Consider the following 55,179-nt stretch of genomic DNA (forward strand, 5'->3'; position numbering starts at 1 on the left):
AGGCGCAGGAGGCGCTCGACCGCACCCCGCGCCCGGCCGGCGCCCCCGCCCGCCGGCGGCGATGGGCGGCCCTGTGGACCGTCACCCTGCGCATGGCCCACCTCCTCGGCCTGGTCGCGCCGGCCGGGGAGAGCCAGGAGACGGGCGGGCGCGTACGGCGGGTCGCCGTCCAGCTCCGGGGGTGGTCGCTGCTCGGCGTGGTCTTCCTGGCCGGCCTGGTCGCGCCCCTCGTCTGGCTCCCGTACATGGCGGTGGTCTACCGGCGTGCCGACGCCCGCCTGGCGGACCGCGTCCTCGCCTACTACTTCGCCGCCCCCGCCCCGCGCCGGACCTCCCGCCTCGATCCGGAAGTCCTGGCGGCCGTGCTCCGTGCCCTCGTCTCACTCCTCGTGCCGATCGTCCTGACCGCCGTGGTCTTCCTGACCGGCCTGCGCATCGCCGGGAGCCGCTGGCCCGCCGTCGGCATCCTCCTGGCCACGGCGTCCGCCGGGGCCGGCGCGCTCTGGTACCGCCGCCGGCGGCGCCCCTGACCGTCCCGCGGAGCCCGGCGGGGCGGGCGCCGGCGCTTCCACCGGCGCGTGTTCACAGCAGCCGCAGGTCGCGGGCGCGGCGCACCGCCTCGCCGCGCCGGTTCACCGCCAGCTTCCGGTAGACGCTCTTGAGGTGCGTCTTCACCGTGTTCACGGACACGTACAGGTCGGCGGCGACCTCCTCCGTCGACATCATCCGGGCCACCCGCTCCAGGACGTCGCGCTCGCGCCGGCTCAGTTCCACCGCGACGAGCGGCGGGGGCGGCGACCCCGCACGGGGCTGGTCACCACGTCGCGGTGGGCCGGGCCTGAGCCAGCCCGCCGCCAGCTCGCGGAGCGGATCCGTGGCCAGGAGGGGCCGGATCCACGCTCCCGCGTCGAGGAACGGACGGCGCAGCCGCTCCCGCCTGGCATCGAGGAGCGCCTGCGCCACGAGCCTGCGGGCGGTGGCGGTGTCCCCCGCCCCCTGAGCGGCCCGGGCCCGCACGAGCGCCGCCCGCACGGTCACCCCGGGCCCGGCCGGGCCCTCGGAGCGCATGCCGTCGAGCAGGTCGAGGGCCGCCCCGGTGCGGCCCGCGGCGGCCTGGATCGCCGCGGCCTCCACGGCACACGTGGGCTGGTCGCCGGACACGCGCCGCAGCACCTCGGTGGCCTCGTCCGGCCGTCCCTCGGCCAGGTACGCGGCGGAGGCGACGAGCGCTTCGTGGCCCGCGGCCCAGGGTGAGGCCACGGCGGTGGCGACGGACGGGTCCGCCGCCTCGACGGCGGCTCGTACCTGGCCCCTGACCAGCAGCAGGCGCGCCGTGGCGAGGGCCCGTCCCCCCGCCGTCACCGGATCGGGCGCTCCCGAGGGGAGCCGGGCCGTCTCGTCGAGGAGGGCCTGCGCCCGGTCCAGCTCATGGCGGTCGACGGCCACGGCGGCCAGGACCAGCCGTTCGATGCCGGAGCCGGGGGGCTGGGGCAGGCCGGCCCGCTCCGCCTCGGACACCGCCGCCAGGGCCCTGCGCTCCGCCCGGCCGGGCCAGCCGTTCAGGTAGTCGAGCAGGGCCAGGTGCCCCATCGACTCCTGCCGGGGCAGCACGGTGGAGGCCCTGCCGGGAGTGCCGGCCACGGCGGTCAGGGCGGCGCGCGCCTCCTCGAAGCGCCCCGCCCACAGACGGGCCGACCCCAGGTGGGTCAGCAGCAGGGCGGGGATCTCGGGATGTTCGTCCAAGAGGTGCGCCGGAACCTCCCGCCGCAGCTCATCGGCCGCCCGGGCGGCCTCCTCGGCGCGGGGGGGACACCCGGTCAGCCGGGCGGCCAGCGTCTCCAGCAGCGCTCGGCTCAGCTGGGCCGCCGCCCGGTCGGGCACGTCGGGCGCCGGTTCGGACTCCGCTCCGGACGCCTCGGGAGCCAGCCGTTCCCCGGCGTGGCGCAGGCGCGCCAGACCCCGGCCGAGGTCGCGCCGGGCCAGGTCCCGGGCCGCCCGCACGAGGTCCGTCGCGGGGCTCCTGGCCTCGGGCCCCATGTGGGAGAACAACTGGATCAGCTCGCCCGAGCGCAGGCCGGTGAAGAGCTCGCCGATCGCCATGTCGTCGATGAGGGCCCCGGCGGTGAAATCCCACTCGCCCGCGGCGGCGCCATGGGCGAGTGTCTCCGGCAGGCATCCGTGCCGGCGCAGCCACCGCGCGGCCCGCCGGTGCAGTTCCGGTTCCAGTCCCGGCAGGCGCACGCGCAGATGGGCCCGGAGTATCTCCCCGAACAGCGGGTGGAGCCGGTACCACGAGTGCCCGAGGTGCTCGACGAACGCGTTCGCGCGGTGCAGCCCGGCCAGGATCGGCTCGGCGTCGCTCCGGCCGGTCAGCGCGTCGGCCAGACCCGGACTGAAGCGCTCCAGGACGCTGACCCGCAGCAGCAGGTCCTGGGTCTTCGCCGGCTGCCCCTTGAGGACCTCGGCCAGCAGGAAGTCCGCGATCGTACTGCGGTCCGCCTCGAACTCCTTCAGGTAGCGCTCGGGGTCGGCGCTCTCCCGGGCGGCCAGGGCGGACAGGCGCAGGCCGGCGGCCCAGCCCCGGGTACGGTCCACCAGGGAGCACGCGGCGTCCACCGGCAGAACCAGACCGTGCAGCTCCAGCAGCGCGACGGCCTCCTCCGGGGTGAAGGCCAGCTCGGCGGCGCGGATCTCCGTCAGCTCGCCGGCCGCCCGGTGACGGTGCAGCGGGAGCAGCGGTTCGGTGCGGGTGACGAGGACCAGGTGCAGCCCCCGCCCGGCGTGGCGCAGGACGAACTCCAGCTGCTCCGCGACGTCGGGAGCGGTCACGCGGTCGAACTCGTCGAGCACGACGACCACGGGCCGGTCCTGATCGTCCAGTTCGGCCGCGAGTGCCGCCAGGAGCCGGTCGTCCACCCGGGACGCGTCTGCCGGGCACCCGACCGGGCCGGGCGCCAGCGCACCGCAGGCACGCAGGGCCTGGATGACGTACGCCCAGAAGACCCCCGGGCGCCGGTCCCCCGCTTCCACGGTGAGCCAGGCGACCGGCTGCCGCAGGCCGGCGGCCCAGTCGGCGGCCAGCAGGGTCTTGCCCGCCCCGGCCGCGCCGTTGAGCAGGGTCAACGGTGTCCGCAGGGCCTGGTCGAGGTGATCGGCGAGCCGCTGCCGCCGCAGGAACGTCCCGGGCCGCGCGGGCAGGGCGAATCTGGTGCGCAGGAACGGGTCTCCCGGGGGACCGGCGCGCGAAACGGCCGGCACGATCGGAACGGCCGGTCCTCGCGCGTCCCCGTAGGTCTCGGCCACGGCGCTCACCACCCCTGTCCGTCAGGGTCACGTCATGGGCGGTACTTCCTCACCCAGCATCGCAGTCTTCCTGCCCCGGCGCGCGGCACACCGGGCCGCCGGGCCGCCGGGCCGTTCGCCGGGGGCGGCCGGTCAGCTCCTGGCCGGGTCGGGCCGGAAGGCGTGGAGCGCGTCATGGCCCGGCTGGACGATGCCGTAACTGCTCTCCGGCACCTCGTTCCACGCGCCGGGGAGGTCGCCCAGCGGTTCGGACACCACGAGGCGGGTCTCGTCGGAGATGTCCCGCAGGAACGCGGCGTCCGGGTGGAGCGCGCGCAGGGTGTCCACCCGGGTGCTGAAGTAGAGCGACCGTGAGCGGCCCTCGGTGGAGTAGCGGAAGGCCCATACGCGTTCGCCGTCGGCCACCGCGACGGTCATCTGCAGCGGGTGCGGGATGCCGTGCGCGTGCCCCGCTTCCTCGACCAGGCCGGCCATGCGGGCCACGGCGCCGGGAGGATCCTCCGTCAGACCGAAGGTGAGGGCCAGGAAGAACATGAGCTCCGAGTCGGTGGACCCCTCGATGTCGGGATACAGCGCCGGGTCGACGGCCAGCGCGAGCTCCCGCCGGAGCCGCGGGAACCCGTTGATGGACCCGTTGTGCATCCACATCCAGCGGCCGCTGCGGAAGGGGTGGCAGTTGGTCTGCTGCACGGCGGTCCCGGTCGAGGCCCTGATGTGCGCGAAGAACAGGCCCGAGCGCACGTGGTGGGCGATCTCCAGCAGGTTGCGGTTGTTCCAGGCGGGACCGACGTCCCGCAGCACCGCCGGGGTGTCCGCGTCCCGCGTGTACCAGCCGACGCCGAAACCGTCGCCGTTGGTCGTCTCCACCCCCATGCGGGAGTGCAGGCTCTGGTCGATCAGGGAGCGCTGCGGCTCGAACAGGACCTGGCTCAGCAGGACGGGAGTACCCGAGTAGGCGATCCAGCGGCACATCCTGGGTCCTTCGTTTCTTCCGCGGGCAGGTACCGGGAGCAGCGGTGCCGCCGAGACCCGCGAACCGGTCGCGCGGCACTCGGCGCTTCACACGCCCTCCCGTCGCCGACGGGCACCCCTCAGGCACCGGCCGCGTCACTCATCCACGGTAGGAGCCGCGAGATCCGCGCGCATGTCGGGCTCCCGCCGGCCGAAGTCACCCTGCCGGGGCCGAGCCGCACGGTGAGGGGAAGACCCTCCGTCTCCTTTCCGTCGACCGGGAGAGGCGGCCCTGCAACCGCGGCGTACGAGCGCCTCCTGGGCGCCGGCTTCGACAGCCGCCTCATCAGCACCTGGGCTGATCCATGTCAGCTCGTCGGGCGGGGTGTGCGCGATCCACCAGCCGAACCTTTTCCCATGGCTGTCCACGGCGGTGAAGCTCTTCGCCGCCGACGGGTGGATCGTCCTGACCGACGTGAACGCACCTGCGCCCTCAACGGGCCCTGGCCACCTGACGGCCCCCCTCGGGCACCGGCGAGAGCGGGACCCGGAAGCCATGACGCCTCGGTTCGGATGCTCGGATCCTCGGGTGCTCCAGAGCCCCGCTCACGGGGATCTCGCGGGGGATGGCCGGCCAGTGCTCCGGGTTGACGGCGATACGGGTGACGCGGCCCCACAGGGGATCCAACACGTCCGTGAGCGCCGGCAGTTCACTGAGCAGGTCCCGGGACCGTGGCCACCAGGCTCCGTCCAACAGCCCGCGGGAGGCGCCGTCGGTCTTCAGCGTGAGACGCGTGGCCGGGGCTGCGACGGGCTCGCGGTGCGGCAGGGTGGGGTACAAGGTCGCCGACATGGTGCGGACCCGCCTCCGGGCCACCTGTGCGGCGGCCCGGGTGTCATCCTTCGCCGGGGACGCCCCGGCGTGGAAGCCGGTGTGCGAGATGCCCTCGGTACCGTCCCCAGTGATCCGCGTTCACCGGCGGCGAGGGGCAGTGGCCGCAGGGATGTGCGGTACCTGCCGCCGTGCAACGGTGACGGACGGCGGGGACGGGAGGTCAGCCGCGCCACTCCACCATGAGCAGCGTCGCGTCGTCGCTGGTCTGTCCGCCTCGCGCCCGTTTGAGTGTGTGGGACAGGGAGCGCGTCACTGCCCGGATGCCGCGGCCGGTCCGCTCCAGATGGTTCATACAGTCGATCAGCTGGTCCTCCCCGAACTCCTCCCCGCCGCTCTTGTGTTCCTCGACCACTCCGTCGGTGAAGCAGAGGACTCGGTCCCCGGGCATCAGCCCCAGTTCGCTCACCCGAGGCTCCGAACCGCCCAGGCCGACGGGAAGGGTCGTCGGGGCGACCAGACGCCGTGCGACGCGGTGGTCGCGGACGAGGATCGGCGGGGGGTGTCCGGCGTTGACCCATTGCACCCGTCCCGTCGTCGTGTCCAGCTGTAGCATCTGCGCGGTGACGAAGTGCTCGGGACCGAACTGCTCGGCCACGGCGCGGTCCATGAACGCGTAGATCTCCGACAGTCCGATGCCGGCGCGGCGTGCGTGGCGGTAGCTGCCGATGGCCACGGTGGCCATCGTGGCCGCGTCCAGTCCGTGACCCATCGCGTCGATCATGACCACGTGGAGGACGTCGCCGTTCAGCGCGTAGTCGAAGCTGTCGCCGCCCACGTCGTAGGCCGGTTCCAGGATCCCGGCGACGGCGACCCGGGGCATGATCATGGCCAGCGGTGGCAGCAGGGACCACTGCATCTCCGCGGCGACGCTCATCCCCTCATCGCGTCGGACGTCGAAGAACAGGTCGGAATAGCCGTGCTTGGTCACCAGAAGGTCGGCCACCAGGCCGGAGATTCTGAGCAGCAGGCGGCGGTCGTCGTCATCGACGCTGTCCAGCGTCACCGCCATGACCCCCACCTGGTCACCGCCGTCCAGCAGGGGCAGATGGACCCGGACGCCGTCCTCCTGGGGCACCTCGACAGGGACGGCGTCGAGGAAGCAGCGGCCTGCCTCGGAGTCGTCGATCGGCTGGGGTTTCCCGCCGGTGAGTCCCTCACCGGGCAGCGGTACGAGCACCAACTGGCCGTAGTCCTGCAACAGCACCTGCGGACGGCGGCCACCGAGCCGCTCTGTCACGTCGGCGACCAGGGGCCCGATGAGATGGGGCGGGAGTTCGTGCGCGCTGTCCAGGATCTCTCCGAGGAGCGCTTCCCCGAAGCTTTCGGACCGGTCCGGGCGCCGTCCCGCCGCCATCCCCTCCCCGTCCGCGGTCACGCTTCGGGAGGGGGTGGGCCGGGATGACAACGGATCTGTCGGTGCCATGGCTCCATCATGCGGTCGTGGATGCCCGGCCCGCCGGTCGAGCGGAGCCGGCCGGCTGCTCACCTGGGTCCGGCTCCTCCTTCCGACTCCCAGGCGTCCTGTCCGTCGAGGCCGCTCTCGGCGAGTGCCGGCAGGCGCACTCCCGGCTGTGGCAGGCGGTGTGGCACGCAGCCGTCGCACTGCCGCATCACCGGCGTGCCAAGGGCTGTCCTCCGGCGGACAAGATCAGCACACTGGGGGCGACGGCGCCGTGCAGCCCCACGACCTCACCCATGTTCTGCCAGCCCCAGGGCGGGAAGGCGGCTTGTCCTGACTGGTCGGCAGGATGCAGCAGGGTGACCCCGAGGGAGCAGTGCAGATCTGTGAGCAGACGCTGCCGCAGCCGACGGGCGATGTCGCGGTGCTGTGCGTGCGGATGGGCCACGACCTGGGTGAGGACGACGAACCGTGCCCGGGAAGTGAGCCGCTGGACGGTGGACCCGGACCTCCTCGGCAGTGGTGCCGGGAGCCGGATGCCGGAACAGGCCGCGAGCCGGCTGGAGATCACCCGTCTGCTTGGTCCGGGAGCAGGTGGCCCACTTGCCACCGAAACCGGCCCGCCAAGAGGACGTGGCAGGGGCGAGCATGTAGCGGAGGAAGGCGACGACTTGATCACAGCCGCCCGGAACTGCCCGACCGCAGTCCTGGCTCCCCCCCCTTCGGCCGGGCGGCCAGCCGCTGGGAGGAACACCTCGACCGCGCGGGCCTGTGGCTCACCTCCGCCCAGGACTTCCACGACTCCCGACAGGGCCGCTGGCCCGCCACCCTGCTGATCACCGCACGCAAGCTCTGACACCTGCCCCGGCTTCCGCGGAGGAACGCCATGTGTCCTCGATGTGCCCTGGCCACCTGACGGCCCCCCTCGGGCACCGGCGGGAGCGGGACCCGAGAGCCCCGCCCGAACCCACCGAAACCCCAGCTCAGGGCCAGACAAGGCAATACGGCTGATGCCCCGCCTCATGCAGCCGGTGGCTGAAGTCCTGCCACTCGTGCAGCAGCTGGTACACGTTGAACGCGTCCCGCGGGCCCCCGCGGTCCGGGACCGTGGACCAGATGAAGGCCGCGGCGCCCACCGCCTCCTCGCCGATGCCGCGGAGCGGGTCGACGACCGTCATGGGGAGTTTGACGACCGCGTAGTCGGGATGCAGGACGACCAGTTCCAGGGGTGGCACCTTGTGCAGCGGGACGCCCTCGATGCCGGTCAGGACCATCGCGGCCATCGTCTCCGGCTTGATCTTGGTGAACATGCCGTTCATGCCCAGCTCGTCGCCGCCGAGTTCCTCGGGCCGCATCGAGATGGGGACGCGGGCAGCGGTCGCCCCGTCCGGCGCGCCGAAGTATTTGTACGTCACCCCCACCCGACCACCATTCCTGCTCCCCGCCCGCAGGCGGTCGGCCCGGTGGTCGAGCCGGCGGTCGGCCGGCCGGTCCAGGCTGCGGCCCTGCCGCTGGTCGAGCTCGCGGTCGAGCTCCCGGTCGATCTGCCGGTCGTACCGCTCGGGCTCGCTCGGTACACCCTGCGTCTGACGGGCGTCAGACTGTCGTGCTTCCTGACGTGTCTCGGTCGTTTCCTCCGCGTCGCGCCGGTGCCTTCCCCGCCGGGCACGTCGAGGACCCAGGTCATCAGTCCCCTCGCCCAGTCCGCCACCGCGATGCATATCTCCACCCGACTGCTTTTCTAGGACGCGTGGCCCCCGCCGCGCAACCCGATCATCGTGTCAGTGACCTCCCCCACGGCCGCCCGCCGAAACGTGCGGTGGAACAACAGTCCACGGGTTCTGTCCGGCCCCTGATCATCCGGCACTGATGAGTACGTGCGTATGGGCTCTGTGTATCAGGTCTCAGTCTCGCAGATGCCCGCCCCATGGCGGTGCCTCGATCCCGAGGTCGAGCCCGGTCCGGCGGGCACGCGGCCTACCCTGAGGGGGTCACCCCGCAACCGGAGTCCGAGAAGCCGGAGAAGTCGCACGTCATGAGTGCCATGAGCGAAACGCCCTATCCCTACGACGCGCCCGTCTCACAGGCGCTCTTCGACCGCGCCTCCGTCGTCACCCCGGGTGGCGTGAACTCCCCGGTGCGCGCCTTCCGCGCCGTCGGCGGCACCCCCCGCTTCATGGTGTCGGGCAAGGGGCCCTACCTCACCGACGCCGACGGCCGCGAGTACGTCGACCTCGTCTGTTCCTGGGGGCCCATGATCCTCGGGCACTCGCACCCCGAGGTCATCGCCGCCGTGCAGGAGGCCGTGGGCCGCGGTACGTCCTTCGGGACGCCCGGCGAGGGCGAGGTCGCGCTCGCCGAGGAGATCGTCGCCCGCGTCGAGCCCGTCGAGCAGGTCCGGCTCGTCAGCAGCGGCACCGAGGCGACCATGTCCGCGATCCGGCTCGCCCGCGGCTTCACCCGGCGGTCGAAGGTGATCAAGTTCGCCGGCTGCTACCACGGGCACGTCGACTCGCTGCTCGCCGCGGCCGGGTCCGGGGTCGCCACCTTCGCGCTGCCCGACACCCCGGGGGTCACCGGCGCGCAGGCCGGCGACACGATCGTGCTGCCGTACAACGACCTGGAGGCGGTGCAGGAGGCGTTCCACCGGCACCCGGGCGAGATCGCCTGTGTGATCACGGAGGCGGCCCCGGGCAACATGGGCGTCGTGCCGCCCGCCCCCGGGTTCAACCAGGGCCTGAAGGACGCCTGCCGGAAGAACGGCGCCCTGTTCATCTCCGACGAGGTGATGACCGGGTTCCGCACCAGCCGCGCCGGCTGGTACGGCGTGGAGGGCGTCAAGCCCGACCTCATGACCTTCGGCAAGGTCATGGGCGGCGGTTTCCCGGCCGCCGCCTTCGGCGGGCGGGCGGACGTCATGGCCCACCTCGCCCCCGCCGGGCCCGTCTACCAGGCCGGCACCCTCTCCGGGAACCCCGTCGCCACCGCCGCCGGCCTCGCCCAGCTGCGGCTGCTCGACGACGCCGCGTACGACGCCGTCGACGCCGTGTCCGCGCAGATCCAGGCCCTGGTCACCGAGGCGCTGAGCAAGGAGGGCGTGGCGCACCGGCTCCAGACGGCCTCCAACATGTTCTCGGTGTTCTTCACGGACCGGCAGGTCCGCGACTACGAGGACGCCAAGCGGCAGGAGTCGTTCCGCTTCACCGCGTTCTTCCACTCGCTGCTGGCGGACGGCGTCTACCTGCCGCCGTCGTCCTTCGAGTCCTGGTTCGTGTCCACGGCCCACGACGAGCGGGCCCTTCAGAAGATCGCCGACGCCCTTCCGGCGGCGGCCCGGGCGGCTGCGGAGGCCACGGCGGAATGAGCATCTCCCCCGACAGCAAGGACATCACCGTCGTCCACCTGATGCGGCACGGCGAGGTGGAGAACCCGGACGGGATCCTGTACGGGCGGCTGCCCGGCTACCACCTGTCCGAGCTCGGCCGGCAGATGGCCGACCGCGTCGCCGAGCACCTGGCCACGCGGGACGTGACCCATGTCTGCGCCTCGCCGCTGGAGCGGGCGCAGGAGACCGCCACCCCGATCGCCAAGGCGCACGGTCTCGACCTGGACACCGACGAGCGGCTGATCGAGGCCGACAACGTCTTCCAGGGCAAGACGTTCGGCGTCGGGGACGGCGCGCTGCGCAAGCCCGACAACTGGAAGCACCTGGTCAACCCGTTCCGGCCGTCCTGGGGCGAGCCGTACCTCGACCAGGTCGTACGGATGATGGGCGCGCTGAACGCGGCCAAGGACCGGGCGCGCGGGCACGAGGCGGTGCTGGTCAGCCACCAGCTGCCGATCTGGATCGTGCGGTCGTACGTCGAGCGGCGGCGGCTGTGGCACGACCCGCGCAAGCGGCAGTGCACGCTCGCCTCCCTGACGAGCTTCACCTACCAGGGCGACAGGATCGTGTCCGTGGGCTACAGCGAGCCCGCGATCGACCTCGTCCCGGTCCATCTGCGCGCCGGTGCCAGGCCCCAGAAGGGCAAGGGCACGGCCCAGGGGAAGGCCTTCGGCGCGTGACGGTCCAACGGCCGTATCAGAGCGTCCGTTTGGTGTGACCTAGGGTGCTTTTGCCGGGGATCTTGCGAAAAACATAAGAATCGGCGGAACCTCCCCGATCGTCCCGTCCTCTGACTGGGTGACCAGCAGGCAGCGACGATCGGGGATTTCCATGCGCACCTTCTCTCGGACCCTCTCCCGGAGGGGAGTACTCGGCTTCGGTGCGGGCGCGGCGGCCGCCGCCTCGCTCGCCGGCTGCGGCAGTCCCACGTCCTCGGACGGAGGCCGGCACCCGAACGGTTCCGGCCAGGGCCGGCCGGCGCCCGGGGACGGGAGCGGTGCGCGTCCGGCCCGGCCGATCGGCGACGGCTCGACCTCCTTCACCGGCCGGCAGCCGCACCAGCCGGCCGAGCCCGAGCCGCTGGAGCCGGGGCAGACCCCGCCGCAGTTCGTGATCTTCTCCTGGGACGGTGCCGGCGAGGTCGGCAACGGCCTCTTCCCGCGCTTCCTTGACCTGGCCAGGGAGCACGACGCGAGCATGACCTTCTTCCTGTCGGGGCTGTACCTGCTGCCCGAGTCGAAGAAGCGGCTGTACGACCCCCCGAACAACCCGCGCGGCGCCTCCGACATCGGATACCTCACCGACGAGCACATCAAGGCCACGCTGAAGAACGTGCGCCGGGCCTGGCTGGAGGGCCACGAGATCGGCACCCACTTCAACGGGCACTTCTGTGCCGGCGCCGGCACGGTGGGCAACTGGACCCCACAGCAGTGGCGCAGCGAGATCCGGCAGGCCAAGGCGTTCGTGAAGGAGTGGCGGACCAACACCGGCTGGACCGATCTGCCGCCGCTGCCGTTCGACTACGACAAGGAGCTGGTCGGCGGCCGTACGCCCTGCCTGCTCGGCCAGGACAACCTGCTCCCCGTCGCGCGCGAGCTGGGCTGGCGCTACGACGCCTCCTCGCCGGGCGGCCGGCAGACCTGGCCGGTGAAGAAGTCGGGGATCTGGGACCTGCCGTTGCAGCAGATACCTTTCCCCGGACGTTCCTTCGAGGTCCTGTCCATGGACTACAACATGCTCGCCAACCAGTCCGTGAACTCCACCAAGGCGCCCTCCCACAACTACCCGGGGTGGCGGAAGCAGTCCGCACAGGCGTACATCCAGGGATTCAGGCGGGCATACGAGACGAATCGGGCGCCCTTCTTCGTCGGGAACCACTTCGAGCAGTGGAACGGCGGCATCTACATGGACGCCGTCGAGGAGGCGTTCAAGCACATCGCGCGGGAGAAGGAGAAGGGGGCCGACGTGCGGCTGGTCTCCTTCCGGCAGTTCGTGGACTGGATGGACGTGCAGAAGCCCGAGGTGCTCGCCAGGCTGCGCACGCTCCAGGTCGGACAGCGGCCCGCCGGGGGCTGGAAGGAGTTCCTGCGGGAGGCCCGGTCCGCCTCCGGCGATGCGGCCTGATGTCCCGAATGTCCTGTGTAAATACGCCCTGAAATGGGGTTTTCCGCCCGGCAGGGGGGTGCGCGAGATCCCCGGAACAGGCATGCGAAACTTTTCACATGAGTACCCGTAGCCGCGCCGTCCTGCTCACCGCTGTGGCCGCCGTCGCGGCCCTGACCCTCTCCGCGTGCGGGAAGGGCGGCACCTCCGGTGGCGGAGGCGACACCAACTTCATCACCGGCGACCTCGGCATCGACACCGTGCCGGCCGGCGAGCGTGCCACCGCCCCGGACCTGTCCGGCCGGACGATCGACGGCAAGGACCTCGACGTCGCGGACTACAAGGGCAAGGTCGTCGTCCTCAACTTCTGGGGCTCCTGGTGCGGGCCGTGCCGGCAGGAGGCGCAGTACTTCGCGAAGGTGTCGAAGGCCTACGAGGGCAAGGGCGTGCAGTTCGTCGGTGTCAACACCCGGGACAGCAGCACCACCCCGGCGGTCGCCTTCGAGAAGGAACACGGCGTCGAGTTCCCGAGCCTGTACGACCCCACGGGCAAGCTGATGCTGCGCTTCGAGAAGGGCACCCTCAACCCGCAGCTCATCCCCTCCACGCTCGTCATCGACCGGCACGGGAAGGTCGCCGCGCGGGCCCTGGAGGCGCTCGACGACACGAGCCTGCGCAAGATGCTCGAGCCGGTCCTCGCGGAGAAGTGACGTGAGCGCACTGCTGACGCTGGCCGCGACGGCCGGCCCCGGGCAGAACGAGACGGTCCTGCACGGCGCCCTGCTGGTCGCCCTGCCGGTCGCCCTGCTCGCCGGGCTCGTCTCCTTCTTCTCACCCTGCGTGCTGCCGCTGGTCCCCGGCTACCTCTCCTATGTGACGGGCGTCGCGGGCACCGACCTGGCCGAGGCCAGGCGGGGGCGGATGGTCGCCGGAGCCTCCCTGTTCGTCCTCGGCTTCAGCGCCGTGTTCGTCTCCAGCGGGGCGCTCTTCGGCTACTTCGGCGCCAGCCTGATCGACTACCAGGGCATCCTGTCCAAGGTGCTCGGCGCCCTCATGATCGTCATGGGCGTGTTCTTCATGGGGCTGCTGCCCTGGTTCACCATGCGCGAGTTCCGCTTCCACAAGCGGCCGACGGGCGGCCTGCTCGGCGCGCCGCTGCTCGGCGCCCTGTTCGGCGTCGGCTGGACGCCCTGCATGGGCCCGACCCTGTCGTCGGTGAACCTGCTCTCCTTCAACGAGTCCAGCGCCGCCCGGGGCTCCCTGCTGATGGTCGTCTACTGCCTCGGCCTGGGCCTCCCGTTCGTCCTCACCGCGATCGGCTTCCGCAAGGCCCTCGGTGCCTTCGCCTGGGTCAAGCGCCACTATGTGTGGGTGACGCGCATCGGCGGCTCGATGATGATCCTGACCGGTGTCCTGCTGCTGACCGGCGCCTGGAACGGTCTGATCCAGCAGATGCAGACCTGGTCCGACGGCTTCAATGTGGGGATCTGACCGATGAGCAAGACCGACACCGGCACGAGCCGGGAGCAGGAGGACCTGGGGGCGGCCGGTTCCCAGCTGTCCACCGCGCCGCAGGAGGAGCAGTCGAGCCTGCCGGGCCTCGGTGTCCTCGGCTGGGTCCGCTGGTTCTGGCGGCAGCTGACCTCCATGCGGGTGGCGCTGCTGCTGCTCCTGCTGCTCTCGCTCGGCGCGATCCCCGGCTCGCTGATCCCGCAGACCGGGATCGACGCCGCCAAGGTCGAGGAATTCCGCGAGGCGCACTCCACGCTCGCGCCGGTCTACGACAAGCTCGGCCTGTTCAACGTCTACAGCTCGGTGTGGTTCTCCGCCGTCTACATCCTGCTGTTCGTGTCCCTCATCGGCTGCATCGTGCCGCGCACCTGGCAGTTCGTCGGCCAGCTGCGCGGCCGTCCGCCGGCCGCGCCCAAGCGGCTGACCCGGCTGCCCGCGTACACGACCTGGCGGACGCGGGCCGAGCCGGAGCAGGTCCACGAGGCCGCGCTCGCGCTGCTGAAGAAGCGCCGCTTCCGCGCCCACCTCGCCGGTGACGCCGTCGCCGCCGAGAAGGGCTACCTGCGCGAGCTGGGCAACCTGGTCTTCCACGTCGCGCTGATCGTGATGCTGGTCGCCTTCGCCTCGGGCCAGCTGTTCAAATCGGACGGCACCAAGCTGATGGTGGAGGGCGACGGCTTCGCCAACGCGCTGCCGATGTACGACGACTTCAAGTCCGGCAACCTCTTCGACAACGACGACCTGGTCCCGTTCAGCTTCGACCTCGACGACTTCCGGGCCACCTACGAGGTCAGCGGACCGAACAAGGGCACCCCGCGCACCTTCGAGGCGAGGATCCGCTACAGCGAGGGCGCGTACGGCGCGCAGAAGTCGACCACCGTCAAGGTCAACGAGCCGCTGGAGATCGGCGACGCCAAGGTCTACCTGGTCAGCCACGGCTACGCGCCGGTGGTCACCGTCCGGGACGGCAAGGGCGAGGTCCTCTACCGCGACGCCGTGCCGCTGCTGCCGCTCGACGGCAACGTCACCTCCAACGGTGTGGTGAAGGTGATGGACGGCTACCGCGACGCCAAGGGCAAGAAGGAGCAGCTCGGCTTCCAGGCGTTCTTCGTGCCGACCTTCGACCCGCGCAGCGGCACGATGCTCTCGCAGTACCCGGCGCTGGTGAACCCGCTGCTCGCGGTGAACGCCTACCACGGCGACCTGGGTGTGGACTCGGGCATCCCGCAGAGCGTGTACCAGCTGGACAAGACCCACATGAAGGCGTTCAAGGACGCCAAGGGCCAGCTGCTGAAGAAGCTGCTCAAGCCGGGCGACACGCTGACGCTGCCGAACGGCGCGGGCTCGATCACCTTCGAGAAGGACGTCAAGGAGTGGGCCGGCTTCGAGATCGTGCAGGAGCCGGGCGGCGGCTGGGCGCTCGGCGGTGCCCTCGCCGCGATCTTCGGTCTGGCCGCGTCCCTGTTCATCCAGCGCCGCCGCGTGTGGGTGCGGGCGGTGCGCGGTGCCGACGGTGTCACGGTGGTCGAGATGGCCGGGCTCGGCCGCAGCGAATCCGCGAAGGTGCCCGAGGAACTGGGCGACCTCGCCGTCATCCTCTACGACCAGGCGCCGGGGGCTCCCGACCCCGGCGACGACTCCGCAGCACCCCCCGACCCGCAAGCCGTTCCTGCCGAAGGGGCTGAGAAGTGACTCTCGCCGCCGCCACCAACGAACATCTCGCGAGCATCAGCAACACGCTGATCTACTCGTCGATGGCCGTCTACACCCTGGCCTTCTTCGCCTACATCGCCGAGTGGCTGTTCGGCAGCCGCAGCAAGGTGGCGCGCACGGCCGCCGCGCTGACGCCGCGCGCCGAGGCCGCGAAGGCTCCCGCCGTCACCGTGCAGCAGGCCGGCGGCACCGCCGTGCTGGAGCGGCCCAAGGTCGTCGTCCGCTCGGCCTCCGGCGCGCGGGACGTGCCGGACGGGCCCGGTGCGCACGGCGGCGACGCGCAGGGCGACCTCTACGGCCGGGTCGCCATCTCCCTCACCGTGCTCGCCTTCCTGGTGGAGCTGGGCGGTGTCGTCACCCGCGCGGCCTCCGTGGAGCGGGCGCCGTGGGGCAACATGTACGAGTTCAACATCACCTTCTCCACGGTGGCCGTCGGCGTGTACCTGGGCCTGCTGGCGCTGAAGAAGAACGTGCGCTGGCTCGGCCTGTTCCTCGTCACGACGGTCCTGCTGGACCTGGGCCTCGCGGTCACCGTCCTGTACACGGCCAGCGACCAGCTGGTGCCGGCCCTGCACTCGTACTGGCTGTACATCCACGTCTCCACCGCGATCTTCTGCGGCGCGGTGTTCTACGTCGGCGCGGTCGCCACCGTCCTGTACCTGTTCAAGGACGCGTACGAGACCAAGCTCCAGTCGGGCGGCCGGCCCGGTTCGTTCGCCACCTCGGTGCTGGAGCGGCTGCCCGCCTCCGCCTCCCTGGACAAGTTCTCCTACCGGGTCAACGCGGCCGTCTTCCCGCTGTGGACGTTCACGATCATCGCGGGCGCCATCTGGGCGGGCGACGCCTGGGGCCGCTACTGGAACTGGGACCCGAAGGAGACCTGGTCCTTCATCACCTGGATCGCCTACGCCGGCTACCTGCACGCGCGGGCCACGGCCGGCTGGAAGGGCCGCAAGGCCGCCTACCTGGCGCTGCTCGCCTTCGGCTGCTGGCTGTTCAACTACTACGGCGTCAACATCTTCGTCAGCGGCAAGCACTCCTACGCGGGGGTGTGACCGCGCCGGGTGCGCGGGCCGCGGCCCGGGGGCAGGCTGGTGTCATGAGCGGTTCCATCGCGCAGGGCACCAGCCAGACCCACGGGAACACGCACATCCTGCACTTCACGGTGCGGATCCCGCGGCCCATGGAGGACCTCTGGCCGGCGGTGGCCACCCCGGAGGGACTGGCGGCCTGGTTCACCGCCGCGGACGTGCTCGAACCCCGGCTCGGCGGCGCCGTCACCCTGCGTGACCTGGGCGGCGGGCAGGTCACGGCCTGGGACGTGGACCGGGTCGCCGAGTACACGGTGGAGGGCGGCGGGCGGATCCGGTTCCACCTGGAGCGGGAGGGCGAGCACGGCAGCGCGCTCCGCCTCACGCACGAGTTCCAGGGCGAGGAGGAGTCGGAGCGGCGCTGGCGGACCCGCTTCGAACGCCTGATCGAGCTCCTGGACTCCCCGCACGACGCGGCCGGTCCGGGTTCCGGACGCCCCGCGGCGCCCCCCGAGCCGTCCGATCCCCTTCCCGGCCAGTTCACCTAGGACGTCACCCAGGACGTCACCCGGGACGTCACCCAGGGCGGCACCCAGGGCGGCCCCTGGGACACCGCCCGGGACGTCACCTAGGACGGCGGCAGGCACTCCTTCGCCGGCGGTTTCCCCTCCGGCCAGGCGATCCGCACGAACCGCGAGCCGCCCTCGGGGGTCAGCTCCACGACCGGTACCGCCTTGTCGTACGGGTTGCCGTGCACGTCCAGGCAGATCCAGCCGCTCGCCCCGGCCACCCGCAGCGAACCCTTGACCTGCGGCCACTGGAGACCGACGTCCGCGAGCGTCGGAACGGTCCGGCCGGCCGGCACCGCCTCGCGGATGCCGTGCACCGCCAGCCGCAGGGCGTCGTAGCCGATGATCAGCTGCCCGTCGTCCAGGGCGGTCGAGCCGATCGGGCCCATCGGCTCGCGGGCCGCCGCCGTCAGCAGGTCGCGCAGCGCCGTGAAGTCGGCCGCCGAGCCGCCCGTGCGCGCCGGGTCCTTCGTCCAGGCGTCCGGGTGGGCGAGCGAGGTGTAGCGGACGGAGAGGTTGTGCCGGAGCGCGCCGCGGTCCAGCTCCTTCTCGTGGGTCAGGTACGACGCCTCGTCACCGGTCAGCACCGTGAACTTCCGGTCCTGGCAGCCGCGCCCGCCCAGCGCGTTGATGAACTGGCGCAGCTGGGTGTGGCGGCCCGCGAACAGGATCGTGTCCGTCTCCCGGGACGTGTCGCACACCAGGTGGGTGATCTGCCGGAAGGTGTTCGCGGTCGTCCCCTCCTCGCTGCGGTCGGCGGGCGGGGTGAACGGCTGCGGCTCGTACGGCGATCCCTTGATCAGCGCCGCGAAGGAATGCCGGAGCGTCCGCGTGTACGGGTCGCCGGGCTTGTCGTACACCAGCAGTGCCTTGCCCGCGCTCACCTTGGCGAAGGAGGCCAGCGCGCGGGCCTCGTCGGTGTTGGTCGGCGCCACCCGGGCGAGCCCCGGGAACGGGTCCCTGCCCCGCTGCCCGTTGGCGAGGTCGTCGGCGGTGATCGAGGAGCCGACCACCGGGATGCCCTGCCGGGTCAGCTCCCGGACCGCCTGCTTGTTGGGGTCGGTGCTCTGCCCTATGCCGACGACCGCCCGCAGCCGGTCCGGGCCCGTCGTCATCGCCGCCAGCTGCGTGACCGTCGGCCGCCAGTGCGCGCCGGTCGCCCCCGGGTTGGCGAGCACCAGCCGGATCTGCGGGCGCTGCCCGTTGGCGTCGTGATTGGCCTGGTACTGCGCCAGATAGGCGCCCTGCAGCTGGTGGCGGATGTCGTTCAGGTTGGTCGGCGACCCGGAGGTGTACGGCAGCATCATGGCCACCGTCACGTATCCGCCGGGCTTCAGCCGGTCGTTCTCCCGGCCGATGGCCTCGACGACGTCCCGCAGGAGGGGCTGCCGGAAGTCGTACGGCCCGCTCGCCACGCCCACGCACTCGTCGGTGCCCGCCGGCCGGCTCACCCCGGCCGCGCACCCGCGGTCGTCGTGCGTGAGGGACCGTACGGCGAACACCGCCCCGGCCACCACGGCCGCCACCACCAGCAGGCCGAGGTAGCGGCGCAGCGGGATCTCCCACACGTCCTCGCGCAGCCAGGTGCCCACGCCCCTGCGTGCCATCACGCCTCCCCCTCGTCGTCCGGCCCGCCGGCCGCGTCCTCGCCGTCCTCCGGGCCGTCCATCGGACGCCCGGCCAGCGCCGCCGCCGGCCAGTTCCGGGAGGTCCGCCACAGCAGCGCGTTGGCCGCCGGCCGCAGGTTGGACAGCTGCTCCAGCTCGAAGCGGAGCCGGTCGCACACCTGCGGGTCGGGCAGCACCAGGGGATCGGCGAGCAGCCACACGGCGTGCAGCAGCCGCCGCACCCGCAGGTGCAGTACGGCGTCCACGCCCTCCGGCGGATCGTGCTCGGCGTCCGTGCGGCCGAGCGCGACGGCGGCCCGCCGGTCGTCGCGGCCGGTGAAGTCGCGGCCCTCGGCGTCGTGCGCGTGGAAGTAGGGCGCGGACGCGATGAAGCGCACGGTGCGCAGCCAGGCCCGCGGGTCCGCGGTGGGGAAGGTGTCGCGCAGGTGGGCGACCGCCGCCTCCGTGTCCCCGAGGGCGAGTTCGTGGTGCAGCCGGTAGCGGGCGTGCCCGGCGTCGGGATAGTGGGCGATCAGCGTCTCGTGCGCGGTGCGCCAGGACGCGTGGTCGGCGTCCCGCAGGTGCAGCCGGAGCAGCAGCAGCGTCCGCACGAACGGATCGCCGACGAACCGGCCCGGCACCGCGGGCAGCCCCTCCTCGGCGAGCAGGGTCTGCAGCGCCCGGACGCTCGCCGGGCCGAAGGTGTCCGGCAGCAGCGCCGCGGCCAGCGCACAGGCCGAGCCGTGGTCGTGGGCCGCGGCCAGCACGGTCAGCTCCTCCAGGTGCTCGGCCGGCACCAGCCGGTCCAGCAGCGCCTCGTAGGCGGGCACCGCCGGCCGGTCCTCCGCGGGCCGTAACCCGGCCGTGAGGAGCTCGCCCAGTGAGCCGGCCCGCGGCAGGGACTGCGCGGCCGACTCCGCCAGCAGCCCGATGCCCAGCGGGTTCCCGCCGGTCAGCCGGTGCGCGGCGGCCGGCAGTTGCGGCGGGATGAGGGCGTCCCCGCAGACCGCGCCGACGATGTGCAGGGTGTCGTCCGGGCTCAGCGGCGGCAGCGCGAGCAGCAGCGCCCGGGAGGAGGGGGCCGCGTCCGGCGCCCACTCGCAGCGCCGGGCCACCTCCGGCAGCTCCCGCCGCACCGCGCCCGGCAGCTCCTCGCGGGCCTCGCCGCGCCGGGCCGCGACGAACGCCACCCGGTCCGCGATGCCCTCGGTGCGGTCCCGCAGCACGGCCGCCACCAGCCCCGGGCCCGGCGCCGACTGCGCGTTGTCCAGCAGCACCAGCGGCCGGCCCAGCCGCTGCATCCGCGGCAGCACCCCCGCGTACGCCTCCGTCAGGTCGGCCAGCAGGGCCCGCACCAGATACCGCTCGGCGTGCTCCCGGGAACCGCCGCCGTCCCGGAAGTGCTGGGACAGCAGCATCAGCCCGCGCTGGGCGTTGCCGCCCGCGTTCGGGTACGTCCGGTACCACACCGACGCCTTCTGCTGCCGGCGGCTGCTGAACCCCTCGGCGACGGACTCCAGGGTCGCCTCGATGGCGCTGGACACCAGCGGCCCGGTGCCGGTGGCCGCGGCGACCACCTTGGCCGTGACCTTCCCGGCCCAGCGCCCGGCCAGCCCGCTGATCCAGGACCCGCCCTCGTTCAGCAGCAGGATCCGCTCGACCTCCCGGCGGATCCGCTCCGAGTCGGCGTCGCCCCAGCCGCCCGCGGCCACCGCGACCAGGCCCGGCATCAGCCGCGGGAACGTGATCCGCCCGGCGCCCGTCACCGGTGCCGCGAGCTGCTCGGCGACCACGAGCAGCGCCTGTGCGAGCGGCGACCAGGAAGCGGCGGGCCGCTCCGCGGGCGGCGCCCTGAACTGGTCCTCCGCGCAATCGATCAGCGCGACCGGCGTGTGTCCCCGATAGGCGTCCCGCAGCTCCGCGAGAACCGCGCTCTTACCGAGCCCGCGCGCCCCGGTGAGCACCACGAACGGCGGTTCGTCCGGATGCTCGTACGGATGTGCGCGGTGCTGGTGCGGGCGCAGGCCCACGAGCCGCGGCGCGAGGCCGGCCGGGTCGGCGTCGAGCAGCGCCCCGCGTCCGTGCAACCGTCTGTGCACCGCATTCCCCCCTCAACAACAGTGTAGAAAGGGGAAGTTGCTCCCACCAGGGTCCGTGGTGTCCGTTGGGTTACGAAACCGCCGGGAGACTGCCGTGGGTCACCGAGGCGATCCGGTCGCGCAGCCGCTCCACGTACAGGCGCATGTTCTTCGCCGCGATGTCCGTGTCCGGGTACCGGCTCGCCAGCCACAGTCCCTCGGGCAGCCGGTTCACCCACACGCAGACCTGGTCCCCGTACGACACCCGCAGCAGCCCGTGCGCCTTCAGCTCCGCCCACCGCTCGGCGCCCGGGATGCCGCGGGCGTCGAGGTAGGAGACGATCGAGTACAGGTCCGGGGAGGTGGGCCGGAAGTCCGCGCCGAGCAGGCGCAGCACCCGGGCCAGCGGCATGCGGGCCAGCGCCCGGTTGGCCTGGAGTTCGGCGCGCACCGACCGCAGGGCCTCCGGGAAGCCGCGGGTGCGGCCCACGGGCACCTCGATCGGGGCGCCGCCCACGTACCAGCCCACCGAGTCGCTCCACCGCGTCTTGACCCGGGTGTGGAAGGGCACGACCGTCCGGTACACCTGCTGCCCGCCCAGTTCGTGGACGATGAGCCCGGTCGCGGCCAGCAGGCCGACCAGGCTGCCGCCGTAGGGCCGGCAGTACGCCTCGAAGGCCGCCGCCGCGTCGGCGTCGGCCAGCGGCTCGCACAGCATCTGCTGCCGGGGCAGCGGGCCGCCCGGCTCCAGGCCGAGGTCGACCGGGAAGCCGGGGAGCGTGCCGTCGCAGCGGCGGATGAACTCCCGCCAGCGGTCCACGACCGCGTGCCGCCCGTCGATGCCGTCCGCGTCGGCCCGCTCGATCTCGCAGAAGTCGACGTAACTGGCCGCGGGCGGGCCGGCGGCGCCGGCGGCCCCGGTGACGCCCGCCGCGTACAGTTCGTGGACCTCGGCGGGGACCCGGTGCAGTGAGTAGGCGTCGACGTTGCTGTGGTCGAAGGCCATGTACACGCTGGCGCCGTCGTCCCGGACGACCGCCGTGTAGATGAGGTTGGGCCAGCTCAGGGCGTCCGCGACCGTGTCGAAGCGGTCCTGGAGGTGCCGGACGAGACCGTCCGCGTCGGGGAAGTCGCCCGACTCCGTGCGGGACAGGGACACGTCGGCCGCGTCGAGGGTGAACCGGCGCAGTTCGTCGCCGTCCCAGCGGAAGCCGCTGCGCAGCGTCTCGTGCCGTACGGTCCAGGAGCGCAGGGCGTGTTCCAGCGCGTCCAGGTCGACGGGGCCGGGCAGGTCGAAGGCGGTGCCGAGCCAGGTCGGCACGAACAGCCCGGCCTCGCGGACGGACCTGGCCGTCCTGATGTGCGACTCCTGGATGTAGGCGGGCGGCCGGGAGTCCTCCGGGAGCGCCGTCGCCGCCGCGACGGTCGCCGGGCTCAGCGTCCACTCGACGAGTCGTCCCGGCCGGACCTCGCAGCGCTGGATGTCAGTGATTCGCACGCGTCTCCCATCACAGAAGGGGCCCCTGGATGCGGGCCCCCTTGATGGCAATGCCGTGGGACGCGGCCGGGACATGCCCGCGCGGTCCATTTCAACGGAACGGATGGCGGGCCGAACACGGGAGTGGACAACCGGCGCTGACGGACCGGCGGAAACCGCCGGCCCGTGCGGCGGGACGCCGGGGGTGGCCCTAGCCCCCCAGCAGCCCGGTGATCGCCTGGATGGCCTGGGCCACCGGCTGGCCGACCGTGCCGACGGTGGCGGCGATCCCGGCGATCGCCATCAGCGCGCGGTGCCGCTCCTGCGCGGGGACGGCGGCGTCGGCGCTGAGCGCGGGCAGGGACTCGTCGAGCAGCTGGGCGCTGGCGGCCGGCACCTGGGCGCGCAACTCACCGATCAGCCGGTGCAGTTCGGCCAGGGCGGCGACCAGCTCCGGGCTCTGGCCGGCCGCGCCGGTGCCCACCTGGGTCTTGACGATGCCCTGGTTGCCCTGGCCGCCGTACATGTTGACGCTGTCGCCGTAGTAGTAGCTGTTGCCGCTCATCGCGAGACCCCCGTGTTCCCGTTGCCGCCGTACATGTTGACGTTGTCGCCGAAGTAGTAGTGGTCCGCCGAGACGGTGAGCTGCTCCACCGTCACCCGGAACTCGGTGTCGGGGTGGTCGAGGGCGTACGAGATCTGGCCCACGAGCTGGTCCAGGTACCGGGCGTCCTGGCTGGTGACCAGCGCGGTGGAGGCGCCGGACGTCTCGACGGCGAGGACGTGCTGGGGCGGTGCCGTCAGGACCGACATCATGTCCACGAAGAAGTAGACGACCGCGGCGAAGCCCAGGAACCAGACCCAGCCCACGTAGCCGGCCATGCCCGAGTCGCCGTCCCCCAGGGCCAGGGCGGGCAGGCCCGGCAGCATGGCGATGAACGCGACGACCAGCGTCCCGGCGAAGTACCGCAGGAACCGCAGCACCGCCTCCTTGCGCCTCGGCCGCAGGACGAAGGTGTAGACGCGGGCGATGTTGCGCAGCGGGTAGACCGCCGAGCCGATCCACAGGATGCGCTTGCTCACCCGCAGCTCGATGGCGACCGGCGTCCGGGCGGGCGGCGGCACGTCCGGCATGGGCGGCCCGGTGTACACGGTGGCGGGCGGTTCGGCCGGCGGGCCGGCGGGCGGTCCGGGCGGCGGGGCGGCCGGTGCCCTCGGCGGTGCCTGCGCCGGGCGCTCGGGCGGCTTGCCGGTCTCCATGGGTCCCCCAGAGGTCAGATGATCATCGTCTACTACCGGTGACGACCATTAACCACACGCCGGGGCGGCCCTGGCAAGTCGTTATGAACGAACAGTTCCGGAAGTGTCTGACGGGCATTCACATACGTGTCAAACGGCGTTGGTTGAACGTTCCGCCCGGCGTCGTCCCGGGCGTGCACGATCCTGCCCCCGCCGACGCAGGAGTACGGGTGGCCACACACACAGCCGACAGTGACAGAACCCGTCGACACGGCGAGCCGCGCCTGAGGGTCGGCGCCCCGGCGGTCGCGCCCCCGCGGCGCTCCCGGGCGCGCCGGTTCCTCCCGCCCGTGGTGGCCGCCGCCACCGCGCTGAGCGCGATCGTCGTCCTGGCCCAGGGGCACGCCGGGCTGCCCTTCGAGCGGATCGTCACGATCGAGGCCAAGATGGCCTCCAAGGCCGACTACTTCGAGGACCCGGAGGTCCAGCGGCTGCTCGTCCGGCACGGCTTCCGCGTGCGCATCACCCGCATGGGCTCCCGGGGCATCGCCACCCAGCGCTACGACGACTACGACATCGTCTTCCCGTCGGGGCAGCCCGCCGCCGACCTGATCACCGGCCGGCGCGCGGCCGAGGGCCACCCGGCCACGACGTACCGCCCGTTCGTCAGCCCGATCGTGCTGGGCACCTACCGCGAGTACGCCGAGACCTTGCGGGAGGCGGGGATCGCCCGGCCGTTACCGGGCGTGGCGGCGGGGGCGGAGCCGCTCTACTACTCGCTGGACATGCGCAGGTTCCTCCGGGCGTCCGCCGACGGCCGGCGCTGGGACGACCTCGGTACCGACCGCGACGGCCACCGCGTCGGCATCGGCCGGCACGGCATCCACAACGGCAACAAGGTGCTCGCCCAGACCTCCGACATCTGCCAGGCCAACTCGGCCGGCACGTATCTGGGCCTGGTCTCCTACGTGTGGAACCACGACGACATCCCGCAGACGCCGGCCCAGGCGGCCCGCTTCGCCGAGCGGATCCGGCTCCTCCTCAACGACCAGGGCATGCCGTCCTCGGAGAAGAACGAGACCTACGTCTCCGCCGAGGGCAAGAGCATCTCGCCGATCGCGGTGATCTACGAGCACCAGTTCCTCGCCCACCAGATCGCCGCCCGCTCCGGCACCGGACACGTCGACGGCGAACGGGTCCTGCTCTACCCGTCGGCGCGGTTCGTCACCGAGCCCCAGCTCATCGCCCTCACCCCGGAGGGCGACCGGCTGGGCCGGCTGATCAGCACGGACCCGGCGCTCCAGCGGCGCGCGATGGAACTCGGCTTCCGGGTCAGGGACGCCGAGGGCGCGTCCGCCACCAGCGACGCGCTGACCCGGTTCCTCAAGGAGCACGGCATCCAGGCGCCCGTCCTGTCCGACGACGACACCAAGGCCGTCCTGCCCCGGCTCGACCTGCTGGAACGGATGATCGAGGTGGTCGGCGACTGCGACGCCCCCGCCCCGCGGCCGGCCGGCGGGGAGGCCCCGTGACCCCCCGGCCCCCGCGGCGCCCCGAAGCCCCCGCCCGGCCCCGCGTCCTCCCGCTCGCCCTCTGCCTCGTCCTGTGCGCAGCGCTCGGCGGTCTCGTCTCCTGCTCCGGGGACGGCCGCGGCCCCGACACCACCCTGCACGTGCTGGCCAGCGACGAACTCGCCGACATGAGACCGCTGCTGGACCGGCTCCACGAGGACACCGGCGTCCGTCTCGACGTCGACTACCGGGCGACCAACGCCGCCGCCGACACCCTCCTCACCGGCCGCCACTCCTACGACCTGGCCTGGTTGTCCTCCGACCGCTACCTGCGTCTGAGGGCCAAGCGGGCCGCCGCCGGGACCGCCCCCGCCACCGGCGTGCAGAGCACCTCGATCATGCGCTCGCCGGTGGTTGTCGGCCTCACTCCCGAGGTGGCCCGCACGCTGCGCGACAAGGCCCCCGGAGGGCGCCTGTCCTGGGCCGACATCGCCGACGCCGCCGCCACCGGAACCGTACATTTCGGCATGGCCGACCCCCGGCGCAGCAACAGCGGCCTCGCCGCGCTCGTCGGGGTCGCCACGGCCGCGGCCGGCACCGGCCGCGCCCTGCGCCCCTCCGACGTCAGCTGCGACCGGCTGCGCGGCTTCCGCTCCGGGCAGACCCTCACCGCCGAGAGCTCCCACGCCCTGCTGGACGCCTTCGCCGCCCGCCGCGGCCGCACCAACGCCCTGATCACCTACGAGTCCGAGCTGCTCACCCTGAACAAGCGGCTCGACCCCCCGCTGGAGATCGTCCACCCCGCCGACGGCATGGTCCTGTCCGACTACCCGCTGCTGCTGCTCGACGAGCGCCGCCGGGACGCCTACGACCGCGTCGTGGAGTGGCTCACCGACAGCGGGCACCAGCGCGAGATCATGCACCGCACCCTGCGCCGCCCGGTCAGCACCGAGGTCGCCCGCGACCGCCGGCTGACCGCCCCCCTGGACAACGCGCTGTACTACCCCGACGACCCGGCCGTCCTGGACCGGCTCCTCGCCGACTACGGCGACCCGCGGCGCCGCAACGCCGACCAGGTGATCTTCCTGCTCGACTTCTCCACCTCCATGCGCGGCGCCCGCGCCCGCGCGCTGCGGGCCGCCTTCGCCGGGCTCAGCGGCGCGGACCCCTCCGCCCGGGCCAAGTTCGTCCGCTTCCACCAGGGGGAGCGGCTGACCGTGATCCGGTTCGGCGGGCGCCCGCTGGCCGAGCGCACGGTCACCGTGCGCGGCCCGGCCGACCTGACCGCGCTGGCGGACTTCGTCGCCGACGGCGGCTACGACGGCTCCACCGCGGTCTGGTCCGCCCTGGACCACGGCTACGGCACCGCCGAGCGCGCCCTGCGCACGGACCCGGGGCGGACGGTGTCCATCGTGCTGATGACCGACGGCGAGAACAACGCCGGCATCGGCCGGGCCGCGTTCGTCGGCCGCTACCGGGCCCGTCCCGCCGACGTCCGCGCCGTGCGCACCTACCCCCTGCACTTCGGCGATGCCGACGCGGCGGAACTGCGCCACGTCGCCGGCGTGACCGGCGGGCGCCTGGTCGATGCCCGCGCCCAGTCCCTGTCGACCGCGTTCAAGGAGATCCGTGGCTGTTCTTGACGCAACCTGGTGGAGCGCCTGGTGGGGCGCGATGGTGTGGTGGCTCGCGGCGCTCGCCGGCCTGCTCGTGCTGGGCGGCCTGGCCCTGCGGCGCGGGATCGCCCGGCTCGGCAAGGGCTCCGAGGAACGCAGCTACCTGCCGCTGTACCTGGACAACGACGCCGTGATGGGCCTGTTCAAGATGGGCAACTACAAGTCGGCGCTGCGCAAGGAGGTCGAGGAGCGGCGCATCCGCAACGCCGGCTGCCTGGCGGTGATCCCGCTGGTCTCCCTGCTGTTCAAGGTGACGGGCGGCAGCAGCACCGAGGTGGTCGCCAAGTACGTCGAGAAGAGCGAGCCGATATCGGTGATCGGCCTGCTGCTGTCCGTGCTGCGCCGGGGCGACGCCCTGGTGGAGGTGCGGCTGCGGGCGGCCGGCGGGACGGTCACCCCGAACCGGGCCCTGCTGCGGGAGCTGGCCGCCACGGCCGGCGCCGGGCCCGCCGGGTCGGTGCCGCTCAGCGAGATCGGGGAGTTCGTCATGGTCACCGGCAGGTTCGAGGCCCGCGGCCCGCGCGGCGAGACGCTGGTGATGCGGGCGCCCTACGCGGACGGCGGGCCCGCCGCGCACCTGCGGGTCGTGCTGCGCGGCGACGGGCTGCTCACCCCGGACCGGGAGCTGCCCGAGGGCCAGTTCCAGGCGCACTGCCTGGGCAAGGTCACCAGCTGGGACCCCGAGGCACGGGAGGTCGTGCTCCAGTACCCGGTCGCCGTCTTCCGCTGACCGCCCGCCCCCGGGCCCCGGCCGGCCGGGGGTGGCCGCATGGACAAAGCGGTACGTCGGCGATACTGGGCCTCATGGCTTACGACGATCTTCGCTCCCTGCTGAGGGCACTGGAGCGCGAGGGAGACCTCAAGCGCATCAAGGCCGAGGTCGACCCGTATCTGGAGGTCGGGGAGATCGTCGACCGGGTGCAGAAGTCCGGCGGCCCGGCGCTGCTCTTCGAGAACGTGCGCGGCTCGGACATGCCCCTCGCGATGAACGTGTACGGCACCGACCGCCGCCTGCTGAAGGCGCTGGGCCTGAAGTCGTACGGCGAGATCTCCGAGAAGATCGGCGGCCTGCTGCGGCCCGAGCTGCCGCACGGCTTCGTCGGCGTGCGCGAGGCGTTCGGGAAGCTGGGCGCGATGACCCACGTCCCGCCGAAGAAGGTCAAGGACGCACCGGCGCAGGAGGTGGTCCTGCTCGGGGACGAGGTCGACCTCGACCGGCTCCCGGCGCTGTTCACCTGGCCCCAGGACGGCGGCTCCTTCTTCAACCTGGGCCTGACCCACACCAAGGACCCCGAGTCGGGCGTCCGGAACCTGGGCCTGTACCGCCTCCAGCGCCACGACAAGCGCACCATCGGCATGCACTGGCAGATCCACAAGGACAGCCGGAACCACTACCAGGTCGCCGCCCGGCGGGGCGAGCGGCTGCCCGTCGCCATCGCCTTCGGCTGCCCGCCGGCGGTGACGTACGCCTCCACCGCCCCGCTTCCCGGCGACATCGACGAGTACCTCTTCGCCGGCTTCCTCGCCGGCAAGCGGATCGAGATGGTCGACTGCAAGACGGTCCCGCTCCAGGTGCCCGCGCAGGCGGAGGTCGTGCTGGAGGGATGGCTGGAGCCCGGCGAGATGCTGCCGGAGGGACCCTTCGGCGACCACACCGGCTTCTACACCCCGCAGGAGCCGTTCCCGGCCCTGAAGATCGACTGCGTGACCATGCGCCGGCGCCCGCTGCTGCAGTCGATCGTGGTCGGCCGCCCGCCGACGGAGGACGGTCCGCTCGGCCGCGCCACGGAACGCTTCTTCCTGCCCCTGCTGAAGATCATCGTCCCGGACATCGTGGACTACCACCTGCCCGAGGCCGGCGGCTTCCACAACTGCGCGATCGTCTCGATCGACAAGAAGTACCCGAAGCACGCGCAGAAGGTGATGCACGCCATCTGGGGGGCGCACATGATGTCCCTCACCAAGCTGATCGTCGTCGTGGACTCCGACTGCGACGTCCACGACCTGCACGAGGTCGCCTGGCGGGCCCTCGGCAACACCGACTACGCCCGCGACCTCACGGTCGTCGAAGGCCCCGTCGACCACCTCGACCACGCCTCCTACCAGCAGTTCTGGGGCGGCAAGGCGGGCATCGACGCCACGAAGAAGTGGCCGGAGGAGGGGTACACCAGGGACGGGGGCTGGCCCGACATGGTCCTCTCCGACCCCGATACGGCGGCCCTGGTCGACCGCCGCTGGAAGGAGTACGGCCTGTGACTTCAGCGTCCGCCGCCATGCCCCGGCCCGGCCGCACCAAGGCGTTCCTGCGCCTGGTGATGATCGAGCACTCGGTGTTCGCGCTCCCCTTCGCCTACATCGCCACCCTCACGGCGATGTACGAGTGGGACCGCAACATCCACTGGGGCCGCCTGCTGCTGGTCACCGTCTGCATGGTCGGCCTGCGCACGTTCGCGATGGCCGTCAACCGGATCATCGACCGCGAGATCGACGCCCGTAACCCGCGCACCGCCCACCGCGAACTGGTGACCGGCGCGATGTCCGTGCGGCACGCCTGGACCGGCGCCCTGATCGCCCTGGTGGTCTTCCTCGGCGCCGCCGCCCTGCTGAACCCGCTGTGCCTGGCCCTGGCGCCGGTCGCCGTGGTCCCGATGGTGGTCTACCCCTACGGGAAGCGGTTCACCAACTTCCCGCAGGCCATACTGGGGCTCGCCCAGTCGATGGGACCGATCGGCGGCTGGCTCGCGGTCAGCGGCGAGTGGTCCTGGACGGCGGTGATCCTGGGGCTGGCCGTCGGCATCTGGATCGGCGGCTTCGACTTGATCTACGCCTGCCAGGACGTCGAGACCGACCGCGAGATAGGCGTCATGTCGGTGCCGGCCCGCTTCGGCGTCCCGGCGGCGATCCGGGGCGCGCGGGCCTGCCACGCGATCACGACCGGCCTGTTCGTCTGGTACGCCCTGGCCACCCACGCCGGTGCCTTCTTCTGGCTGGGCCTGCTGATCGTCGCGGGTGCCTTCCTCTACGAGCACCGCATCGTCCGCCCGCACGACCTGTCCCGGGTGAACAGGGCGTTCTTCAGCGTCAACGGGTTCATCGGCATTGCCCTGTTCGTGTGCGCGCTGCTCGATCTCCTCGTGCGCGGTCTGACTGTCTGAGGAGCCGGGCCCCACCCGGCCTGAACACCGCCGGACCCGCCGGTACGCTCAAGGTGTGAACGCAGGAGAAACGCAGCGTGTGCCTTGGATCGTGGGGGTGTCCGGAGCTTCCGGAACGCCGTACGCGGCTGCCGTGCTGCGCGCGCTGCTGGAGGCGGGGGAAGCGGTCGACCTGGTGGTCAGCCGGGCCTCGCGGCTGACGCTGCTGGACGAGACGGGAATCTCCTTCCGGGACGCCCACTGGCAGGACGACCTGCGGGAATGGCTGGCCCGTGGTGCCGACGGCAAGCCCGGGACCTTCGCCGTGGACGTCGGCGGGGTGCGGTACTGGAACGCGGGGGACCTCGCCGCGGGCCCGTCCTCGGGGTCGTACCCGGCCAAGGGGATGCTCATCGTGCCCGCCTCCACCGCCTGCGTGGCCGGGGTGGCGCTCGGCCTGTCCAAGGACCTGCTGCAGCGTGTGGCGAGCGTCACGCTGAAGGAGCGCCGGACGCTGGTGGTGTCCGTGCGGGAGACCCCGCTGAACGGGCAGACGCTGCGGCATCTGGTCGCGCTGGACGACGCGGGTGCCACCGTGGTGCCGGCCTCGCCGGCCTTCTACGCGGGCGCCACCCACATCCAGGACCTGGTGGACTTCGTCGCCGGCCGGGTGCTGGACGCGGCGGGCGTCGGGCACGGCCTCTACCGGCGCTGGCGGGGCGAGCTGGGCGGCGGCGCGGCCGGCAAGTAGCGGTACCTATCTCTCATCACTCCAGGAACTTTCACCGGAAGGCTTCGATCGCATGGACGCGGTGGACAGGCAGCTCATCCAGGCCCTGAGGGAGAACGGCCGGGCCTCGTACGCGGAGCTGGGACGCCTTGTCGGCCTGTCGGGCCCCAGCGTCACCGACCGCATCAACCGGTTGGAGGCGGCCGGTGTCATCACGGGCTACCGCGCGACGGTGAACGCGGCCTCGCTCGGCCTCGGTGTCACCGCGCTGATCGGCATCTCGCTGTCCGACGCGGCCGACCACGAGGACGTCGCGCAGCGGCTGCGGGACCTGCCGGAGATCGAGGACTGCTGGTTCATCGCCGGCGACGACTCCTTCATGCTCAAGGTCCGGGCGACGGACGTGGACGGCCTGGAGCGGATCATCCGGCGGCTCAGCGGCACGAAGGGCGTGTCCCGGACCCGGACCACGATCGTGCTCTCCACGAAGTGGGAGAACCGGGTCGGGGAACTGCCCGAGGAGGTCTAGGGATACCGTTGGTCGGGCTGTCGTAGAAAGGTGTTGCCATGGACGTCGGGCTCAAGCGCGAGCTGGAGGAGAAGGTCCGCTCCGGTGAGCGGCTGACCCGCGAGGACGGCATCGCGCTGTACGCGTCGGACGACCTGGCCTGGCTGGGCGGGCTCGCCCACGAGGTGCGGACCCGGAAGAACGGCGACGTCGTGCACTTCAACGTCAACCGGCACCTGAACATGACCAACGTGTGCACGGCGTCCTGCGCCTACTGCTCGTTCCAGCGCAAGCCGGGCGAGAAGGACGCGTACACGATGCGCATCGAGGAGGCCGTCAAGCTCGCCAAGGCGATGGAGTCGGAGAACCTCACCGAGCTGCACATCGTCAACGGCCTGCACCCGAACCTGCCGTGGCGCTACTACCCGCGCTCGCTGCGGGAGCTGAAGGCGGCCCTGCCGAACGTCTCGCTGAAGGCGTTCACGGCGACGGAGATCCACCACTTCGAGACGATCTCCGGCCTGTCCGCGTCCGAGATCCTCGACGAGCTGATCGACGCCGGTCTGGAGTCCCTGACCGGCGGCGGCGCGGAGATCTTCGACTGGGAGGTCCGGCAGCACATCGTGGACCACCGGACTCACTGGGAGGACTGGTCCCGGATCCACCGCCTGGCGCACGAGAAGGGCCTGAAGACCCCGTGCACCATGCTGTACGGGCACATCGAGGAGCCCCGCCACCGCGTCGACCACGTGCTGCGCCTGCGGGAGCTGCAGGACGAGACGAACGGCTTCCAGGTCTTCATCCCGCTGCGGTACCAGCACGACTTCGTGGACATGAAGGACGGCAAGATCCGCAACCGCCTGCAGGCGCGCACGCAGATGGCGACCGGCGCCGAGGCCCTGAAGACCTTCGCGGTCTCGCGGCTGCTGTTCGACAACGTGCCGCACGTCAAGGTCTTCTGGGTCATGCACGGCGTGCAGACCGCCCAGCTGGCCCTGCAGCACGGCGCGGACGACATGGACGGCTCGGTGGTCGAGTACAAGATCACCCATGACGCGGACAACTACGGTACGCCGAACAAGCTGACCCGCGAGGACCTCCTGGAACTGATCCGCGACGCCGGGTTCCGCCCGGTGGAGCGGAACACGCGCTACGAGATCATCCGCGAGTACGAGGGCCCGAACCCGGCCCGCCGCGAGTCCCCCCAGCCGATGCGCGTCTGACCCCCCGACCCACCCACTCACCCGACTCGGCCGGCCGGAAGGCGGGGCCAGGGCTCTTCCCGTCCGACGCGTCGGACGGGAAAGCCGGGGTTCGCCGCTCCGACCCAGGGGCGCGGGGAACTGCGCGACGGGCCACGTCGCGGCCGCAGTCGAGTGCCGGCCGGAGTGACCGCAGGGTTGCGGGGAACTGCGCGACGGGCCACGTCGCGGCCGCAGTCGAGTGCCGGCCGGAGTGACCGCAGGGTTGCGGGGGACTGCGCGACGGGCCACGTCGCGGCCGCAGTCGAGTGCCGGCCGGAGCGGCCGCAGGGGCGCGGGGAACTGCGCGACCGGCCACGACGCGGCCGCGGACAAGCGACGGCCGGACGGATCGCCCGGTTCTCCGGCGGACCGCGGGGTACTCGCCCGGCATGCCGGCAGCGAAGGCCCCCGAGGACGCCTACACGGCCGCCCCCTTCGTTCCCGAGGGCGCCGATCTCGCGGCCCTGCGCCGCGCGGCGGCCCGCTGTCGCGGCTGCCCCCTGCACGCCCCCGCCACCCAGACGGTCTTCGGCGCCGGCACCGCCGACGCCCGCGTGATGCTCGTCGGCGAGCAGCCCGGCGACCAGGAGGACCGGCAGGGCGAGCCGTTCGTCGGCCCGGCCGGCAGGCTGCTCGACCGGGCGCTCGCCGAGGCCGGCCTCGACCCCGCGGAGGCGTACGTCACCAACGCGGTGAAGCACTTCAAGTTCACGCAGACCGAACCCCGCAAGCGCCGCATCCACAAGGCGCCGAGCCTGCGGGAGGCGGCCGCCTGCGCCCCCTGGCTGGCCGCGGAGCTGGCGCTGGTGGAGCCGGAGCTGATCGTGGTGCTCGGCGCCACCGCCGGGAAGGCACTGCTGGGACCGTCGTTCCGGGTGGGCGAGGCGCGCGGGACCGTCCTGGAGCGGGAGATCCACGGCCGGCCGGAGCGGCTGGTCCCGACGGTGCACCCGTCCTCCGTGCTGCGGGCGCGGGACGAGGACCGCAGAGCGGCCTACGAGGGGCTGGTGGCCGATCTGCAGGTGGCCGCACAAGCGCTCGCGTAATAGATACACTCGGCATGTGCCTCTTACCTTCACGCTGGACCCCGCGATCACCCCGGCCCTCCGCGACGGCATCCTCGACCTGTGGACGGACGTCTCGAACGCGGGCGGAGCCGTCGGCTTCGTCGCCCCGGTGACCCGTGCGGAGATACGGCCGGAGCTGGTGCGGCACTTCGTGCAGATGGCCGAGGGGCGCACCCGGCTGCTGGTCGGCCACGACGAGACCGGCGCGGTGGCCGCGGCCGCCTTCCTGACCCGCAACACCCACCGGCTGATGACCCACTGGGTGTGGCTGTACACGGTGATGGTCCACCCGCGGCACCAGGGCCGGGGCCACGGCCGCGACCTGCTGGCCGCCGCCGCGGACGCGGCCCGCGGGATGGCGGGCGTCGAGGCGGTCCGGCTGACCTGCCGGGGCGGGCTCGGCCTGGAGCGGTTCTACGCTTCCTGCGGCTACAAGGAGGTCGGCCGGATCCCGGACGCCATCCAGGTCGCGCCCGGTGACGACCGCGACGACATCGTCATGCTGCTGCCGCTCCGCTGACCCCCCTGCATGATCGCCTGCCGGTCGTGCTTCACTGGACGATGACCCCTTTTGGAATCGGACGAGTGGATTGAGATGCTCCGCTACACGCTGATGCGCCTCGGTATCTTCGCGGGCTGCCTCGTGATCGTCTGGGGTGCCGTCTACTCGGGCATCTTCCCGCGCGGCTTCGGCGACTCCAACGGCCTGTGGGTCCTGCTGCTCGCCATGGTCCTGTCGGCGCCGATCAGCTGGGTGGTGCTGCGCAAGGAACGCGACCGGGCGTCGGAGCGGATCGTGCACCGGGTCGACCGGATGAAGGCCAACCTGGAGGCCAACCGCAGCCAGGAGGACCTGGCCGACGACACGTCGCGGGCGCAGGGCGGGGCCGCCGCGTCCAACTAGGCGGGGCTTCGGCCCAACTAGTCTTGCCCCCATGGGTGCCGTCAAGACCAAACGGATGCCGAGGGCGGTCCGGGAGCAGCAGATGCTCGACGCCGCCGTGCGGATCTTCGGGCAGCGCGGGTACATGGCCGCCTCGATGGACGAGATCGCCGAACTCGCGGGCGTGTCCAAGCCGTTGGTCTACCTGTACCTGAACTCGAAGGAAGACCTCTTCACCGCCTGCATCCGCCGCGAGGCGGCCGCGCTGACGCGGGCCGTCCGCGCCGGCGTCCGGCCGGACCTGCCGGCCGACCGGCAACTGTGGGACGGCCTGCGGGCGTTCTTCGCGCACACCGCCGAGCACCCCGACGGCTGGTCGGTGCTGCACCTCCAGGCCCGTACGCACGGTGAGCCCTTCGCGACCGAGGTCGCCGCGATGCGCACGGAGATCGTCGCCTTCGTGACCCGGCTGGTCGCGGTGGCGGCGCGAGAGGCCCACCGCGATCCCGACCTCCCGGAACACGAGGTGGCGGGGCTGGCCGAGGCGCTGGTGGGTGCGGCCGAGTCACTCGCCGCGTGGGCCAACGTCACCCCCGGCACCACCGCCCGCCAGGCGGCGGCCACCTTGATGAACTTCGCGTGGTCGGGCCTGGGCAACCTGATGCGGGGCCACGTGTGGACTCCGCCGGCCGAGCGGACCTGACGCCGCCGGCCGCGGGAGCGCGGCCGCCTGCGGGTGCCTCACGGCCGGTCGCGCAGTTCCCCGCGCCCCTCGACCACGCTCCGGCGCACCCGCCCAGGGGCCCGGACAACTCCCGCTCACCCGGCCCGTACCTCCCCGCTCACATGCACCCGCCCGCCCCCGCCCCGCAGCTCGAACCGCCCGCCGCCGTCCGCCCCGTACGTCACGGTCCCCGGCAGCAGCACCGGCGCCCGGAACTCGGCCCGCACCACGGCGGTGCCGCCCGTGCCGTGGGCGGCCAGGCAGCGGGCGACGGTCCACATGCCGTGCGCGATGGCCCGCGGGAAGCCGAAGAGGCGGGCGGTGAGCGGGTACAGGTGGATGGGGTTGCGGTCGCCGGAGGCGGCGCCGTAGCGCCGGCCCACGTCCCCGCCGAGATCCCACTCGGCGACGGCGGGCAGCGGAGCCCGACCGTCCGCGCGGGGCTCGGAGGGGGGTACCGGGCCGGTGCGGTGCCGCGCCAGATAGGTGCTGCGGGATTCCCACACCGTCTGGCCGGCCGAGCGCAGAGCGGTCACGACCGTCGCCTCGGTTCCCCGCCGGTGCGGCGCCAGCCCCTCCACCCACACCTCCACGTCGTACGCGCCGTCGGCGGCCGGCGCGGCCCGCTGGGTGATCTCGATCGACGTGTGCACCAGGCCGAGCAGCGGCAGCGGGAAGTCCCGGCCGCTCATCAGCCGCATGGCCAGCGGGAAGCCGAGGACGTGCGGATAGGTGACCGGCAGGGCGCTCGCGCCGGTCGGGAAGCCGCAGACCCGCTCGTACGCGGCCAGCTTCACCAGATCGACGCGCAGGCCCGGCAGCACCAGGCGGGTGCGCGGGAAGGCCGCGTCGGCGGCGGGCCGCTTGAACGGCGAGCGCAGGGCGCCCCGGGCCAGCAGCGGGGCCAGCGCGGGGACGGCGGTGAGGGTGACGGCGGTCATCACGCCCCCAGCAGGCTCTGGCCGCAGACGCGCACGACCTGGCCGTTGACCGTCCCGGAGGCCGGGTGGGCGAGCCAGGCGGTGGTCTCGGCGACGTCGGCCGGCAGGCCGCCCTGCGCGAGGGAGTTCATACGGCGGCCCGCCTCCCGGATGAACAGCGGGACGGCGGCGGTCATCCTCGTCTCGATGAACCCGGGCGCCACCGCGTTCACGGTCACCCCGTGCCCGGCGAGCGCGCGCGGCGCCAGCGACCGTACGAGCCCGGCCACGCCCGCCTTGCTCGCACCGTAGTTGGTCTGGCCGGCGTTGCCCGCGAGCCCGGCGATGGAGGCGGTGGCCACGATCCGCCCGCCGGAGCGCAGGGCGCCCCCGGCGAGCAGGGCGTCGGTGGTGCGCAGCACGCTCGCGAGGTTGACGTCCAGGACGGCGGCCCAGCGGTCGGCGGGCATGTTGGCCAGCCGCCGGTCCCGGGTGATGCCGGCGTTGTGGACGAGGACGTCCAGGCCGTCGGGGAGCGCGGCGGCGATGCGCTCGCCCGCGTCGGCGGCGGTGATGTCGAGGGTCAGGGCGGTGCCGCCGAGCCGCTCGGCGACCCGGCGGGCGTCCGCCTCGGCCGCGGGCACGTCGAGGACGACGACCCGCGCGCCGTCCCGGGCGAGGGTCCCGGCGACGGCCTCGCCGATACCCCGTGCGGCCCCCGTGACCAGCGCGGTCCGTCCGGCGAGCGGCCGGTCCCAGTCGGCCGGGGGCGTGACCGCTCCGGCGCCCGCCTCGATCACCTGGCCGCTGACGTAGGCGGACCTGGGGGAGAGCAGGAACCGCAGGGTGGACTCGGCGGCGGCCGCGTCCGTCAGCCGGAGCAGGTTGACGGTCCTGCCCCGCCCGATCTCCTTGCCGAGCGAGCGGGTGAAGCCCTCCAGGGCCTGCTGGGCGGCCGACTGGTGGTGGTCGGCGGCGTCGAGCGGGGCGCCCAGGACCAGCACCCGGCCGCTCGGGGCGACGGACCGTACGACGGGGTGGAGGGCCGCGTGCACCTCGGCGAGCGTGTCGACGTCCCGTACCCCGGTGGCGTCCAGGACGACGGCGGCGGGCTCCGCCTCGCCCGGCACGAGTCCGGTACGGGCGAGGACGGGCGCGAGGTCGAGGGCGGAGGTCCCGGCGGTGAGGTGCAGCAGCGGGCCGGGCAGCGCCGGCCGCTCGGGCGACCACCGGATCAGCTCGGCCGGCCGCGGCAGGCCCAGCCGCCGGGTGAGGAAACGGCCGGGCGCCGTGCCGGTGAAGCTGAGGTAGCGGTCGGCCATGTGCAACTCCCGCGCGACTCGGTCCAAGTGCTTACTCTGGAGTAATGTTACCGGGGGTAAGCCTATGCCACGCATGAGGAGCAGGTCGAGATGAGTCCTCTTGAGCCACCCCGCGCGCGCCGGGTCGCGGTGCTCGGCGGCACCCGTACCCCCTTCGCCCGCGCCGACGGCCCCTACGCCACCGCCTCCGACCAGGAGATGCTCACCGCCGCCCTGAACGGCCTGGCCGACCGCTTCGGCCTCCAGGGGGAGGGCGCGGTCGGCGAGTTCGTCGCCGGCGCGGTCCTCAAGCACAGCCGGGACTTCAACCTGGCCCGCGAGACCCTGCTCGGCTCGGCGCTGCACCCGCGCACCCCCGCCTACGACATCCAGCAGGCGTGCGGCACCGGCCTGCAGGCCGTCGTCACCGCCGCCAACAAGATCGCCCTCGGCCAGACCGAGTCGGCGGTCGCGGGCGGCGTGGACACCGCCAGCGACGCGCCCCTCGGCGTCAACGACGAGCTGCGCCGCATCCTGCTGGAGGCCCGCCGGGCGAAGTCGGCGGGCGCCCGCCTCAAGGCCCTCGCCAGGATCCGTCCCGCGCACCTGGTCCCCGACATCCCGCGCAACGCCGAGCCGCGCACCGGCCTGTCGATGGGCGAGCACGCGGCGGTCACCGCCCGCGCCTGGGGCATCTCCCGCGAGGCGCAGGACGAACTGGCGGCCGCCAGCCACCGGAACCTGGCCGCCGCCTACGACCGGGGCTTCTTCGAGGACCTGGTGATCCCCTTCCGCGGCCTGGAGCGGGACCAGAACCTGCGCCCGGACTCCACCCCGGAGAAACTCGCCGCCCTGAAGCCGGTCTTCGGCCTCCGGCACCCCGACCCGACCATGACGGCCGGCAACTCCACACCGCTCACGGACGGTGCCGCGCTGGTCCTGCTGGCGAGCGAGGAGTGGGCCGAGGCGCGCGGCCTGGAGCCGCTCGCCTACCTGACCGCCTGCGAGACGGCGGCCGTCGACTTCGTCCACGGGGACGTCGCGGACGGCGCGGACGGCCTGCTGATGGCCCCGGCGTACGCGGTCCCGCGCCTGCTGGAACGCACCGGCCTGGAGCTGGGCGACTTCGACCTGGTCGAGATCCACGAGGCGTTCGCCTCCCAGGTGCTGGCCACGCTGGCGGCCTGGGAGAAGCGCGGCCTGCCCCCGCTGGACCGCTCCCGCCTGAACGTGAACGGCTCCTCGCTGGCCACGGGCCACCCCTTCGCCGCGACGGGCGCTCGCATCGTGGCGACCCTCGCCAAACTGCTGGCGGAACGTCCGGGGCCGTCCCGGGGGCTGATCTCCGTCTGCGCGGCGGGCGGCCTCGGTGTGACGGCGGTCCTGGAGCGCCCCTGAACCATGCGGCACCGGCACCCGTACCACTGCGCACGGAACCCGACCGACCCATGGAAAAGGTGAGCGTCCGTCACATAACCCGCAAGGTTGCACATGCCCGGCCCCGGACCATCCCCGAACCCGCACACCACCCTCACAGCGGAGCCGTACGATCACCTGCCTAACCGGCGGTAACCCCTTTCCCGCGGGGGCTCGCCGCCGGTGCACGCACGCCAGAGGAGCCGCCCGTGTCCACGCCGTACCCGACCGCCCCCGCCTCCTCCGGCACCCCGGTTCCGGCCACCGACTACGACGGCCGCCCGGTCCTGGTCGCACCGGAGGTGAAGCGGCTCGACGGCGCCGTCCGCGAGGTGTCGGTCCCGCCGTTCGCGCCCCCGGTCACCCACGGCTCCCTCGCCGACCTGCCGTACGAGAACGCGGAGACGGAGCCCGGCGCGGTCGTCCTCGGCCGCAAGCTGCCCGGCGGCCAGTGGGCGGACGTGACGGCGGCCGCCTTCGCCGCCCAGGTGCAGGCGGTCGCCAAGGGCCTGATCGCCGCGGGCCTGATGCCCGGCGACCGGATCGCCGTCATGGCCCGGACGACCTACGACTGGACCCTGCTCGACTTCGCGGCCTGGGCGGCCGGCCTGGTCACGGTCCCGGTCTACCCGACCTCCTCGGTCTTCCAGACCCGGTGGATCCTGCACGACTCCGGCGCGGTCGCCCTGGTCACCGAGACGGCCGCCCAGGCCGCGGCCATCGGCCCCGAACTCGCGCACCTGCCCGACGTCCGCCACCTGTGGGTGATGGAGAAGGACCACGTGGCCCGGCTCGCCGAGGCGGGCGCCGAGGTGCCGGACGGGGAGGTGGGCGTACGCCGGGGCATGCTGGGTCCCGACACGCTCGCCACGCTGATCTACACCTCGGGCACCACCGGCCGCCCCAAGGGCTGCGCCCTCTCGCACGGCAACTTCTTCGCCGAGGTCGACAACGCGATCGAACTCCTCCACCCCGTCTTCAAGGCGAGGGGCGAGGAACCGTCGGTCCTCCTCTTCCTGCCCATGTCCCACGTCTTCGGCCGGATGGTGGCCATCGCCTGCGTCCGCGCCCGGGTCCGTCTCGGGCACGCCCCCAGCCTGGCCCCGGACGACCTCCTGCCGGACCTGGCCGCCTTCCGGCCGACCTGCCTGCTGACGATCCCCTACATGCTGGAGAAGATCTACAACTCCGCGCGGGCCAGGGCGGAGGCGGGCGGCAGGGTGGCGGTCTTCGACCGGGCGGCGGCCGTGGCCCGGCGCTACGGCGAGGCGCTGGAGGCCCGCCAGACCGGCACCGGCAGCGGACCGGGCCGCGCCCTGAAGACGCAACGCGGCCTGTACGACCCCCTCGTCTACCGCCGGATCCGCGCCGCCATGGGCGGCCGCGTCCGGTACGTCATCTGCGGCGGCTCCCCGCTCGGCCGGAGCCTCGCCGCGTTCTACGCGGGCGCCGGCATCGAGATCTTCGAGGGCTACGGCCTCACGGAGACCGCCGGCGCCTCGACGGTCACCCCGCCCCTGAAGCCCCGCCTGGGCACGGTGGGCTGGCCGCTGCCCGGCACGCGGGTGCGGATCGCGGCGGACGGCGAGATCCTCGTCGCCGGCGACCACGTGCTGCGCGGCTACTGGGACCCGCAGGCGGGCGGGGTGACCCCCGCGAGCCCGGACGGCTGGCTGCCCACCGGCGACCTCGGCGAGCTGGACGACGAGGGTTACCTGACCATCACCGGCCGCAAGAAGGAACTGCTGATCACGGCGGGCGGCAAGTCGGTGGCCCCGGCCCCGCTGGAGAACTGGCTGCGCCAGCACCCGCTGATCTCCCAGGTGATGCTGGTGGGCGACGCCCGCCCGTACGTGGCCGCCCTGATCACCCTCGACCCCGACGGCGTCACCCACTGGCGCCGGATGATCGGCAAGCACCCGGTACCGCCGGAACTCCTGACCGGTGACCCCGAGTTGACGGAGATCCTCCAGCGGGCGGTGGACGAGGCGAACCGCATGGTCTCCCGCCCCGAGTCCATCCGCCGCTTCGCCGTCCTCCCGGTGGACTTCACCGAGGAGGCCGGCCACCTGACGCCCTCCATGAAACTCCGCCGGGACCGCGTCCTGCGCGACTTCGCACCCCAGGTGGAGGCGCTGTACGAGCGGTGACGCGGCGGCCCGGCGGTCGGGTTCACGTACGCGGGCGCCGCGACGCGGTGAGCCCCAGCTCGACCCACACGGTCTTGCCGACGTCCCGCTCGGTGACGCCCCACAGTTTCGCGAGGACCTGGACGATGACGAGACCCCGGCCGTTCTCGTCCTCCAGGCCGCCGTCCAGGAACCGCAGCGGGCGGTCACCGCGGGCGTCGCTCACCTCGATGCGCAAGGTGTCCCTCTCGCGCAGCAGGCTCAGCCGCAGCTCGAAGTCACGGCCGGGGACGCGACCGTGGGTGACGGCGTTGGCGGCCAGTTCCGCCACGATGAGCCGGGCGGTGTGACTCAGGTCGCCGTCATGCGGGTATCCCCAGGTGGCCAGCGTGCTTCCGGTGAGCCGGCGGGCCAGCCGGGCTCCGCGGGGCGTGGCACTCAACCGTTGGACGAGTTCGGTTCCGGGGGTGGAGATTTCTACGTTCACGTCACCGAGCGTGGTGACTTCTCCCTACGCTGACCAGGGGAGGCCCGGCGACTCTGCGTAGCCGTACGGGCGCGGTTCGTGTGGCGTACGGATGTGTCGGAGGGTGGCGTGACGGAGGAGCGGCGGCCGGAGACCCCGGCGGAGGAGAACGGTTCGGCGGCGGTGTTCGTCGTCCTCGGCAAGCAGCTGAAGTTGTTGCGGGAGCGGGCGGGGCTGAACCAGCGGGAGTTCGGCAACCTGGTGGGCTACGGCCCGGATCTGATCTCGGCCATCGAGCGGGGGGTACGGACACCGAGGCCGGAGCTCTTGCGGCGGGCCGACGACATCCTCCAGGCGGACGGCCTGTTCACGGCGGTCATCCCGCAGGTCGAGGAGGCGATGAACAGGGCGCGGACTCGGCACCCGGAGTGGTACCGGGGGTACGCGGCGCTGGAGGAGCAAGCTTCGTCTCTGCACATCTACAGCAACCTGTTGGTGCCGGGGCTGCTTCAAACCGAGGGTTACGCCGAAGCTGTCTTCCGGCAGTGGCGGCCCTTGCTGAGCGAGGAGGCGATCGCGACGCGGGTAGCCGATCGAATGGCTCGACAGCAGAAGTTCGAGATCTGGCCTTCCAGCACCTTCAGCTTCGTCCTCGACGAGAGCGTGTTGCTACGCCCGCTGGGTGGTCCACAGGTGCACGCCGATCAGCTCCAGAATCTGCTGCGGATCGGCAGTCTGCGAACCGTCGAGCTTCAGGTGATGCCGATGGAGCGTGCGGAACAGCCCAGTATGGACGGGCCGTTCAACCTACTGACGGTCCGCAAGGGGGAGCAGGTAGCGTACGTGGAGATCCACACATACCCACGGCTCATCACCGACGCGGAGGAAGTGAGCGTCTTGGCCGAACGCTACGGGCTTCTGAGAGCTCAAGCCCTGCGTCCCAGTGAGTCGCTGGACCTCATTGAGAAACTGCGGGGACGGCTATGAGCAGCGTCGAACTTGGTTGGTTCAAGAGCAGCCACAGCAGCGGCGGAGGCGGCGAGTGCGTCGAACTCGCCTACACCTGGCGCAAGTCCAGTCACAGTGACGGCGAAGGAGGCCAATGCGTGGAGGTCGCCGCGCACCCCGCCGCCGTCCATGTCCGGGACTCCAAGCGGCCCGCCGCCGCTCACCTCACCGTGACGCCCGCCGCCTGGTCAGCCTTTCTTCTGGGCGAGCAGGAACGCCTGCGGGGCTGATTCGCCCAGCGCCTCCTCGCGCTCGCGCACGGTGCGGGAGTGGACGGTGAAGCCGGCGTCGGACAGCAGCCCGGCCATGTGCTCGGGGCGGCGCCGGTGGAAGTCCAGGACCACCGGCAGGCCCCAGGGGCGGTCGACGCGCAGCGGCGCGTCGCCCGCCTGGAAGGCGAGGAGCAGGCGGCCGCCGGGCGCCAGCACGCGGTGGAACTCGGCGAACAGCTCGGGGAGTTCCGCCGCGGGCGTGTGGACGCTGGAGTACCAGGACACCACGCCGGCCAGTGAACCGTCGGCCAGGGACAGCTCCCGCATGGACCCCTGCTCGAAGCGCAGCCCGGGGAACGTGCGGCGGGCTATGGCGACCATGGCCCCGGAGAGGTCGAGGCCGTGGACGGACAGACCGAGGCCGGCGAGGTGCGCGGTGACCTCCCCGGGCCCGCAGCCGAGGTCGGCGACGGGGCCCGGGCCGACCTGCTCGGCGTACGCGGCGAGCAGCGCCCGCTCCAGCGGCCGGCCGGCGAGCGGGTCGCGGAAGCGCGCGGCGTAGTCCTCGGCGATGGTGTCGTAGAAGGTGCGGGTGTCGGTCATGGAGCGACCGTAGCGGGCCCCACCGACAGTGCCCGGTGGGCTTGCGCCCCGGCCCGCGAAGGAGCGCGTCCGCTCACCCGGCGCGCTTGATCCACTGCTGGTCCTGGTCCCCGTACGCGCAGTCGACGAGCTGCACCGGGCCGTTCAGGCGGGTGACCGCCAGGCACTTGAGCTGGGCGGCGTTGCGGTAGACCCAGCGGTTGCCGCCCACCGCGATCTGGTACCACCACGTCACACCGCCGCTGTTCCGGCAGTTCTGCATGGAGACTTCGGCCATGCCGTTGAACACGGCGCCGGCGCACAGTTCCTGCCCGCCGATCCGCTGTGTGATCTGGACCCGGTTGCCGCCTTCGGGGTTCACCGCCCACAGCTGGTTGGGCGATCCGTGCCGGGCGTAGACCAGGACACTGGAGTCCTGGCCCCGGCCGGCGTCGTTGTCGAGGACGTACCCGGGGTTGGCGACGTTCTCCAGCACCAGGCGGGCCTCCGCCGCAGCCTGGCCCGTCAGGGCACTGGAACCGAGAAGCCCGGTGCCTATGAGTCCGACGACCGCGGCTCTTCCCAGCTTGTTCATGGATGACTCCCTCACTCTTGTCGGTCCGGGACATGGGCATGGTGGGCACCGCGCCTCAGTGCGCTTCCCGAACTGTTGAACTACTGCGGGATGAGCCTTGCCCGTGGGCCGGCCGGGCAAGGCGTTTCGCGTCTTTCATCACCTGAAGTCGGTATTCGCCGGGTCCGGTTGGCGTCATGAGGCTGGCGTCGCGGCGTGGCCGCCGGTCCGTGGCGTGGTGGCAGCCGGCGCGGGCCCGCCCGGACGGCGTCTCCTTTAGGCTGCTGCCCTTGGCCAGAGCATCACAGTGGGGGGTACCGGCCGATGGATCAGGCGACGGACGTCTTCCAGCCACTCCAGGCGGACGACCCGCGGGTGGTGGCGGGCTACCGGCTCGCCGCCCGGCTGGGCGCGGGTGGAATGGGGCGGGTGTACCTGTCCCACACGCAGGGCGGGCGGCCGGTCGCGATCAAGGTCGTACGGCCGGAGCTGGCGGACGACCCGGACTTCCGGCGGCGGTTCGGCCGGGAGATCAGCGCGGCCCGGCGGGTCAGGGGGGCCTACACCGCGGAGCTGATCGACGCCGACGCGGACGCCGTACCGCCGTGGCTGGCCACGCTGTACGTACCGGGGCCGTCCCTGACGGAGGCCGTGGCCCGGCGCGGGCCGCTGCCGGTGCCGGCGGTGCTGTGGCTGATGGCGGGGGTGGCCGAGGCGCTGGAGGCGATCCACGCCGAGGGGATCGTGCACCGGGACCTGAAGCCGTCGAACGTGCTGCTGGCCGCCGACGGGCCCCGGGTGATCGACTTCGGTATCGCGCTGGCCGCCGACGGCACGGCGTACACGGCGACCGGCGGGACGATCGGCACGCCCTCGTTCATGGCTCCCGAACAGGCGGCAGGCGGCGAGGTGACGGCGGCGACCGACGTCTTCGCGCTGGGGCAGACGGCCGCGTTCGCGGCGCTGGGCAGACCGCTGTACGGCGAGGGCCCGGCCGTGAACGTGCTGTACCGGATCGTGCACTCCGAACCCGGTCTCGACCTGTTGCCCGAGCCGCTGCGTCCGCTGTTCGCCCGGTGCCTGGCCGCCGACCCGGCGGAGCGGGCCACCCCGGCGGAGATCGTGGCGTGGTGCCGGCAGCGGCTGGGCGCCGACGCCGACGCGGGCGGCGGACCGGCGGTGTGGCGGGAGATCGCCGGGCCGGAGGTCGCGGTCCCGGCGCCGGTACCGGAACCGACCCCGGCCCACCCGCGGCCGCCGGTACCCGGGCCGGCCGCGGCCCTCCCGCAGCCGCCGGTGCCCGCCGCGACCGCGCAGTACCCGCGGCCGACGGTGCCCGGCCCCGCCCCGGCGTACCCGCAGCCGCCGTACGGGTGGCCGCAGCCGACGCCCGAGGAGCGCCGGGCCCGCCGGCGGCGCGCCGCGCTGATCTCGGTCGCCGGTGTGGCGGGCGGCGCGCTGCTGGTGGCGGCCCTGGCGTGGACGGTGATGGACGCCAGGGACCGGCTCGCCGACCGGGGCACCGCGGGGACCACGACGTCCGGCACGGGGCCGGCCGCCCGCTCGTCGGCGTCCTCGTCGCCGTCCTCGGCCAAGGGCTCGTCCGCGTCGACGCCGGAGGGCTCGGCGGATTCCGGGGGCTCCGGGGCCGGCGCGGCCGTGCCCGGCGCGGTCCGGTCGCCCTCGGCCTCGACCGGTGATCCCCGGCCGGAGGGATACCCGCAGGTGTGGCTGGACGCGAAGAACTCGCTGAGCCTGAAGGACGAGGAAGCCCAGCGGAAGGACACCAAGGGCGACATCCGCTTCGACTGCCGGACGGCCGGCTGCCGGCTGACGGGTGACGACGTGGTGTTCATGCAGATGTTCGGCGCCCACGGCACCACCCTGGACGAGTGCCGGCTCATGCTCCGCAGCGCCGACAAGCACAGCTGGACGCTGGCCGCGGCGGCGGCCGGCACCGAGTTCTGCATGAAGGACGACGAGGGCAACATCGGGCTCTACGTCATCCAGACCAAGTCCACCGCGATGCCGGACATCGCCTTCCTCACGGGCGACCTCACCGTCTGGCGGAAGGCCGCCCGGTAGCGCTCCGCCCCGGCGGGCCGGCGGGGGCGCCGCGCCTCACGGCGCGGCTTCCCCGTCCCACGGGGTCACGAGGGCCGACCCGGCCGCCTGGCAGCCGCGGACGCAGACCCAGAGCCGGAACGGCAGCCCCCGGTGACGGACCTCACCCAGCACCCGCCCGCTCACCCCGAGCGGACGGGCGCACAGGGCGCACTCCATGGCCATCTGCTGGCGGGGACGGAGCCGGTCGATGTCGGGGAGCGCCGGGTGCACCGGGAGCGGGCTTTTCACGCGCCGTTCCCGTCACGGAACACTTCCGGGGTCCCGCCCTGCGGCAGCCCGTCGTCCGTTTCCGCGACGGGTGTCTCGGCGGGCTGCATTCGGTGGCGGGGCAGCGAACGCCGGGGTGGTCTGGTGAGGGTGATCTGACGCACCACCTGCTGGAAACAGACCAGCGAGGCGAAACTCGGCAGCGCTCCGGCCGCGATACCGACAATATTCCTGGGCGCCTGGGCGACGCACAATGCCATGGCGATCGCGGAAAAGATCAGAAGTACGGACCAGGAATGGAAGGCCCGACGCTGGTGCAGCGCCGCGCGGAGAATGGAGAGCGATGCCACCAGCCAGGGCCCGAATACGAGAACCGGCCACCAGGCGACCGTGCCGCTGTGTATGCGCGACGCCGCCACGAGCCGCAGCGGGTCGTAGGCGACCAGACCGCCGAAAATGCTGACGGCGGAGGCGATGGTGGTGACCAGTGCCGCGACCAGGTAGCTGGCCGCACGCACGGCGCCCACGCGCTGCCGGGTGCGGACCTTGCGGTGGCCCCGGGGAGGGGAGGTCTTCACCGGGGGTAACTCCGCGGTGAGTTCCACCAGCGCCTCGCGATGGCTCCTCCCGCTCTGACCGGCCGCATCACCGCCGGCGCGGGCGGCCGGGATCCTCGGCTGCTGCTCGATGGCGTCCCGCAGCATGTAGGCCAGCTCTTCCGCGGGGTCCCAGGCCGAGTCCGGCGGGACGAGCGGCGGAAAGTAGTCGTCGGCGGGCGCGCGATGACGCCCCTCACCGCTCCGGTAGCCGCCTGGGTACTCGACGGGGGAGTCCGGGTGGTATCCGATGTGATCGGGGTGCATGACCGGCCTGCTCATTCCGCCGACGAGCCGCAGAACCACGTCTCCGAACTCGCCCAGCGCTGCGAGATCTGTTTCTCCAGGAAGCTCATCGTGTCCACGAACTCCTGGAGGATCTCCTCGGACGCCTCCAGCGTGACGAGGAGGCCGCCTTTCGCCAGGGCCCCCTTGCCGGGGCCCGCATCGTCCGGTGCGGGCAGGTACGTGTGAGAGCCCAGCCGCACCGGCCGCCGTGCACTCGGACGGGACCGCTCTGAGAGAGATTCAACCGCCCGCCCCCTCGTTTGCTTCGTCATGCTGCGAATAACGCCGCCATTCGAGGATGGGTACGTGGTGATCGAGTGAAGGATTAGCCGGACAAACGCCTTGTTCACGTATCGGTAGGCCCTATATGCAGCTGTAGTAGTAATGATAAGCGGGCATGCGCCGCACCGAAAAAAAGGTGGATGAAAATCACTTGGCGGGCCGGGACGACGGCAGCGAGCGGTGGCTGGAATCGTTCGGGAGGTGCTACTGCACGCCCGCCAGCCGCAGCAGCGCGGTCGTCGCGGCCGCGGCCAGGACCACCACGGCGAACGGCGCCCGGCGCCAGGCCAGGGCGGCGCCGGCCAGGACCCCGGCGGGGCGGGCCCAGCCCGCGAAGCCGCCGGACTCGGTCAGCGCGCCCGTGGCCAGCAGGGCGACCAGAAGCACTACGGCACCCGCCGAGGCCAGCTCCTGGACGCGGGGCGGTACCGTCACCCGGCCGTGCAGGACCGGGCCGATCAGCCGGAAGGCGTAGGTGCCGGCCGCCAGGGCGAGGATCACGGCGATCGTGGCGTTCACGCGGCGTCTCCCGGGGTGGCGGCCGGACGGCGGTGCAGGAACAGGCCGGCGAGGGCGAGCAGCACCGGGACCCCGGCCGGGACGGCGGGCGTGGCCGCCAGGGCGAGGGCGGCGCCGGGCAGGGCGCAACGCCGTACGGACGCGTCCGACCGGAGGGTGGGCAGGACCAGGGCTACCAGGACGGCCGGGAAGGCGGCGTCCAGGCCGTAGCGGGCGGTGTCGCCGAGCGCGCTGCCCGCGAGCGCGCCGGCCAGAACGCCCGCGTTCCAGACGGCGAACAGTCCGAGCCCGGAGACGAAGAACGCCCGGCGCCGCCGTGCCGGGTCCGGCTGGGCGAGGGCGAAGGCGACCGTCTCGTCCGTGACCAGGTGGGCCCCGAGGAAGCGGCTCGCGCGGCCGGTGCCGAGGATCTCGGCCACCGCCAGGCTGAAGGCCGCCGTCCGGGTGTTCAGCAGCAGCCCGGTCGCCGCGGCCGCCACCGGACCGCCGCCGGCGAGCAGCACGCCGACCGCGCTGAACTGCGCGGAGCCCGCGTAGACGACGAGGGACATCAGCACCGGCACCCATACCGGCAGCCCGCCGGCGACGGACACGGCACCGAAGGAGACGCCGACGACACCGCTCGCCAGCCATACCAGCGAGCTGTCGCGGACGAGTGAGCCGTCGGTGTCCTTCATGAGTGTTCGGTGTGGCGAACGCATGTTCTCTACAATGGACAGGGGACAGCTAGTCCGTCAAGGCGAACGATCGTACCGATGGAGCGAACGATATGAACGAGGTCCCCGCCCGGCTTCCCATGGACTGGATCGCCGCCGCCCTGAAGCGGGAGCGCGGCCGGGCCGGCCTGTCCCTGTCCGAGCTGGCCAAGCGCGCCGGAATCGCCAAGTCCACGCTGTCCCAGCTGGAGGCGGCGAGCGGCAATCCGAGCATGGAGACGATCTGGGCGCTCGCGGTGGCGCTCGGCGTGCCGTTCAGCGCGCTGGTGGAGTCGCCCGCGCCCGCGGTCCAGGTGATCCGGGCGGGGCAGGGGCCCACGGTCCACTCCGACCAGTCCAGCTACCTGGCTTCACTGCTTTCCGCCTGCCCGCCCGGCGCCCGCCGCGACCTGTATGCCGTCTGGCTGGAGCCGGGAACCGTCCGGAGTTCCGAACCGCACATCCCCGGGACCGTGGAACACATCGTGGTGAGCGAGGGCACGGTGAAGGCCGGCCCGCACGGCGAGGCCGTCGAACTGGGGCCGGGGGACTACATGTCGTACCGGGGGGACGTGCCCCACTCCTACGAGGCGCTCGCCCCCGGGACCAGGTTCGTCCTGGTCATGCAGCACCTGTGAGCCCCCGGGGGGCGAGGTGCGGGGTGGGCCCGGCCGGCGGGGTGAACGGGAAACGAACGGGAAACGAACGGAAAAGGCAGGAGCCCCGTCGCCGATGGCGTGGGGCTCCTTGGGTACTGCACTCAGGTTCTGCGATCAGGCAGCGATCAGGCGGGAGTGACGTTCTCCGCCTGCGGGCCCTTCGGGCCCTGCGTGACGTCGAAGGTCACCGCCTGGTTCTCCTCCAGGGAACGGAAACCCGAGGCGTTGATCGCGGAGTAGTGAACGAAGACGTCGGGGCCGCCGCCCTCCTGGGCGATGAAGCCAAAGCCCTTTTCGGCGTTGAACCACTTAACGGTTCCGGTAGCCATAAGCCCTCCTTGGGCTCAAAAGGGTTGCCCTGCTCCAGAACCTGCAAGTGCGAAACGGTGCTGCACGACTGCATTCGTCTGAAAACGACGAGAGCCTGCGGTTACATGCTCCGCAGGCTCTGTACTGCAAGGGAAACCAAACTGCAACTTGCGGCAAGCCTAGCATCCGGACCGCCGAAAGCAATAGAGGGCAAGATCACTTCACCCGGATGTTTGAACATCCGTTAGGCCGTTCGGGGGCGGGGTCGGTACCGGCACCGCGGCGGACGGGGTCTAGTCTCGCGATGTGGACAATTCTCGCACCCGGCCGCGCGTCGGCCACATCCAGTTCCTGAACTGCCTGCCCCTGTACTGGGGGCTCGCGAGAACCGGCACGCTCCTCGACTTCGAGCTGACCAAGGACACCCCGGAGAAGCTCAGCGAGCGGATCGTGCGCGGCGACCTCGACATCGGCCCCGTCACGCTCGTCGAGTTCCTGCGCAACGCCGACGACCTCGTCGCCTTCCCGGACATCGCCGTCGGCTGCGACGGCCCGGTGATGTCCTGCGTGATCGTCTCCCAGGTGCCCCTCGACCGGCTGGACGGCGCCCGGGTCGCCCTCGGCTCCACCTCGCGCACCTCGGTCCGGCTGGCCCAGCTCCTGCTCGCCGAGCGCTTCGGCGTGCGGCCGGACTACTACACCTGCCCGCCCGACCTCAGCCTGATGATGCAGGAGGCGCAGGCCGCCGTCCTCATCGGCGACGCGGCCCTGCGCGCCAACCTCCACGACGGCCCCCGCTACGGCCTCCAGGTGCACGACCTCGGCGCGCTCTGGAAGGAGTGGACCGGCCTGCCGTTCGTCTTCGCGGTGTGGGCGGCCCGCCGGGACTACCTGGAGCGCGAGCCGGTCATCACCCGCCGGGTCCACGAGGCGTTCCTCGCCTCCCGCAACCTCTCCCTGGAGGAGGTCGGCAAGGTGGCCGAGCAGGCCGCCCGCTGGGAGGTCTTCGACGAGGCCACCCTGGAGCAGTACTTCACCACCCTCGACTTCAGCTTCGGCCCCGCGCAGCTGGCGGCCGTCACCGAGTTCGCCCGCCGGGTCGGCCCGACGACCGGCTTCCCGGCCGACGTGACGGTGGAACTGCTGCGACCGTAGTCCCCCGTCACTACGCTGTGGAGCACCGGGCGTTGGGGGGAGCGTGCGCCATGCAGCCGCTGGAAGTCGATGAGCCGGCCGTCGTCGGGCCGTACCGGCTGCTCGGCCGGCTCGGCTCGGGCGGCATGGGCCGGGTCTACCTCGGCCGCAGCGCGGGCGGCCGTACGGTCGCCGTGAAGATCGTGCACCCGCACTTCGCGCTGGACGAGGAGTTCCGTGCCCGCTTCCGGCGCGAGGCGGAGGCGGCCCGCCGGGTCGGCGGCGCCTGGACGGCACCCGTCCTGGACGCGGACCCCGACGCCCCGGTGCCCTGGATCGCCACCGCCTACGCGGCGGGACCCTCCCTCGCGGCGGCCGTCACCGACGGCGGCCCGCTGCCCGCGCACACCGTACGGGCCCTGGGCGCGGGCCTCGCCGAGGCGCTGACGGCCGTGCACGAGCGGGGCCTCGTGCACCGGGACGTGAAGCCGTCCAACGTCCTGCTGACGCTGGACGGGCCGCTGCTCATCGACTTCGGCATCGCCCGGGCCGTGGACGGCACGGCCTCCCTGACCTCCACCGGCGTGTCGATCGGCTCGCCGGGCTACATGTCGCCCGAGCAGATCCTCGGCAAGGGCGCCACGGGCGCCGCCGACGTCTTCTCCCTCGGCGCCGTCCTCGCCCACGCGGCCACCGGCGAACCGCCCTTCCGCGGCGACTCCTCCGCCGCGCTGCTCTACAAGGTCGTCCACGAGGAGCCCGAACTCGGCTCCCTCACCGGTGAGATGCGGGAGGTGGTCGCCGCCTGCCTGGCCAAGCACCCGGCGGCCCGGCCCGCCCCCGCCGACGTCGGCCGACGCCTCGCCCCCGAAGGCGCCTCCCGCCTGGTCGCGGGCGGCTGGCTGCCGGGCGCCGTGCTGGAACAGGTCAGCCGCAGCGCCGTACGCCTGCTCAACCTGGACACGACGGAGCAGGCGGCCCACTCGGGTCCGGTCGCCTTCAGCAGCGTCTCGGTGGAAGGGGCGGCGGCCGCCCCCGGGCCGCACGCGGGGGAGGGGAGCGGGGAGTTCGGACCGCCACCCGTGATGCACGGCGCGCTGGTGACGGACGGCGGGCCGGCCGGGTGGCCGTCGGGACCACCGAGCGGTGCCGCCGGGGGGCCGTTCGGTTCCGTCACAGGTGGCACAGGTGGCACAGGTGGCACGGGTGGGGACGGGGTGGCCGGTGGCACCGGTGGCACCGGTCGCGACGGGCTTGCCGTGGGGGCGCCGACCGTCGTGCCCGCGCCGCGTGACGTGCCGCCGCCGGGGCGGGTCTCCGTCAGCGTGGCGGCGGGCTCCGCGCCGGCGGAGGGCGGCCGCGGGCGGCGGGTGAGCTGCACGGTCGTCCTGGCCGTCGCCGGCGCGCTGGCCGCGGTGTCCGTGGGGCTCGGCGCCCTGACGCGGCCCTGGGCCGGCGACGGCGGGCACAACGACGCGAGCGGCACCGCCCACTCGCCGTCGGCGCGCGCGAGCACCGGCGGCCCCGCCGCCGGTGATGCCGCGACCAGGGGCCCCGGGCCCAGCCCCGGTAGCAGCCTTGGCAGCCCCGGCACCGGTACCGGCAGCCCCGGTACCGGCAGCCGTCCCGGTGTGGTCCCGGCCCGCTACCTCGGCACCTGGGAGGGCCGGGCCACCGGCCTGGACGGCAGCCTCCCCATGGGCACCTTCCGCGTCACCGTCCACCAGGCGGCCGTCGGGCAGGAGCTGGGCCGACTGCGGCAGACCGACCAGATCGGCGCCGTCTGCACCGACGTCCTCACCCTCAGGGAGGTGACCCGGACGCGGATCCTCGCCACCTCGGCGGGCGCCGCCGGCAACCACGCCGGGTGCAACCAGACACCGCACCAGGTGCAGTTGACCCCGGTCGGCGACGACCTGCGGTACACATCGGACAGTCCGGCGGAAGGCAACCCGGTTTCGCGAATGTCAAGGGTCCGCTAGCCGCTCCGGCCCCGCCCCCCTGGCCCCGCCGGCCCCCGCCGTCACTACTGTGTCCGCGTTGGCGAACGCCGGCCCACAGGCATCGGACACGCCCGGCGGTACGCACGGGCAACGGGGAAGGACGGGAAGAGCCCGCCATGGAGACACTGCATCCGGACGATCCACGGCAGTTGGGCAGCTACCGGATGCTGCGCAGACTCGGTGCCGGCGGCATGGGCCGGGTCTACCTGGCCCGTTCGCCCGGCGGCCGGACCGTGGCCGTCAAGGTCGTACGCCCCGACCTCGCCGCCGACGCCGGCTTCCGCGAACGCTTCCGGCACGAGGCCGAGATCGCCCAGGCGGTCTCCGGCCAGTACACCGCCTCCGTCGTGGACGCCGATCCCGAGGCCCCCCTGCCGTGGCTCGCCACCTCCTACGTCCTCGGCCCCGACCTGACCGAGGTCGTCGCCACTCACGGCCCGCTGCCCGAGCACACGGTGCGCGCGCTCGGTGCCGGACTCGCCGCCGCGCTCCAGGAGATCCACGCCGCCGGGCTCATCCACCGCGACCTCAAGCCCTCGAACGTCCTGCTCGCCGCCGACGGCCCCCGCGTCATCGACTTCGGCATCGCGCGGGCGGTGGACGGCACGCGGATGACCCAGACCGGCGTCGTGGTCGGCTCGCCCGGCTACATGCCCCCCGAGCAGGCGATGGGCAAGGACGTCGGCCCGGCGGGCGACGTCTTCTCCCTCGGCGCGGTCCTCGCCTTCGCGGCCACCGGACGCAGCGCCTTCGGCGACGGCACCGCCTCGCACGCGGCGCTGCTCTACCAGGTCGTGCACGGCGAACCCGACCTGGCGGGCATACCGCGCCCGCTCCTCGGCCTGGTCCGGGCCTGCCTGCTGAAGGAGCCCGCCGACCGGCCCGCCCCCGCCGAGATCGTCACCGCGCTGGCCCCGCAGGGCGTCGAGGGCCTGCTCCGCGACTGGCTGCCGTCGGCCGTCGCCTCCACGATCGCCACGCACGCGGCCGGCATCCTGGACCTGGACCTGGAGGCGCCGGACCGGCAGCCACCGCCCGCACCCGCGGCGGGCTTCGGCCCGGCCCCGACGATGCCCGTCGCCACCCCGGCCCCCGCGTCCACGCCCGCCCCGGCCCCAGCTCCCGCGCCGGGCGCCACCCCCGCCTCCATGCCGGGTACCGTCCCCGCTCCCGCGCCGGGCGCCACCCCCGCTTCCATGCCGGGTACCGTCCCCGCTCCCGCGCCGGGCGCCACCCCAGCCCCCACCCCCGTCCCGGGTGCCACTTCCACCCCCGTCCCGGGCGCCGCCCCCGCTCCCCTGCCCGGCACCGTGCAACTCGGCGGTCCCGGGGGCCCGTCCGGACCCACCCGGCGCCGTGCCCTCTCGCTCGCGCTCGGCGGCGCGGCCGCCGTCGCGGCCGTCGGCGGGGGCACCGCCTGGTGGCTGAGCCGGGACACCGGGGCCGACGGTCCCGCCACCGCGGGCAAGGGCGGTGCCTCCGGGGAACCCGCCGCCGAGCACTTCACCACCCCGCCCGCCGGAGTGGCCCCCCAGCCGCTGTGGCACCGGGCGCTGACCGCGGACAGCACCAGCACCGCCGTACCGCTGCTCGTCCACGACGGCCTGCTCCTGATCAGCGGCGACCCGCTGGTGGCGTACGACGTGAAGACCGGCAAGCCCCGCTGGTCCAAGCCGGACCTCGTGGTCCCCGGCTCCCAACTGCTCCACCGGAACGGCCGGATGTACCTGCCCGACGGCGCGTACGACGGCGTCCTCATCGCCCGCGACGCCGGCACCGGCGAGGAGGTGTGGCGCAGCCGGCTCGGCAAGCACATCGACATCGAGGACACCATCGCCATCGACGACGAGCACGTCTACGTCGCGGCGAGCGACTTCAGCGAGTCCAAGAGCGCCACCGAGTACCGCACGGCGGTCGCCGCCGTCAGCCTCGAAACCCGCAAGGCGGTGTGGATCCGGAAGCGCGACTGGGGCACCGACGACTACGACGTCCAGGGCACCGTCTCCGGGAAGTACCTGGTCTACGCCGACTCCAAGCACAACCTCACCGTCCGCGACACCGCCACCGGCGCCCAGCTGTGGACGAAGAAGATCGGCGACGACTGGTCGTGGCGGCCCACCGTCGCCGACGGCCTGGTCTTCCTGCCCGGCGAGGAACTCACCGCGGTCGACGCGAAGACCGGCGCCACCCGCTGGACCCTCTCCCCGAGCGGCCGCCGCGGCTTCTACAACCCCACCGTCATCGACGGCGTCCTGTACGCCGGTGACCACGACCGGGGTGTCTGGGCGGTCGACGCCCGCACCGGCAAGCGGATCTGGCTGTGCGAGGACAACGACCGCGGCGCGCCGGAGGTCTTCGTCAAGTCCGGTACCACGCTGTACTGCGGCGCCCTGGCCGTCGGCGGCGGCGTCGTCGCGCTGGACGCCGGGACCGGCCGCAAGCGCTGGAGCTGGACCGACAACAAGGGCACCGGCGAGCAGTGGCAGATCGCCCTGTGGGGCAGCCGGCTGCTGATGGCCAACGGCGAGGACGTCTACGCGATGCCGGCCGTCTGAACCGGGTAGGGAGTCGGGGACGGTGACCGGCCCGGCCGGGGTGACCGGGGTGATCGGGCCGGCCGGGGTGACCGGGGTGATCGGGCCGGCCGGGGTGATCGGGGCGACGGGAGTGGGAAGCGTGGGCGAGGTGACCACGGGGGTGCTGGTGCTCGTCGCCGCGGTGTGGGGCGCGCTCGCGGGCACGCTGCTGCCCCGCGCCGCCTACCGCTTCGCCGTGCCGTACGGCGAACCGTGGCGGAGCCGGTGCCCCGGCGGCCACCCGGTCCGGGGCTGGCTGGGCGGGGCGAGATGCGGCGACTGCGGCCCCGGCGCCGCCTCCCGCACTCCTTCCGGTTCCGATGGCGCCGAACTGACTCCTTCCGGCCCCGGCGCCGCCTCCCGCACTCCTTCCGGTTCCGATGGCGCCGAACTGACTCCTTCCGGCCCCGGCGCCGCCTCCCGCACTCCTTCCGGTT

General features: G+C 72.9%; 51 protein-coding genes and 3 pseudogenes (1 of these 54 cut by a window edge). 32 read left to right on the top strand and 22 right to left on the bottom strand.

Annotation, left to right across the window (positions count from 1 at the left end):
- A protein-coding gene (locus ABZ576_RS28085) for a hypothetical protein (protein WP_360746614.1) crosses the window boundary here: on the top strand, positions 1-530 show its 3' portion. 349 nt of this gene lie to the left of the window's left edge; only the last 530 of its 879 coding nucleotides appear in the window; its start codon lies off the left edge, out of view; its stop codon occupies positions 528-530.
- Between the two features lie 52 nt (positions 531-582).
- Here ABZ576_RS28085 and ABZ576_RS28090 read toward each other — a convergent pair whose 3' ends face one another.
- The 5 genes and pseudogenes from ABZ576_RS28090 to ABZ576_RS28110 all read right to left on the bottom strand — a co-directional run bounded on the left by ABZ576_RS28090 (position 583) and on the right by ABZ576_RS28110 (position 7,119).
- Entirely contained in the window at positions 583-3,303 is a 2,721-nt protein-coding gene (locus ABZ576_RS28090) for a LuxR C-terminal-related transcriptional regulator (protein WP_360746617.1), read from the bottom strand.
- A 132-nt stretch (positions 3,304-3,435) separates the two neighbouring features.
- The gene (locus tag ABZ576_RS28095; protein WP_360746620.1) at positions 3,436-4,275 is read right to left on the bottom strand and encodes a class II glutamine amidotransferase; all 840 of its coding nucleotides are present in this window, start codon (positions 4,273-4,275) and stop codon (positions 3,436-3,438) included.
- Between the two features lie 580 nt (positions 4,276-4,855).
- Positions 4,856-5,107: pseudogene (locus ABZ576_RS28100) on the bottom strand (DUF5994 family protein); the annotation flags it as partial.
- Between the two features lie 202 nt (positions 5,108-5,309).
- On the bottom strand, positions 5,310-6,503 hold the full coding sequence (locus ABZ576_RS28105; protein ID WP_360746854.1) for a PP2C family protein-serine/threonine phosphatase: 1,194 nt from the start codon (positions 6,501-6,503) through the stop codon (positions 5,310-5,312).
- 256 nt (positions 6,504-6,759) lie between these two features.
- Complete coding sequence (locus tag ABZ576_RS28110) at positions 6,760-7,119, bottom strand: hypothetical protein (RefSeq protein WP_360746623.1); 360 nt, start codon at positions 7,117-7,119, stop codon at positions 6,760-6,762.
- A gap of 168 nt (positions 7,120-7,287) precedes the next feature.
- On the opposite strand from ABZ576_RS28110, the pseudogene ABZ576_RS28115 reads away from it, so the two are divergent.
- A pseudogene (locus ABZ576_RS28115) lies at positions 7,288-7,404 on the top strand (SAM-dependent methyltransferase); the annotation flags it as partial.
- A gap of 127 nt (positions 7,405-7,531) precedes the next feature.
- Here the strand turns inward: ABZ576_RS28115 and ABZ576_RS28120 are convergent.
- Positions 7,532-7,969 carry a hypothetical protein gene (locus ABZ576_RS28120; protein WP_003974483.1) on the bottom strand — a complete coding sequence of 146 codons (438 nt, stop codon included), beginning with the start codon at positions 7,967-7,969 and terminating at the stop codon, positions 7,532-7,534.
- Positions 7,970-8,592: 623 nt separating this feature from the next.
- Between ABZ576_RS28120 and hemL the strand changes: the two genes are divergently transcribed.
- The 8 genes from hemL (at position 8,593) to ABZ576_RS28160 (ending at position 16,840) form a co-directional block, all read left to right on the top strand.
- A complete protein-coding gene (gene hemL, locus ABZ576_RS28125; protein ID WP_360746857.1) occupies positions 8,593-9,912 on the top strand; it encodes a glutamate-1-semialdehyde 2,1-aminomutase in 1,320 nt (439 codons plus the stop codon).
- Positions 9,909-10,613, top strand: a complete 705-nt coding sequence (locus ABZ576_RS28130; protein ID WP_360746626.1) for a histidine phosphatase family protein — start codon at positions 9,909-9,911, stop codon at positions 10,611-10,613. Before hemL ends, ABZ576_RS28130 begins: the two co-directional genes overlap by 4 nt.
- A 151-nt stretch (positions 10,614-10,764) precedes the next feature.
- Positions 10,765-12,057, top strand: a complete 1,293-nt coding sequence (locus tag ABZ576_RS28135) for a hypothetical protein (RefSeq protein ID WP_360746629.1) — start codon at positions 10,765-10,767, stop codon at positions 12,055-12,057.
- 98 nt (positions 12,058-12,155) lie between these two features.
- Positions 12,156-12,746, top strand: coding sequence for a TlpA disulfide reductase family protein (locus ABZ576_RS28140; protein ID WP_360746632.1), 591 nt, complete (start codon positions 12,156-12,158; stop codon positions 12,744-12,746).
- A gap of 1 nt (position 12,747) precedes the next feature.
- Entirely contained in the window at positions 12,748-13,527 is a 780-nt protein-coding gene (locus ABZ576_RS28145) for a cytochrome c biogenesis protein CcdA (RefSeq protein ID WP_360746635.1), read from the top strand.
- A gap of 3 nt (positions 13,528-13,530) precedes the next feature.
- On the top strand, positions 13,531-15,240 hold the full coding sequence (locus ABZ576_RS28150; RefSeq protein ID WP_360746638.1) for a cytochrome c biogenesis protein ResB: 1,710 nt from the start codon (positions 13,531-13,533) through the stop codon (positions 15,238-15,240).
- The gene (gene ccsB / locus ABZ576_RS28155) at positions 15,237-16,316 is read left to right on the top strand and encodes a c-type cytochrome biogenesis protein CcsB (protein WP_360746641.1); all 1,080 of its coding nucleotides are present in this window, start codon (positions 15,237-15,239) and stop codon (positions 16,314-16,316) included. The genes ABZ576_RS28150 and ccsB overlap by 4 nt, the downstream gene beginning before the upstream one ends.
- A 44-nt stretch (positions 16,317-16,360) precedes the next feature.
- Entirely contained in the window at positions 16,361-16,840 is a 480-nt protein-coding gene (locus ABZ576_RS28160; RefSeq protein WP_360746644.1) for an SRPBCC domain-containing protein, read from the top strand.
- A gap of 80 nt (positions 16,841-16,920) precedes the next feature.
- Here ABZ576_RS28160 and ABZ576_RS28165 read toward each other — a convergent pair whose 3' ends face one another.
- From ABZ576_RS28165 to ABZ576_RS28185, 5 genes are all read right to left on the bottom strand, one after another.
- A complete protein-coding gene (locus ABZ576_RS28165; RefSeq protein ID WP_360746647.1) occupies positions 16,921-18,468 on the bottom strand; it encodes a hypothetical protein in 1,548 nt (515 codons plus the stop codon).
- Positions 18,468-20,567, bottom strand: coding sequence for a hypothetical protein (locus tag ABZ576_RS28170; protein WP_360746650.1), 2,100 nt, complete (start codon positions 20,565-20,567; stop codon positions 18,468-18,470). The genes ABZ576_RS28165 and ABZ576_RS28170 overlap by 1 nt, the downstream gene beginning before the upstream one ends.
- 70 nt (positions 20,568-20,637) lie before the next feature.
- A complete protein-coding gene (locus ABZ576_RS28175) occupies positions 20,638-22,044 on the bottom strand; it encodes a condensation domain-containing protein (RefSeq protein WP_360746653.1) in 1,407 nt (468 codons plus the stop codon).
- A 190-nt stretch (positions 22,045-22,234) separates the two neighbouring features.
- The gene (locus tag ABZ576_RS28180) at positions 22,235-22,588 is read right to left on the bottom strand and encodes a hypothetical protein (RefSeq protein ID WP_360746656.1); all 354 of its coding nucleotides are present in this window, start codon (positions 22,586-22,588) and stop codon (positions 22,235-22,237) included.
- The gene (locus ABZ576_RS28185; RefSeq protein ID WP_360746659.1) at positions 22,585-23,283 is read right to left on the bottom strand and encodes a DUF6232 family protein; all 699 of its coding nucleotides are present in this window, start codon (positions 23,281-23,283) and stop codon (positions 22,585-22,587) included. The genes ABZ576_RS28180 and ABZ576_RS28185 overlap by 4 nt, the downstream gene beginning before the upstream one ends.
- A 209-nt stretch (positions 23,284-23,492) precedes the next feature.
- Here ABZ576_RS28185 and ABZ576_RS28190 point away from each other — a divergent pair, with 209 nt between their 5' ends.
- The 12 genes from ABZ576_RS28190 to ABZ576_RS28245 all read left to right on the top strand — a co-directional run bounded on the left by ABZ576_RS28190 (position 23,493) and on the right by ABZ576_RS28245 (position 34,718).
- Positions 23,493-24,794, top strand: a complete 1,302-nt coding sequence (locus ABZ576_RS28190; protein ID WP_360746662.1) for a hypothetical protein — start codon at positions 23,493-23,495, stop codon at positions 24,792-24,794.
- Entirely contained in the window at positions 24,791-26,416 is a 1,626-nt protein-coding gene (locus ABZ576_RS28195) for a VWA domain-containing protein (protein ID WP_360746665.1), read from the top strand. Before ABZ576_RS28190 ends, ABZ576_RS28195 begins: the two co-directional genes overlap by 4 nt.
- Positions 26,403-27,179, top strand: a complete 777-nt coding sequence (locus ABZ576_RS28200) for a hypothetical protein (RefSeq protein WP_360746668.1) — start codon at positions 26,403-26,405, stop codon at positions 27,177-27,179. The genes ABZ576_RS28195 and ABZ576_RS28200 overlap by 14 nt, the downstream gene beginning before the upstream one ends.
- Positions 27,180-27,253: 74 nt before the next feature.
- The gene (locus ABZ576_RS28205; RefSeq protein WP_360746671.1) at positions 27,254-28,705 is read left to right on the top strand and encodes a menaquinone biosynthesis decarboxylase; all 1,452 of its coding nucleotides are present in this window, start codon (positions 27,254-27,256) and stop codon (positions 28,703-28,705) included.
- Positions 28,702-29,604 (top strand): menaquinone biosynthesis prenyltransferase MqnP, encoded by a 903-nt coding sequence (mqnP, locus tag ABZ576_RS28210; protein ID WP_360746674.1) that lies wholly within the window; start codon positions 28,702-28,704, stop codon positions 29,602-29,604. The genes ABZ576_RS28205 and mqnP overlap by 4 nt, the downstream gene beginning before the upstream one ends.
- Positions 29,605-29,683: 79 nt before the next feature.
- On the top strand, positions 29,684-30,334 hold the full coding sequence (locus ABZ576_RS28215) for a UbiX family flavin prenyltransferase (RefSeq protein WP_360746677.1): 651 nt from the start codon (positions 29,684-29,686) through the stop codon (positions 30,332-30,334).
- 52 nt (positions 30,335-30,386) lie between these two features.
- Positions 30,387-30,842, top strand: a complete 456-nt coding sequence (locus ABZ576_RS28220) for an Lrp/AsnC family transcriptional regulator (protein WP_360746680.1) — start codon at positions 30,387-30,389, stop codon at positions 30,840-30,842.
- 38 nt (positions 30,843-30,880) lie between these two features.
- Positions 30,881-32,044 carry an aminofutalosine synthase MqnE gene (mqnE, locus tag ABZ576_RS28225; RefSeq protein WP_360746683.1) on the top strand — a complete coding sequence of 388 codons (1,164 nt, stop codon included), beginning with the start codon at positions 30,881-30,883 and terminating at the stop codon, positions 32,042-32,044.
- Positions 32,045-32,454: 410 nt separating this feature from the next.
- Positions 32,455-33,111 carry a UdgX family uracil-DNA binding protein gene (locus tag ABZ576_RS28230; protein WP_360746686.1) on the top strand — a complete coding sequence of 219 codons (657 nt, stop codon included), beginning with the start codon at positions 32,455-32,457 and terminating at the stop codon, positions 33,109-33,111.
- Positions 33,112-33,127: 16 nt separating this feature from the next.
- Entirely contained in the window at positions 33,128-33,652 is a 525-nt protein-coding gene (locus ABZ576_RS28235; RefSeq protein ID WP_360746689.1) for a GNAT family N-acetyltransferase, read from the top strand.
- A gap of 75 nt (positions 33,653-33,727) precedes the next feature.
- Positions 33,728-34,036: a DUF4229 domain-containing protein gene (locus tag ABZ576_RS28240; protein ID WP_360746692.1), complete on the top strand. Its 309-nt coding sequence runs from the start codon at positions 33,728-33,730 to the stop codon at positions 34,034-34,036.
- A 31-nt stretch (positions 34,037-34,067) separates the two neighbouring features.
- Entirely contained in the window at positions 34,068-34,718 is a 651-nt protein-coding gene (locus tag ABZ576_RS28245; protein ID WP_360746695.1) for a TetR/AcrR family transcriptional regulator, read from the top strand.
- A gap of 116 nt (positions 34,719-34,834) precedes the next feature.
- Here ABZ576_RS28245 and ABZ576_RS28250 read toward each other — a convergent pair whose 3' ends face one another.
- On the bottom strand, positions 34,835-35,680 hold the full coding sequence (locus ABZ576_RS28250) for a MaoC/PaaZ C-terminal domain-containing protein (RefSeq protein ID WP_360746698.1): 846 nt from the start codon (positions 35,678-35,680) through the stop codon (positions 34,835-34,837).
- Positions 35,680-36,981 (bottom strand): 3-oxoacyl-ACP reductase, encoded by a 1,302-nt coding sequence (locus tag ABZ576_RS28255; protein ID WP_360746860.1) that lies wholly within the window; start codon positions 36,979-36,981, stop codon positions 35,680-35,682. The genes ABZ576_RS28250 and ABZ576_RS28255 overlap by 1 nt, the downstream gene beginning before the upstream one ends.
- Positions 36,982-37,071: 90 nt before the next feature.
- Here ABZ576_RS28255 and ABZ576_RS28260 point away from each other — a divergent pair, with 90 nt between their 5' ends.
- Complete coding sequence (locus ABZ576_RS28260) at positions 37,072-38,358, top strand: acetyl-CoA C-acetyltransferase (protein WP_360746702.1); 1,287 nt, start codon at positions 37,072-37,074, stop codon at positions 38,356-38,358.
- A gap of 305 nt (positions 38,359-38,663) precedes the next feature.
- The gene (locus ABZ576_RS28265) at positions 38,664-40,526 is read left to right on the top strand and encodes a long-chain fatty acid--CoA ligase (RefSeq protein ID WP_360746863.1); all 1,863 of its coding nucleotides are present in this window, start codon (positions 38,664-38,666) and stop codon (positions 40,524-40,526) included.
- A 22-nt stretch (positions 40,527-40,548) separates the two neighbouring features.
- On the opposite strand, the gene ABZ576_RS28270 is transcribed toward ABZ576_RS28265, so the two are convergent.
- Positions 40,549-40,992 (bottom strand): ATP-binding protein, encoded by a 444-nt coding sequence (locus ABZ576_RS28270; protein WP_360746705.1) that lies wholly within the window; start codon positions 40,990-40,992, stop codon positions 40,549-40,551.
- A gap of 108 nt (positions 40,993-41,100) precedes the next feature.
- On the opposite strand from ABZ576_RS28270, the gene ABZ576_RS28275 reads away from it, so the two are divergent.
- Positions 41,101-41,958, top strand: coding sequence for a helix-turn-helix transcriptional regulator (locus ABZ576_RS28275; protein WP_360746708.1), 858 nt, complete (start codon positions 41,101-41,103; stop codon positions 41,956-41,958).
- On the top strand, positions 41,955-42,209 hold the full coding sequence (locus ABZ576_RS28280; RefSeq protein ID WP_360746711.1) for a DUF397 domain-containing protein: 255 nt from the start codon (positions 41,955-41,957) through the stop codon (positions 42,207-42,209). The genes ABZ576_RS28275 and ABZ576_RS28280 overlap by 4 nt, the downstream gene beginning before the upstream one ends.
- Here the strand turns inward: ABZ576_RS28280 and ABZ576_RS28285 are convergent.
- Positions 42,168-42,794, bottom strand: a complete 627-nt coding sequence (locus ABZ576_RS28285) for a methyltransferase domain-containing protein (RefSeq protein WP_360746714.1) — start codon at positions 42,792-42,794, stop codon at positions 42,168-42,170. The genes ABZ576_RS28280 and ABZ576_RS28285 overlap by 42 nt on opposite strands.
- 73 nt (positions 42,795-42,867) lie before the next feature.
- Positions 42,868-43,368, bottom strand: a complete 501-nt coding sequence (locus ABZ576_RS28290) for a ricin-type beta-trefoil lectin domain protein (protein ID WP_360746717.1) — start codon at positions 43,366-43,368, stop codon at positions 42,868-42,870.
- Between the two features lie 303 nt (positions 43,369-43,671).
- On the opposite strand from ABZ576_RS28290, the gene ABZ576_RS28295 reads away from it, so the two are divergent.
- A complete protein-coding gene (locus tag ABZ576_RS28295; protein ID WP_360746720.1) occupies positions 43,672-45,432 on the top strand; it encodes a protein kinase in 1,761 nt (586 codons plus the stop codon).
- 36 nt (positions 45,433-45,468) lie between these two features.
- Here the strand turns inward: ABZ576_RS28295 and ABZ576_RS28300 are convergent, their stop codons facing one another.
- The 5 genes from ABZ576_RS28300 to ABZ576_RS28320 all read right to left on the bottom strand — a co-directional run bounded on the left by ABZ576_RS28300 (position 45,469) and on the right by ABZ576_RS28320 (position 48,043).
- Positions 45,469-45,702 (bottom strand): hypothetical protein, encoded by a 234-nt coding sequence (locus ABZ576_RS28300; RefSeq protein ID WP_360746723.1) that lies wholly within the window; start codon positions 45,700-45,702, stop codon positions 45,469-45,471.
- Positions 45,699-46,544 carry a DUF2637 domain-containing protein gene (locus ABZ576_RS28305; RefSeq protein WP_360746726.1) on the bottom strand — a complete coding sequence of 282 codons (846 nt, stop codon included), beginning with the start codon at positions 46,542-46,544 and terminating at the stop codon, positions 45,699-45,701. Before ABZ576_RS28305 ends, ABZ576_RS28300 begins: the two co-directional genes overlap by 4 nt.
- Before the next feature lie 11 nt (positions 46,545-46,555).
- Positions 46,556-46,765 carry a hypothetical protein gene (locus ABZ576_RS28310; protein ID WP_360746729.1) on the bottom strand — a complete coding sequence of 70 codons (210 nt, stop codon included), beginning with the start codon at positions 46,763-46,765 and terminating at the stop codon, positions 46,556-46,558.
- Positions 46,766-47,051: 286 nt separating this feature from the next.
- Positions 47,052-47,366: an AzlD domain-containing protein gene (locus ABZ576_RS28315; protein ID WP_360746732.1), complete on the bottom strand. Its 315-nt coding sequence runs from the start codon at positions 47,364-47,366 to the stop codon at positions 47,052-47,054.
- Complete coding sequence (locus ABZ576_RS28320; protein ID WP_360746734.1) at positions 47,363-48,043, bottom strand: AzlC family ABC transporter permease; 681 nt, start codon at positions 48,041-48,043, stop codon at positions 47,363-47,365. Before ABZ576_RS28320 ends, ABZ576_RS28315 begins: the two co-directional genes overlap by 4 nt.
- A gap of 92 nt (positions 48,044-48,135) precedes the next feature.
- Here ABZ576_RS28320 and ABZ576_RS28325 point away from each other — a divergent pair, with 92 nt between their 5' ends.
- Positions 48,136-48,699 (top strand): XRE family transcriptional regulator, encoded by a 564-nt coding sequence (locus tag ABZ576_RS28325; protein WP_360746737.1) that lies wholly within the window; start codon positions 48,136-48,138, stop codon positions 48,697-48,699.
- A gap of 146 nt (positions 48,700-48,845) precedes the next feature.
- On the opposite strand, the gene ABZ576_RS28330 is transcribed toward ABZ576_RS28325, so the two are convergent.
- Complete coding sequence (locus ABZ576_RS28330) at positions 48,846-49,049, bottom strand: cold-shock protein (RefSeq protein WP_016645643.1); 204 nt, start codon at positions 49,047-49,049, stop codon at positions 48,846-48,848.
- 286 nt (positions 49,050-49,335) lie between these two features.
- Between ABZ576_RS28330 and ABZ576_RS28335 the strand changes: the two genes are divergently transcribed.
- The 4 genes and pseudogenes from ABZ576_RS28335 to ABZ576_RS28350 all read left to right on the top strand — a co-directional run.
- A complete protein-coding gene (locus ABZ576_RS28335) occupies positions 49,336-50,184 on the top strand; it encodes a menaquinone biosynthesis protein (RefSeq protein ID WP_360746741.1) in 849 nt (282 codons plus the stop codon).
- A gap of 50 nt (positions 50,185-50,234) precedes the next feature.
- Positions 50,235-52,145: a serine/threonine-protein kinase gene (locus tag ABZ576_RS28340; protein ID WP_360746744.1), complete on the top strand. Its 1,911-nt coding sequence runs from the start codon at positions 50,235-50,237 to the stop codon at positions 52,143-52,145.
- Between the two features lie 137 nt (positions 52,146-52,282).
- The gene (locus ABZ576_RS28345; RefSeq protein ID WP_360746747.1) at positions 52,283-54,721 is read left to right on the top strand and encodes a PQQ-binding-like beta-propeller repeat protein; all 2,439 of its coding nucleotides are present in this window, start codon (positions 52,283-52,285) and stop codon (positions 54,719-54,721) included.
- A 130-nt stretch (positions 54,722-54,851) separates the two neighbouring features.
- Positions 54,852-55,179, top strand: a pseudogene (locus ABZ576_RS28350) (prepilin peptidase); the annotation flags it as partial.

Origin of the sequence: Streptomyces sp. NPDC013455, from assembly GCF_040632975.1 — a bacterium.
Lineage (GTDB): Bacteria > Actinomycetota > Actinomycetes > Streptomycetales > Streptomycetaceae > Streptomyces.

Coding starts and splice junctions, on each gene's coding strand:
- ABZ576_RS28095 (WP_360746620.1), bottom strand. CDS start 4,275: ATGTGCCGCTGGATCGCCTACTCGGGTACTCCCGTCCTGCTGAGCCAG.
- ABZ576_RS28105 (WP_360746854.1), bottom strand. CDS start 6,503: ATGGCGGCGGGACGGCGCCCGGACCGGTCCGAAAGCTTCGGGGAAGCG.
- hemL (WP_360746857.1), top strand. CDS start 8,593: ATGAGCGAAACGCCCTATCCCTACGACGCGCCCGTCTCACAGGCGCTC.
- ABZ576_RS28130 (WP_360746626.1), top strand. CDS start 9,909: ATGAGCATCTCCCCCGACAGCAAGGACATCACCGTCGTCCACCTGATG.
- ABZ576_RS28135 (WP_360746629.1), top strand. CDS start 10,765: ATGCGCACCTTCTCTCGGACCCTCTCCCGGAGGGGAGTACTCGGCTTC.
- ABZ576_RS28140 (WP_360746632.1), top strand. CDS start 12,156: ATGAGTACCCGTAGCCGCGCCGTCCTGCTCACCGCTGTGGCCGCCGTC.
- ABZ576_RS28150 (WP_360746638.1), top strand. CDS start 13,531: ATGAGCAAGACCGACACCGGCACGAGCCGGGAGCAGGAGGACCTGGGG.
- ABZ576_RS28160 (WP_360746644.1), top strand. CDS start 16,361: ATGAGCGGTTCCATCGCGCAGGGCACCAGCCAGACCCACGGGAACACG.
- ABZ576_RS28165 (WP_360746647.1), bottom strand. CDS start 18,468: ATGGCACGCAGGGGCGTGGGCACCTGGCTGCGCGAGGACGTGTGGGAG.
- ABZ576_RS28180 (WP_360746656.1), bottom strand. CDS start 22,588: ATGAGCGGCAACAGCTACTACTACGGCGACAGCGTCAACATGTACGGC.
- ABZ576_RS28185 (WP_360746659.1), bottom strand. CDS start 23,283: ATGGAGACCGGCAAGCCGCCCGAGCGCCCGGCGCAGGCACCGCCGAGG.
- ABZ576_RS28205 (WP_360746671.1), top strand. CDS start 27,254: ATGGCTTACGACGATCTTCGCTCCCTGCTGAGGGCACTGGAGCGCGAG.
- ABZ576_RS28220 (WP_360746680.1), top strand. CDS start 30,387: ATGGACGCGGTGGACAGGCAGCTCATCCAGGCCCTGAGGGAGAACGGC.
- mqnE (WP_360746683.1), top strand. CDS start 30,881: ATGGACGTCGGGCTCAAGCGCGAGCTGGAGGAGAAGGTCCGCTCCGGT.
- ABZ576_RS28230 (WP_360746686.1), top strand. CDS start 32,455: ATGCCGGCAGCGAAGGCCCCCGAGGACGCCTACACGGCCGCCCCCTTC.
- ABZ576_RS28240 (WP_360746692.1), top strand. CDS start 33,728: ATGCTCCGCTACACGCTGATGCGCCTCGGTATCTTCGCGGGCTGCCTC.
- ABZ576_RS28245 (WP_360746695.1), top strand. CDS start 34,068: ATGGGTGCCGTCAAGACCAAACGGATGCCGAGGGCGGTCCGGGAGCAG.
- ABZ576_RS28250 (WP_360746698.1), bottom strand. CDS start 35,680: ATGACCGCCGTCACCCTCACCGCCGTCCCCGCGCTGGCCCCGCTGCTG.
- ABZ576_RS28255 (WP_360746860.1), bottom strand. CDS start 36,981: ATGGCCGACCGCTACCTCAGCTTCACCGGCACGGCGCCCGGCCGTTTC.
- ABZ576_RS28260 (WP_360746702.1), top strand. CDS start 37,072: ATGAGTCCTCTTGAGCCACCCCGCGCGCGCCGGGTCGCGGTGCTCGGC.
- ABZ576_RS28280 (WP_360746711.1), top strand. CDS start 41,955: ATGAGCAGCGTCGAACTTGGTTGGTTCAAGAGCAGCCACAGCAGCGGC.
- ABZ576_RS28285 (WP_360746714.1), bottom strand. CDS start 42,794: ATGACCGACACCCGCACCTTCTACGACACCATCGCCGAGGACTACGCC.
- ABZ576_RS28290 (WP_360746717.1), bottom strand. CDS start 43,368: ATGAACAAGCTGGGAAGAGCCGCGGTCGTCGGACTCATAGGCACCGGG.
- ABZ576_RS28295 (WP_360746720.1), top strand. CDS start 43,672: ATGGATCAGGCGACGGACGTCTTCCAGCCACTCCAGGCGGACGACCCG.
- ABZ576_RS28305 (WP_360746726.1), bottom strand. CDS start 46,544: ATGCACCCCGATCACATCGGATACCACCCGGACTCCCCCGTCGAGTAC.
- ABZ576_RS28320 (WP_360746734.1), bottom strand. CDS start 48,043: ATGAAGGACACCGACGGCTCACTCGTCCGCGACAGCTCGCTGGTATGG.
- ABZ576_RS28325 (WP_360746737.1), top strand. CDS start 48,136: ATGAACGAGGTCCCCGCCCGGCTTCCCATGGACTGGATCGCCGCCGCC.
- ABZ576_RS28330 (WP_016645643.1), bottom strand. CDS start 49,049: ATGGCTACCGGAACCGTTAAGTGGTTCAACGCCGAAAAGGGCTTTGGC.
- ABZ576_RS28340 (WP_360746744.1), top strand. CDS start 50,235: ATGCAGCCGCTGGAAGTCGATGAGCCGGCCGTCGTCGGGCCGTACCGG.
- ABZ576_RS28345 (WP_360746747.1), top strand. CDS start 52,283: ATGGAGACACTGCATCCGGACGATCCACGGCAGTTGGGCAGCTACCGG.